51 protein-coding genes and 1 pseudogene (1 of these 52 cut by a window edge) are annotated in these 57,400 nt (G+C 62.7%); 25 read left to right on the forward strand and 27 right to left on the reverse strand.

Annotation, left to right across the window (positions count from 1 at the left end):
* Positions 1–81 precede the first annotated feature (81 nt).
* The 4 genes from V3W40_RS05040 to V3W40_RS05055 form a co-directional block, all read right to left on the reverse strand.
* Complete coding sequence (locus V3W40_RS05040) at positions 82–819, reverse strand: CPBP family intramembrane glutamic endopeptidase (protein WP_065928035.1); 738 nt, start codon at positions 817–819, stop codon at positions 82–84.
* Positions 819–1,289 carry a RidA family protein gene (locus tag V3W40_RS05045; RefSeq protein WP_330214556.1) on the reverse strand — a complete coding sequence of 157 codons (471 nt, stop codon included), beginning with the start codon at positions 1,287–1,289 and terminating at the stop codon, positions 819–821. Before V3W40_RS05045 ends, V3W40_RS05040 begins: the two co-directional genes overlap by 1 nt.
* Entirely contained in the window at positions 1,286–1,504 is a 219-nt protein-coding gene (locus V3W40_RS05050) for a DUF6434 domain-containing protein (RefSeq protein ID WP_065928033.1), read from the reverse strand. Before V3W40_RS05050 ends, V3W40_RS05045 begins: the two co-directional genes overlap by 4 nt.
* A 102-nt stretch (positions 1,505–1,606) precedes the next feature.
* Positions 1,607–2,701 carry an SMP-30/gluconolactonase/LRE family protein gene (locus tag V3W40_RS05055; protein ID WP_330214557.1) on the reverse strand — a complete coding sequence of 365 codons (1,095 nt, stop codon included), beginning with the start codon at positions 2,699–2,701 and terminating at the stop codon, positions 1,607–1,609.
* A 222-nt stretch (positions 2,702–2,923) separates the two neighbouring features.
* Between V3W40_RS05055 and V3W40_RS05060 the strand changes: the two genes are divergently transcribed.
* On the forward strand, positions 2,924–3,352 hold the full coding sequence (locus V3W40_RS05060) for a nuclear transport factor 2 family protein (protein WP_024075865.1): 429 nt from the start codon (positions 2,924–2,926) through the stop codon (positions 3,350–3,352).
* Positions 3,353–3,375: 23 nt separating this feature from the next.
* On the opposite strand, the gene V3W40_RS05065 is transcribed toward V3W40_RS05060, so the two are convergent.
* Positions 3,376–4,701, reverse strand: a complete 1,326-nt coding sequence (locus V3W40_RS05065; RefSeq protein WP_065928031.1) for an aminotransferase-like domain-containing protein — start codon at positions 4,699–4,701, stop codon at positions 3,376–3,378.
* A gap of 88 nt (positions 4,702–4,789) precedes the next feature.
* Here V3W40_RS05065 and V3W40_RS05070 point away from each other — a divergent pair, with 88 nt between their 5' ends.
* The gene (locus V3W40_RS05070; protein WP_065928030.1) at positions 4,790–5,680 is read left to right on the forward strand and encodes a DMT family transporter; all 891 of its coding nucleotides are present in this window, start codon (positions 4,790–4,792) and stop codon (positions 5,678–5,680) included.
* Here V3W40_RS05070 and V3W40_RS05075 read toward each other — a convergent pair.
* Positions 5,677–6,234 (reverse strand): YceI family protein, encoded by a 558-nt coding sequence (locus V3W40_RS05075; protein WP_330214558.1) that lies wholly within the window; start codon positions 6,232–6,234, stop codon positions 5,677–5,679. The two genes, V3W40_RS05070 and V3W40_RS05075, sit on opposite strands and share 4 nt — an antisense overlap.
* A gap of 86 nt (positions 6,235–6,320) precedes the next feature.
* Between V3W40_RS05075 and V3W40_RS05080 the strand changes: the two genes are divergently transcribed.
* Together V3W40_RS05080 and yghX are read left to right on the forward strand one after the other, a co-directional pair.
* Positions 6,321–6,815 (forward strand): PaaI family thioesterase, encoded by a 495-nt coding sequence (locus V3W40_RS05080; RefSeq protein WP_330214559.1) that lies wholly within the window; start codon positions 6,321–6,323, stop codon positions 6,813–6,815.
* A 44-nt stretch (positions 6,816–6,859) separates the two neighbouring features.
* Complete coding sequence (gene yghX, locus V3W40_RS05085) at positions 6,860–7,747, forward strand: YghX family hydrolase (protein WP_065942060.1); 888 nt, start codon at positions 6,860–6,862, stop codon at positions 7,745–7,747.
* Positions 7,748–7,905: 158 nt separating this feature from the next.
* Here yghX and V3W40_RS05090 read toward each other — a convergent pair whose 3' ends face one another.
* Positions 7,906–8,784, reverse strand: a complete 879-nt coding sequence (locus tag V3W40_RS05090; protein WP_330214560.1) for a LysR family transcriptional regulator — start codon at positions 8,782–8,784, stop codon at positions 7,906–7,908.
* Between the two features lie 127 nt (positions 8,785–8,911).
* On the opposite strand from V3W40_RS05090, the gene ampC reads away from it, so the two are divergent.
* Entirely contained in the window at positions 8,912–10,066 is a 1,155-nt protein-coding gene (gene ampC, locus V3W40_RS05095) for a class C beta-lactamase (RefSeq protein ID WP_330214561.1), read from the forward strand.
* A 209-nt stretch (positions 10,067–10,275) separates the two neighbouring features.
* Here ampC and dctM read toward each other — a convergent pair whose 3' ends face one another.
* The 8 genes from dctM to V3W40_RS05135 form a co-directional block, all read right to left on the reverse strand.
* On the reverse strand, positions 10,276–11,556 hold the full coding sequence (gene dctM, locus V3W40_RS05100) for a C4-dicarboxylate TRAP transporter large permease protein DctM (protein ID WP_065928024.1): 1,281 nt from the start codon (positions 11,554–11,556) through the stop codon (positions 10,276–10,278).
* The gene (locus V3W40_RS05105) at positions 11,556–12,188 is read right to left on the reverse strand and encodes a TRAP transporter small permease (protein WP_065928023.1); all 633 of its coding nucleotides are present in this window, start codon (positions 12,186–12,188) and stop codon (positions 11,556–11,558) included. The genes dctM and V3W40_RS05105 overlap by 1 nt, the downstream gene beginning before the upstream one ends.
* Positions 12,189–12,235: 47 nt before the next feature.
* Positions 12,236–13,219, reverse strand: a complete 984-nt coding sequence (locus V3W40_RS05110; protein ID WP_330214562.1) for a TRAP transporter substrate-binding protein — start codon at positions 13,217–13,219, stop codon at positions 12,236–12,238.
* Between the two features lie 155 nt (positions 13,220–13,374).
* Positions 13,375–14,187: an HpcH/HpaI aldolase/citrate lyase family protein gene (locus V3W40_RS05115; RefSeq protein ID WP_074846965.1), complete on the reverse strand. Its 813-nt coding sequence runs from the start codon at positions 14,185–14,187 to the stop codon at positions 13,375–13,377.
* Between the two features lie 14 nt (positions 14,188–14,201).
* Positions 14,202–15,395 (reverse strand): CaiB/BaiF CoA transferase family protein, encoded by a 1,194-nt coding sequence (locus tag V3W40_RS05120; protein WP_065928020.1) that lies wholly within the window; start codon positions 15,393–15,395, stop codon positions 14,202–14,204.
* 9 nt (positions 15,396–15,404) lie between these two features.
* Positions 15,405–16,754 carry an MmgE/PrpD family protein gene (locus V3W40_RS05125; RefSeq protein WP_065928019.1) on the reverse strand — a complete coding sequence of 450 codons (1,350 nt, stop codon included), beginning with the start codon at positions 16,752–16,754 and terminating at the stop codon, positions 15,405–15,407.
* 10 nt (positions 16,755–16,764) lie between these two features.
* Positions 16,765–17,928 (reverse strand): acyl-CoA dehydrogenase family protein, encoded by a 1,164-nt coding sequence (locus V3W40_RS05130; RefSeq protein ID WP_065928018.1) that lies wholly within the window; start codon positions 17,926–17,928, stop codon positions 16,765–16,767.
* Between the two features lie 29 nt (positions 17,929–17,957).
* Complete coding sequence (locus V3W40_RS05135) at positions 17,958–18,776, reverse strand: FAS1-like dehydratase domain-containing protein (protein WP_330214563.1); 819 nt, start codon at positions 18,774–18,776, stop codon at positions 17,958–17,960.
* Between the two features lie 339 nt (positions 18,777–19,115).
* Here V3W40_RS05135 and V3W40_RS05140 point away from each other — a divergent pair, with 339 nt between their 5' ends.
* Positions 19,116–20,015: a LysR family transcriptional regulator gene (locus V3W40_RS05140; protein ID WP_065928017.1), complete on the forward strand. Its 900-nt coding sequence runs from the start codon at positions 19,116–19,118 to the stop codon at positions 20,013–20,015.
* Here V3W40_RS05140 and V3W40_RS05145 read toward each other — a convergent pair.
* The 4 genes from V3W40_RS05145 to V3W40_RS05160 are packed head-to-tail and all read right to left on the reverse strand — an operon-like array spanning position 20,002 to position 26,263.
* A complete protein-coding gene (locus V3W40_RS05145) occupies positions 20,002–22,893 on the reverse strand; it encodes a bpX6 domain-containing protein (protein WP_330214564.1) in 2,892 nt (963 codons plus the stop codon). The genes V3W40_RS05140 and V3W40_RS05145 overlap by 14 nt on opposite strands.
* Positions 22,886–24,712, reverse strand: coding sequence for a hypothetical protein (locus V3W40_RS05150; protein WP_330214565.1), 1,827 nt, complete (start codon positions 24,710–24,712; stop codon positions 22,886–22,888). Before V3W40_RS05150 ends, V3W40_RS05145 begins: the two co-directional genes overlap by 8 nt.
* On the reverse strand, positions 24,699–25,145 hold the full coding sequence (locus tag V3W40_RS05155; protein ID WP_027608539.1) for a bpX5 domain-containing protein: 447 nt from the start codon (positions 25,143–25,145) through the stop codon (positions 24,699–24,701). The genes V3W40_RS05150 and V3W40_RS05155 overlap by 14 nt, the downstream gene beginning before the upstream one ends.
* Positions 25,142–26,263 (reverse strand): AAA family ATPase, encoded by a 1,122-nt coding sequence (locus tag V3W40_RS05160; protein WP_074846969.1) that lies wholly within the window; start codon positions 26,261–26,263, stop codon positions 25,142–25,144. The genes V3W40_RS05155 and V3W40_RS05160 overlap by 4 nt, the downstream gene beginning before the upstream one ends.
* A 93-nt stretch (positions 26,264–26,356) precedes the next feature.
* On the opposite strand from V3W40_RS05160, the gene V3W40_RS05165 reads away from it, so the two are divergent.
* The 3 genes from V3W40_RS05165 (at position 26,357) to V3W40_RS05175 (ending at position 29,575) form a co-directional block, all read left to right on the forward strand.
* Entirely contained in the window at positions 26,357–26,845 is a 489-nt protein-coding gene (locus tag V3W40_RS05165; protein WP_092356866.1) for a GFA family protein, read from the forward strand.
* 94 nt (positions 26,846–26,939) lie between these two features.
* Positions 26,940–28,763: a serine hydrolase domain-containing protein gene (locus V3W40_RS05170; RefSeq protein ID WP_330214566.1), complete on the forward strand. Its 1,824-nt coding sequence runs from the start codon at positions 26,940–26,942 to the stop codon at positions 28,761–28,763.
* Between the two features lie 20 nt (positions 28,764–28,783).
* Positions 28,784–29,575, forward strand: coding sequence for a MipA/OmpV family protein (locus V3W40_RS05175; protein WP_323145994.1), 792 nt, complete (start codon positions 28,784–28,786; stop codon positions 29,573–29,575).
* Positions 29,576–29,650: 75 nt separating this feature from the next.
* Here the strand turns inward: V3W40_RS05175 and V3W40_RS05180 are convergent, their stop codons facing one another.
* On the reverse strand, positions 29,651–30,928 hold the full coding sequence (locus V3W40_RS05180; RefSeq protein ID WP_330214567.1) for an ATP-binding protein: 1,278 nt from the start codon (positions 30,926–30,928) through the stop codon (positions 29,651–29,653).
* Complete coding sequence (locus tag V3W40_RS05185) at positions 30,929–31,636, reverse strand: response regulator (protein ID WP_065928008.1); 708 nt, start codon at positions 31,634–31,636, stop codon at positions 30,929–30,931. It abuts the gene before it with no gap.
* A gap of 157 nt (positions 31,637–31,793) precedes the next feature.
* Here V3W40_RS05185 and V3W40_RS05190 point away from each other — a divergent pair, with 157 nt between their 5' ends.
* Entirely contained in the window at positions 31,794–32,993 is a 1,200-nt protein-coding gene (locus tag V3W40_RS05190) for an MFS transporter (protein ID WP_330214568.1), read from the forward strand.
* Here V3W40_RS05190 and V3W40_RS05195 read toward each other — a convergent pair.
* Positions 32,949–33,551, reverse strand: coding sequence for a tRNA-(ms[2]io[6]A)-hydroxylase (locus V3W40_RS05195; protein WP_027608547.1), 603 nt, complete (start codon positions 33,549–33,551; stop codon positions 32,949–32,951). The two genes, V3W40_RS05190 and V3W40_RS05195, sit on opposite strands and share 45 nt — an antisense overlap.
* Positions 33,552–33,700: 149 nt before the next feature.
* On the opposite strand from V3W40_RS05195, the gene V3W40_RS05200 reads away from it, so the two are divergent.
* Positions 33,701–34,564, forward strand: a complete 864-nt coding sequence (locus V3W40_RS05200; RefSeq protein ID WP_330214569.1) for a universal stress protein — start codon at positions 33,701–33,703, stop codon at positions 34,562–34,564.
* A gap of 34 nt (positions 34,565–34,598) precedes the next feature.
* Here the strand turns inward: V3W40_RS05200 and V3W40_RS05205 are convergent, their stop codons facing one another.
* Entirely contained in the window at positions 34,599–35,069 is a 471-nt protein-coding gene (locus tag V3W40_RS05205) for a DUF1289 domain-containing protein (RefSeq protein ID WP_330214570.1), read from the reverse strand.
* A gap of 396 nt (positions 35,070–35,465) precedes the next feature.
* Here V3W40_RS05205 and acnB point away from each other — a divergent pair, with 396 nt between their 5' ends.
* Positions 35,466–38,075: a bifunctional aconitate hydratase 2/2-methylisocitrate dehydratase gene (acnB, locus tag V3W40_RS05210; RefSeq protein ID WP_065942045.1), complete on the forward strand. Its 2,610-nt coding sequence runs from the start codon at positions 35,466–35,468 to the stop codon at positions 38,073–38,075.
* Between the two features lie 126 nt (positions 38,076–38,201).
* Here the strand turns inward: acnB and V3W40_RS05215 are convergent, their stop codons facing one another.
* A complete protein-coding gene (locus V3W40_RS05215) occupies positions 38,202–39,851 on the reverse strand; it encodes a SulP family inorganic anion transporter (protein ID WP_330214571.1) in 1,650 nt (549 codons plus the stop codon).
* 145 nt (positions 39,852–39,996) lie between these two features.
* Positions 39,997–41,274 carry a serine/threonine transporter gene (locus V3W40_RS05220; RefSeq protein ID WP_065928003.1) on the reverse strand — a complete coding sequence of 426 codons (1,278 nt, stop codon included), beginning with the start codon at positions 41,272–41,274 and terminating at the stop codon, positions 39,997–39,999.
* Between the two features lie 442 nt (positions 41,275–41,716).
* On the opposite strand from V3W40_RS05220, the gene V3W40_RS05225 reads away from it, so the two are divergent.
* The 8 genes from V3W40_RS05225 to V3W40_RS05260 all read left to right on the forward strand — a co-directional run bounded on the left by V3W40_RS05225 (position 41,717) and on the right by V3W40_RS05260 (position 48,548).
* Positions 41,717–42,217 (forward strand): DUF4822 domain-containing protein, encoded by a 501-nt coding sequence (locus V3W40_RS05225; protein ID WP_065948237.1) that lies wholly within the window; start codon positions 41,717–41,719, stop codon positions 42,215–42,217.
* A 52-nt stretch (positions 42,218–42,269) separates the two neighbouring features.
* A complete protein-coding gene (locus V3W40_RS05230; RefSeq protein ID WP_370737672.1) occupies positions 42,270–42,701 on the forward strand; it encodes a hypothetical protein in 432 nt (143 codons plus the stop codon).
* Positions 42,702–42,977: 276 nt separating this feature from the next.
* The gene (locus V3W40_RS05235) at positions 42,978–43,502 is read left to right on the forward strand and encodes a cysteine hydrolase family protein (RefSeq protein ID WP_137212539.1); all 525 of its coding nucleotides are present in this window, start codon (positions 42,978–42,980) and stop codon (positions 43,500–43,502) included.
* 127 nt (positions 43,503–43,629) lie between these two features.
* Positions 43,630–44,583: a 2-hydroxyacid dehydrogenase gene (locus V3W40_RS05240; RefSeq protein WP_065928000.1), complete on the forward strand. Its 954-nt coding sequence runs from the start codon at positions 43,630–43,632 to the stop codon at positions 44,581–44,583.
* 129 nt (positions 44,584–44,712) lie between these two features.
* Positions 44,713–45,780, forward strand: a complete 1,068-nt coding sequence (locus V3W40_RS05245; protein WP_027608557.1) for a phosphotransferase family protein — start codon at positions 44,713–44,715, stop codon at positions 45,778–45,780.
* 10 nt (positions 45,781–45,790) lie between these two features.
* Complete coding sequence (locus V3W40_RS05250) at positions 45,791–46,558, forward strand: SDR family oxidoreductase (protein ID WP_027608558.1); 768 nt, start codon at positions 45,791–45,793, stop codon at positions 46,556–46,558.
* A gap of 70 nt (positions 46,559–46,628) precedes the next feature.
* Entirely contained in the window at positions 46,629–48,062 is a 1,434-nt protein-coding gene (gene pdxR, locus V3W40_RS05255; protein WP_330214572.1) for a MocR-like pyridoxine biosynthesis transcription factor PdxR, read from the forward strand.
* An 84-nt stretch (positions 48,063–48,146) separates the two neighbouring features.
* Complete coding sequence (locus tag V3W40_RS05260) at positions 48,147–48,548, forward strand: cupin domain-containing protein (protein WP_330214573.1); 402 nt, start codon at positions 48,147–48,149, stop codon at positions 48,546–48,548.
* A 39-nt stretch (positions 48,549–48,587) separates the two neighbouring features.
* Here V3W40_RS05260 and V3W40_RS05265 read toward each other — a convergent pair whose 3' ends face one another.
* Positions 48,588–49,217: a DNA-3-methyladenine glycosylase I gene (locus tag V3W40_RS05265; RefSeq protein WP_330214574.1), complete on the reverse strand. Its 630-nt coding sequence runs from the start codon at positions 49,215–49,217 to the stop codon at positions 48,588–48,590.
* 217 nt (positions 49,218–49,434) lie between these two features.
* On the opposite strand from V3W40_RS05265, the gene V3W40_RS05270 reads away from it, so the two are divergent.
* The 5 genes and pseudogenes from V3W40_RS05270 to V3W40_RS05290 all read left to right on the forward strand — a co-directional run bounded on the left by V3W40_RS05270 (position 49,435) and on the right by V3W40_RS05290 (position 53,450).
* Positions 49,435–50,760: a C4-dicarboxylate transporter DctA gene (locus V3W40_RS05270; RefSeq protein ID WP_330214927.1), complete on the forward strand. Its 1,326-nt coding sequence runs from the start codon at positions 49,435–49,437 to the stop codon at positions 50,758–50,760.
* A 32-nt stretch (positions 50,761–50,792) separates the two neighbouring features.
* Positions 50,793–50,882: pseudogene (locus V3W40_RS05275) on the forward strand (outer membrane lipoprotein carrier protein LolA); the annotation flags it as partial.
* 32 nt (positions 50,883–50,914) lie between these two features.
* Positions 50,915–51,616: a FadR/GntR family transcriptional regulator gene (locus V3W40_RS05280; RefSeq protein ID WP_065927995.1), complete on the forward strand. Its 702-nt coding sequence runs from the start codon at positions 50,915–50,917 to the stop codon at positions 51,614–51,616.
* Between the two features lie 17 nt (positions 51,617–51,633).
* Positions 51,634–52,323 (forward strand): GntR family transcriptional regulator, encoded by a 690-nt coding sequence (locus V3W40_RS05285; RefSeq protein WP_330214575.1) that lies wholly within the window; start codon positions 51,634–51,636, stop codon positions 52,321–52,323.
* Positions 52,324–52,400: 77 nt separating this feature from the next.
* Positions 52,401–53,450 (forward strand): hypothetical protein, encoded by a 1,050-nt coding sequence (locus tag V3W40_RS05290; protein WP_137212534.1) that lies wholly within the window; start codon positions 52,401–52,403, stop codon positions 53,448–53,450.
* Positions 53,451–53,540: 90 nt separating this feature from the next.
* Here V3W40_RS05290 and V3W40_RS05295 read toward each other — a convergent pair whose 3' ends face one another.
* Positions 53,541–57,400, reverse strand: partial view of an NAD-glutamate dehydrogenase gene (locus V3W40_RS05295; protein ID WP_065927992.1) — the 3' portion only. The gene runs 1,000 nt beyond the window's last position; 3,860 of the gene's 4,860 nt are visible here — the last part of the coding sequence; its start codon lies off the right edge, out of view — the gene reads right to left on this strand; it ends in the stop codon at positions 53,541–53,543.

Below are 57,400 nucleotides of genomic sequence, written 5' to 3' on the forward strand. Positions count from 1 at the left end.
AGCGTGTCAGTTGATGCATCTGTGGCTGACCCACTGCAATCGGGAGCAAGCCCCCTCCCACCGTTCTGAGCGCATTTCAAGTCAGGCCATATAGGGCACCGCAATCAGCAGGATTGCCGTGCCATGGCAGGCCGTCGCCGCCAACACGCCATGACGCATGCGCACCAGTGCGCAGGCCAGCCCTTCAATCAGGGTAAACAGCAACACCGGCCAGCCCAGTTGGGTCACGCTCAAGGCCAGGAAGGCATGGCAGGCGGCAAACGCCACGCCACTGATCAGCGCCGCTCGCAGCGGTGTCACCTGCTGTTCAAGGTAGCCCTGCAAAAACCCGCGAAACAACACTTCCTCCAGCGCATTGGCGCCATAGGCCAACACCACCATGCCCGGCAGCCACACCCAGTAGCCGGGGATCGCGTGCGGCTCTATTCCTTGATAGAGCCGCAACGGCACACCGATCAGGCAACCGACCGCAAGCCCCACCGCCAGGCCAAGGGCGCGGTGGCCCCGGGTCCATACCACCAGGCGCCACAACTCCGGCGCCACCCGGACCAACACTACGGCCAGCAGCACCGACAGGCCACCCAGCGCCGCCAATACAAAGGCATTCGCGGTGAAGGCGATTTGCACGTCGTCACTGAGCGCCCACATGCCCAGGGGCGTCATCACATCGCGCATCAGCACGAACGCCGCGAGCAAAATCAGGATGCGCATGGCCGGCAACGACTTGGGCGTCAACCCGAACCACAGGCCAAACAGCAGCAAGCCCGGCGCCAGGTGCAGGCCGTAGTTGAGCAGGACGACCAGACCTTGGCTGACCATCAGTCGTGCGCGACCGCGACCATGTCGATTTCCACCGCCGCCGACTTCGGCAGTTGCATCACCCCCACCGACGTGCGCGAATGCACCCCGGCACCGCCGAGGATCTCGTGCAACAGGTCCGAGGCGCCGTTGGCCACTTCACTCTGCTGATCGAAGTCCTCGGCGCTGCGTACATACACGGTGATGCGCGGGATGGCCTTGACCCGATCCAGCGAACCGAGCGCCTGCTTGAGCAGGCCCAGGCAGCGCAATGCACTGATGCTGGCGGCGATCTGTGCCTGGGCCAGGGTCAAGGTGTCACCGACCTTACCCGGCAGCATGACCGTGTCGCCGACACGCGGGATCTGCCCGCTGATGTACAGATGGTTACCGTCGCGCACCAGCGGCGTGTAGTTGCCGCCGACTTTGAATTCATCCAATTGATAGCCGAGACGTTTTTGCGCGGCTTGGTATTTTTCATCCGGTGTCATGCTCGGGAGTCCTCGTTGCGACGCTGCCACTCATCCACCACGTCGCCCATCGTCTTGGGTGTTGCGTTGCGAATCCACGCCATGAAAGGCCGGTCGAACGTGAACCCCGCGCCGCAGTGCTCACGCATGAAACGGCGTACGTTCTGGGTGTTTTTGTAGTGTGAAGTGACAGGCGTGCTGCGGGTGATAGGGGCGCTGTGCCAATCAAAGTCCATTTGCGTAACGCTCTGATGTTTCAGGAGCACGCAGCATAGCGCTAAATAGCCACTGTGAACGCCGGCCAACCGGCGCTGACAGTGGATTTTTTTCAGCGCCTATCAGGCGAAATCCGCCCCTCGCGTATTGACGAAAAACGCGTAGATCGAATGGCTGCCGGCCATGAACAGGCGGTTGCCTTCGCGGCCGCCAAAGCACAGGTTGGGGCAGCGTTCCGGCAGCGAGATATGCCCGATGGCCTTGCCCTGGGAATTGAACACGCGCACGCCGTCGAGCTTTTCCAGGTCGGCCTTGGGGTCGCCATTGCCGCCCCAGCCACACCAGAGATTGCCGCTCTCGTCGCACTTGATGCCGTCCAGCGCTGCGTATTCGAGGCCTTCGATATGCTTGCGCCGTTCGCCCAGGGTGCCGTCGTCCTTGACGTCAATCGCCCAGATCAGTCGGTTGGGCTTGGCGCGCCCTTCCACCACGTAGAGGGTCTTTTCATCCGGCGAAAAGCACAGGCCGTTGGGACCGTTGAGGTCGTCGATCACCCGCGTAACCTTGCCGCTGTCAGCGTCGATGCGATACACGCCATGGGGCTGGGTGGGGGTGATCTTGTGGCCTTCGTAGTTGTTGCCGGTCTGGAATGGCGGGTCGCTGAACCACACCGAACCATCGCGCTTGCACACGATGTCGTTGGGCGAGTTGAAGGGTTTGCCGTCAAAGCTGTCCGCCAGCACCGTGATGCTACCGTTATGTTCGGTGCGAGTGATGCGCCGCCCCTCGCCAGAAGTGGTCGAACCTTCGCACACCAGCAGGCGGCCCTGGCGATCGCGGCACATGCCGTTGGAGAAGTTGGCGTTTTCACGGTACACCGACAGGCTGTCGGTCACCTCATCCCAACGCACGATGCGGTTGTTGGGAATATCACTGAGCAGCAGGTAGCGGCCATCGCCGATCCACACCGGTCCTTCGGCCCAGCGCAGGCCGGTCGCCAGGCGCTCAACGCTGGCATTGAACAGGCGCAGCTCGAGGAAACTGTCGTCGAGCACCTTGATCAGGGGGTCTGGATAACGCTGGCTCAAGGGCTCAGCCGCGTCTGCCAGGCGAGGCAGGTTGCCCAGCACCGCCACCGACGCGGAAACCGCCAGGGATCGCTGGAGAAAGACCCGGCGGCTGTGTTCGGAGCGGGCAGGCGAAGGGGGAAAATCCATGGGTATCTCCGTTACTTTATTGTTAGACGGGAGACTAGTTTTAACCTGTGATGAGACATCGTACAAGATTGAAGACTTCAACCACCCTTTACAACGTAAGGCACTGCGCAAATATTCCAAATTTTACTTTCCAAAAGCCCTTCGACTATTGCAATGTTGTACGACAACATATTCAGTAACGTGTTGCCCGTACACCTCCCCAACAACAATAAGGAAACACCCATGCAAAACGTCAAAGTGCTGATCGGATTTCTGTGCCTGTTCAGCGGCTATGTGGCCGCCGCCCCTGCCGCCGACAAAGACGTCGCCCAAGCGGTCGACCACCTCACCCAGGCCATGCTGCATAAAGACCTCAAGCAGCTCCAGAGCCTGACCGCCGAGAACCTCACCTACGGCCACTCCAGCGGCAAGATCCAGAACAAGCAGGAATTCATCGCCGACATCGAGACCGGACGCAGCGGCTTCAAGACCCTGGAAATGCAGAAACAGACCATCACCCTGAGTGGCGATACCGCCCTGGTACGCAACCACTTCTCCGCCCTGGCGGTGAACAGCGGCAAGGAAGTGCCCACCGAAATCGAGAACTTCCAGATCTGGCAAAAACAGAAAGGCCACTGGCTGCTGATCGGGCGCCAGGCGTTTAAATTCTGATGGCTAGCGGTGGGCCATCGGGCTCACCACTGCACCACCTTGCGCACCTTCAGCAACGCCTCGCGCAGCGCCGGCATGTCCACCGAGCCCAAGGCCAGGCGCAACGCATGGGGCACGTGGGCCGAGACGGCGAAGGGCTCGGCGGTGGAGACGGAAATACCGTCGCGCTGCAAGGTCATGGCGACTTGATCGGCGCGGGCCTCTTCCGCCAGGGGCAGCCACAAGAAATACGATGACGGGTGGCTGGTGTAGGCCACCCCCTTGAGCACCTGCGCGGCCAAGGCTTGCCGCGCCCGCGCATCCTGGCGCTTGTGGGTTTCAAGTTGCGCCACGGTGCCATCCTCGAGCCAGGCCACCGCAATCGCACTCATCACCCCCGGCACGTTCCAGGTGGTGGCCATGATGGTGCGTTCCAGTGCTTTGACCCAACCCGACGGGGCAGCGATAAACCCCACGCGCAGGCCGGTCGCGACACTTTTCGACAGCCCGCCCACATAGACCGTGCGCTCCGGCGCCAATCTGGCCACGGGCAGCGGCGCGTCCTCGGCCAGGAACGCGTAGGCCGCGTCCTCGATGATCATCAGGTTGTGCTCACGGGCAATCGCCACCAACTGCTCGCGCTGCGCCAGGCTCAGCACCCAGCCCAACGGGTTATGCAAAGTCGGCATGCTGTACACGGCACGCACCGGGCGCTTGCGACACAGGCTGTGCAGGTAGTCCAGGTCCGGGCCGTCGGCGGTGACCGGGATGGCGACGATCTCCAGGTGCAGGGTCTCGGCCAGCACCTTGAACCCCGAATACGTCAAGGCGTCGACGGCGATCACATCACCGGGCTTGAGCAAGGTCATCATGGTCACGGCCAACCCGTGCTGGGCGCCACTGACCACCAGCACCTGTTCGGCCTCGACCGTCAGCCCTCGACTCAACAGGTGCCGCGCGACAGCGGCGCGCTCATGCAGGCGACCGGCGTGGGGCTGGTAACGCAGCAGCGCTTCAAGGTCGCCGGACAGCGCCAACTGTCGCAATGCGGTGCGCAGCAAGTCGGCCTGGCCCGGCAAGGACGGGTAGTTGAAACTCAGATCGAGCATGCCCGCCGCCACGCTCATCTGCCCGCTGCCCTGCCCCGGCGGCAGCGAGATTTCGCGCACAAAGGTGCCTCGGCCTGTCTCGCCACTGACCAGGCCCATGGCCTCCAGCTCGGCGTACACCCGGCTCGCGGTGACCAGCGCCAGGCCATGTTCGGCGGCCAGTTGGCGGTGGGTCGGCAGTCGCGTACCGGGGGGCATGCTGCCTGAGCGAATGGCCTCGGCGAAGCTGTCGACCAACGACTTGTAGCGGGCGCGGGGCATAGCGATGTATCCATGACAATTTTTTGATTGTCTTTATCTTCAACCCTAGGATGCCTGCCACGCAACTCATCCTTTTCGGACACCCCATATGGAACGTACAGCCCCCCTCAGCAACCTGGACACCCGCACCCAAGGCTGGATCAACGGTTTTATCGGCGTGGTGATCTTCAGCGGCTCGCTGCCGGCCACGCGCCTGGCGGTGATGGAATTCGACCCGGTGTTCCTGACCATGATCCGCGCCGCCATTGCCGCGCTGCTGGGGCTGGCCTTGCTGGGGCTGTTCAAGGAGCAACGCCCCGCGCGCCAGCAATGGATGCCCCTGGCAATCGTCGCCCTCGGCGTGGTGATCGGCTTTCCGTTACTCACCGCGCTGGCGCTGCAATACGTGACCTCCGCGCACTCCATCGTCTTCATCGGCCTGCTACCGCTGGCGACCGCCGTGTTTGCTGTACTGCGTGGCGGCGAGCGTCCACGCCCGGTGTTCTGGCTGTTTTCGATCCTCGGCAGTGCGCTGGTGATGGGGTACGCCTTCGCCCAGGGCTTGAGCGCCGCACCGGCGGGTGACGTACTGATGCTGCTGGCGGTGCTGGTGTGCGGCCTGGGGTATGCCGAAGGCGCCAAACTGTCGCGCAGCCTGGGCGGCTGGCAGGTGATCTGCTGGGCGCTGGTGGTGTCGTTGCCGGTGGTGGTGCCGTTGAGCCTGGTGCTGGCGCCGTCGAGCGTCAGCGGTATCAGCCTGCCGGCCTGGCTGAGCCTGGGCTATGTGTCGCTGTTCAGCATGCTGATCGGCTTTGTGTTCTGGTATCGCGGCCTGGCCCAGGGTGGCATTGCCGCCGTCGGACAGTTGCAACTGCTGCAACCGTTCTTCGGCCTGGCGCTGGCAGCGGGCTTGCTGCATGAACAGGTCAGCCTGGGCATGCTGCTGGTGACGGTCGCGGTGATCGGCTGCGTGGCCGGGGCCAAGCGGTTCGCGCGCTAACGCTGGGGCGCGACCATCTTGAACTTGATGTTGATGTCGTCGGACACCACGCTGTTGCCGGCCCATTCGCCTTCGCCGATCCTGAAGTCGCCGCGCTTGAGGATGAACTCACCGTCGAACACGCCGATGCCATCCAGCTCCTTGAGCACCACGTTGACCCCCACCGGGCGCGTGGTGCCCTTGATCGTCAGGTTGCCGCTGATGTTGAAGCGGTTATCCCCCAGGGCCTTTACAGCGGTGGACTCATAGACGCCCACCGGGTAGGTCGCGGTATCGAACCACGAGGCCCGTTGCAGCTCGTCGTTCGCATCGGGGCTGCCGGCATCGATACTCGCCAGCTGGATCTTGAGCAAGGCATGTCCGCTTTCGGGCTTTTGCGTGTCAAAGCTCAGCGTGCCTTCGAAGTCGCCGAAGGTGCCATACACCCGCTGCCCCAACTGCTTATAGGTAAAACTGATCTGGCTGGCGGTGCGATTGACGTCGGTGTACTCCGCCGCCTGGGCACAGCCGATAGCACCCAGGACCAGGACCAACGGGAGAATTCGACGCTTCATGCCACGCTCCGCAAAAAATGGATGTATTCCCATCAGGTGCCTGTCCTGCTAAACAGACTAGTCGCTCACAACAATAAGGACGCTGCATGCCCACCCCTTCTCTACAGGACATCACCGCGCCGGAAGGCATCTGCTACGGCTGCGGCGGCAGTAACCCCCATGGCTTGCATATCAAGAGCCGCTGGGATGCCGATGGTGTCCATCTCATCGCCGAACATCACCCCGAGGCAAAATACAGTGGCTGGCCCGACCTGGTCTACGGCGGCCTGATCGCCATGCTGGTGGACTGCCATTCCAACTGGACCGCCATGGCCTACCACTACCGTGACGAACAACGCGAACCCGGCAGCCTGCCGCGCATCGACTGCGTCACCGGCAACCTGGGGATCAAATTCATCAAGCCGACCCCCATGGGCGCTCCGCTCACCTTGCGTGCGCGGGTCGAAGGCGAAGTGGGCCGCAAAAGCCGCGTGGTCTGCGAGGTGTATGCCGGCGAGGTGCTCACGGCCATCGGCGATTCGCTGTTCGTGCGCGTCGACACCCGCGAACTGGCTGCGGCCGCCCATGGCCGTGACAGCTGATCCTGGTCTACATTGACTGGCACCGCTAATCGAGGACCGAACCGATGACTCGTCTCACCGCGAAAGACTTTGCCCCCGAACTGCTGGAACTCTACGACGGCTACGCCCACGGCAAGCTCAACCGCCGCGAATTTCTCGACCGCGCGGCGCTGTTCACCTTTGGCGGCCTCACCGCCTCGGCCCTGCTGGCGGCCCTGAGCCCCAACTATGCCCTGGCCGAACAGGTGAAATTCACCGACCCGGACATCGTTGCCGACTACATCACCTACCCCTCGCCCAAGGGCAACGGCACCGTGCGTGGCTACCTGGTGCGCCCGGCCAAGGCCACCGGCAAGCTGCCGGCCGTGGTGGTGGTCCACGAAAACCGTGGCCTCAACCCCTACATCGAAGACGTCGCCCGGCGCCTGGCCAAAGCCGGGTTTATCGCCCTCGCGCCGGACGGCCTGACCTCGGTGGGCGGCTATCCCGGCAACGATGAAAAAGGCGTGGCGCTGCAACAGACAGTCGACCCGACCAAGCTGATGAACGACTTCTTCGCCGCCATCGAATGGCTGATGCACCACGACAGCAGCACCGGCAAGGTCGGCATCACCGGCTTCTGCTATGGCGGCGGCGTGACCAATGCGGCGGCGGTGGCGTACCCGGAACTGGGCGCGGCGGTGTCGTTCTACGGGCGCCAGCCGGAAGCCAAGGACGTGCCGCATATCAAGGCGCCGATCATGCTGCATTACGGCGAGCTGGATACGCGGATCAACGAGGGGTGGCCGGCGTATGAAAAGGCCCTGAAGGCCGCCGGCACGACTTATGAAGCGTACATCTACAAGGGCGCCAACCATGGCTTCCATAACGATTCGACACCGCGTTATGACGAGGCGGCGGCGAATCTGGCGTGGGAAAGGACACTCGGTTGGTTCCGCAAATACCTGGCCTGAATGCAGTCAACATGTGGGAGGGGGCTTGCCCCGATTGCGGTGTATCAGCAACAATTGAGGTAACTGACCCGCCGCTATCGGGGGCAAGTCGAATCGTCGCACCGCCCCTCCCACATTGACCATCACCACCTTAATGTTTCTTTATGCTCCAAGAAAACTCAGACACTCCCACCCTCCCCCAGCAACCAGTCCTTGAACACCTGCATCGCCGAGGTCTCGGTCCGCGACTGCAAGCGCGTCAGCCAGTAGCTGCCAGTGGTGATGCCGACGTCGAATGGCTGGCGAATCACATCACTCTCCAGTTGCCGCGAGAACATCATCGCCGGCGCCAGCGCCACGCCGCTGCCTTGCAGCGCAGCCTCCATCATCGCCAGCGACGAGTCGAACACGATGCTGCGCGGTACCAGGGTGTCGGCGGGCAGCCCGGCGGCCTGAAGCCACAGGCTCCACTCATCCGCGCGGTAGGAGCGCAGCAGCGTGTGTTTCAACAGGTCGGCCGGCGTGTGCAACTGCGCGGCGAGTGACGGCACACACAGTACCGTCAGCGGCGCTTCCAGCAACTCCAGCGCATCCGTGCCGTGCCAGGCACCTGCACCGAAACGAATCGCGTAATCCAGGCCTTCGGCAGCCACGTCGACACGGTTGTTATGGGTGGACAGGCGCAGGTCGATGAACGGGTAGCGGCTCTGGAAGTCCGGCAGACGTGGCAGCAGCCAGCCGACGGCAAAGGTGCCGACCGCGCCCACGGTGAGTACCTCGCGGTAATGCCCGCCCTCGAACTGACCCAAGGTGTGGGCAATGCGGTCGAACGACTCGCGCACCACCGGCAGCAGGGTTTCGCCCTCGCGGGTGAGCATCAACCCGCGGGGCAGGCGCTTGAACAAGGTGACAGTGAGCTGCGCCTCCAGGCTCTTGACCTGATGGCTGACCGCCGCCTGGGTCACGCATAACTCAATGGCGGCGCGGGTAAAGCTCAAATGCCGGGCGGCCGCTTCGAAGGCGCGCAAGGCGTTCAACGGTAAGTGGGAGCGGAGCATATTGACCCCAATATTTCTAATGACTGCTGCGAGATATCATCGTTTGCCCAGGACCGGCGAACGGCCTACATTTGCCTCGCCCGCGCAGGCTCTTTATTCAATCGATCATTCTCATGGAAGCGTTATCATGCCCCAACATTTACTGTCTGGCGTGCGTAATTTCACCGCCCTCGCGGTGTTTATCGCCGCCGGCAACTGCCTGGCTGCCACCGACCTGCAGGCGGTGGTGGATGCCAATGTCAAACCGCTGATGCAGCAGCAGTCGATTAACGGCCTGGTGGTCGGCGTGGTGCGGGACGGCAAGGCGCAATACTTTAACTACGGAATCGCCGCCACCGATACCCGCCAGCCGGTCAGCGAAAACACCCTGTTCGAAGTGGGTTCAGTGAGCAAGACCTTCACCGCGACCCTGGCCGGTTACGCGGTAGCCAGCGGCAAACTCACGCTCTCCGACCCGGCCAGCCATTACCTGCCGGCACTGGGCGGCGGCAAGTTCGACCACATCAGCGTGCTCAACCTCGGCACCTACACCGCCGGCGGCTTGCCCCTGCAATTCCCCGCCAATGCGGATAACACCCAGCGCATGATCAGCTACTTCCAGCACTGGCAACCCGACTTCGCCCCTGGCACCCAGCGCCTGTATTCCAACCCGAGCCTGGGGTTGTTCGGCTACCTGGCGGCGCAGAGCCTCAAGCAGCCGTTCGATCAGGCGATGGAAAAGACCCTGTTGCCCGCACTCGGGCTCAAGCACACCTTCATCAAGGTGCCGCAGAGCCAGATGAGCCTGTACGCCCAAGGCTATGGCAAAGATGGCAAACCGGTACGCGTCGGCCCCGGCGCCCTGGACAGCGAGGCCTACGGCATCAAGACCAGCGCTGCGGACTTGCTGAAGTACGTTGACGCGAACATGCACCCGGCGACGCTGGATAAAACCCTGCAGCAGGCGATCAGCATGACTCACACGGGTTACTACAGCGTGGACGGCATGACCCAGGGCCTGGGCTGGGAAATGTACCCCTACCCCATCCCGCTCGATGGGTTGATGGCCGGCAACTCCACACCCATGGCAATGGAACCGCACGCGGTCAACTGGCTGACCCCGCCCCAGGCGCCCCACGCCGACACCCTGGTGAACAAGACCGGCTCCACCAATGGGTTTGGCGCCTACGTGGCGTACGTGCCGAGCAAGGGAGTGGGCGTGGTGATATTGGCGAACAAGAACTACCCGAATGCCGAACGGGTAAAGGTCGCCCATGCAATCTTGAGTGCGCTGGACCAATAGAGCCTGACGCAAAACCAATGTGGGAGGGGCAAGCCCCAATACCAGTCAGTTAAGACACTTTGCAGGAGCGAGGGGGACGCCTAGTTCTTGCTCGCGAAAAACGCCCAGGCAACGCGTTCATTCTCGATAAACGTGGTGGCCCTGAGTTCTTCGCGAGCAAGAACTAGGCGTCCCCCTCGCTCCTACAGTGAGTCACTTGCTGACCCGCGCTACATCCCCAACCAGTGCGGCAAGGCCAGCGAGATAAACGGCAAGTACGTGACCATGATCAGGAACACCAACAGGATCATCAGCCACGGCAACGCCGCACGAATGGTCTGCCCCAGCGTCAACCCGGTCACCGCCGAGGTCACGAACAGGTTCAGCCCCACCGGTGGGTGCACCAGGCCGATTTCCATATTGACCACCATCACGATGCCCAGGTGAATCGGGTCGATGCCCAGCTTCATGGCGATCGGGAAGAAGATCGGCGCCAGGATCAGCACGATGGCCGAAGGCTCCATGAAACTGCCGGCGATCAGCAGCACCACGTTGACCATGATCAAAAAGCCAATCGGCGTGAGGCCCTCGGACAGCACCCAGGCGGTGATTTCCTGGGGGATCTGCTCGGTGGTCAGCACATGGGCGAAGAGCATGGCATTGGCGATGATAAACATCAGCATGATCGCCAGGCGCCCGGACTCCAGCAGCACCTTGGGGCAGTCGCGCAGCTTCATGTCCTTGTAGACGAACAACGCCACAAAGGCCGAGTACACCGCCGCCACCGCCGCCGCTTCGGTGGGGGTGAACATGCCGCTGTAGATGCCGCCGAGGATGATCACCAGCAGCAACAGGCCCCAGAAGGCGCGGCGCGCACAGCCCAGCCATTCACCCAACGTCGCCCGTGGCTGGGCCGGCAGCTTCTTGATGCGCGCGACAATGTAGATCGCCACCATCAGCATCAGGCCCAGCAGCAAGCCCGGGATCACCCCGGCCATGAACAGCTTGCCCACCGAGGTTTCCGTCGCCGCCGAGTACACCACCATTACGATCGACGGCGGAATCAGGATGCCCAGGGTGCCGGCGTTGCAGATGATCCCCGCGCCGAATTCCTTCGGGTAACCGGAGCGCACCATGCCCGCCACCGCAATCGAACCCACCGCCGCCACCGTCGCCGGGGATGAGCCGGACAGCGCCGCAAACAGCATGCACGCCAGTACCGCCGCAATCGCCAGGCCGCCACGGATATGCCCGACACAGGCGTTGGCAAAGTCGATCAGCCGCTGCGCCACGCCGCCGGTGGTCATGAACGCACCAGAGAGCAGGAAGAACGGGATCGCCAGGAAGGTATAGGCGTCGGAGGTTTCGAACAGCTTGATCGCCAGGGAACTGACCGAGTCCGGGCTGAACATCAGGATCGACACCGCGCCCGACAAACCCAGCGCAATGGCAATCGGCACGCCGAGGAACATGAACACGAACAACAGCAGGAACAGACAGAGCACGGCCATCAGTGACGCTCCCCATGGCTGCCTGCCAATTTGCTGGCCTCACCGGCCTCGTCAGCCAGCCCCAACCCGACCTGACGGCGGGTAAAGATGCGGTAGAAGATCTCCAGGTAGCGGATAAACACCAGGGCAAAACCGATGGGCACGATGATCACAATGTCACCCACGTCGATACCGAACTGGTCGAGGTCTTCGGCGCCGATATGGGCGGTCATCACCGCGCTGACCCACTTGTAGCTGGCGACCATGAACAGCCCGGCATAGGCCAGGCAGCACAGGCAGGCGAGCATGCCCAGCACGCGCTGCACCGGACGCCGGGTCAGCTTGACCAGCGCGTCCACCCCCAGGTGGCCGGCGGTGCGCACCCCATAGGAAATGCCGAAGAAAATCAGCCAGCCGAACATGGCCTTGGTCAGCGCCACGCTCCAGGTCATGTCCTGGGCCCAGGTCATGGTGTGGTCGCCCAGCGCGCCGAAGAACGTGCTGCTCCACGCCCACTTGTCAGACAGGGCAAAGAACAGCGTGTAGATGTTGTTGAGCATGACGTAAACAAATGTCACCAGGGTCATGGCCGCCAGCAGGAAGGCAATAAAGCCTTCCTCCAGGTGCTCCCAGACGCGCCTTAGCGTTTGCATGGCAAAACCTCGCGAAAGCAAATGAGATGTCAGGGCGGAAACCGGCCTTACTGGTTGGCGGCATCCGCCGCCTTGATCAGGTCGGCCCCGATCTCGCCTTCGAACTTCTGCCACACCGGGCGCATCGCGTCGCGCCACAGCTGGCGTTGCTCGGGGGTCAGCTCGATGATTTCGCTGGTCCTGGCGTCGATGATCTTCTGCCTGGCCGACTGGTTCAGCGCTTCGGCCTGTTTGTTCACCTCGACGGTGACCTCGACCATGACCTGCTCCAGGGTGCCGCGGATGTCCGGCGGCAGGCCGTTCCAGAACGTGGCATTGGTGATGACCATGTAGTCGATCAGGCCATGGTTGGATTCGGTGAAGTACTTCTGCACTTCGTTGACCTTCTGGCTTTCATAGTTCGACCAGGTGTTCTCGGTGCCATTCACGGTGCCGGTCTGCAAGCCCTGGTACACCTCGGCAAAGCTCATCTTGCGCGGGTTGGCACGGATCGCCTTGAACTGCTCCTCCAGCACGCTGGAGGCCTGCACGCGGAACTTCAGGCCACGGGCGTCCTTGGGTTCATGCAGTGCCTTGTTGGCGGAGAGTTGCTTGAGGCCGTTGTGCCAATAGGCCAGGCCGAGGATGTTCTTGCTCTGCATCGAGGTCAGCAGTTGCTTGCCCTCGGCGGCCTGGAAGCGGTCGACGGCGGCCAGGTCGTTGAACAGGAACGGCAGGTCATAGATCTGCACTTGCCGGGTGTATTGCTCGAACTTGGCCAGGGACGGCGCCAGCATCTGCACGTCGCCCAGCAGCAGGGCTTCCATTTCCTTGCCGTCGCCGAACAGTGACGAGTTGGGGTACACCTCGACCTTGACCTTGCCGGGCAAGCGTTCTTCGGCGAGCTTCTTGAACAGCAACGCGCCCTGGCCCTTGGGGGTGTTTTCAGCGACCACGTGGGCGAACTTGATCACGATCGGGTCCGCCGCCTGGGCCAGGCCCGCGGCAAACAAGGTGGCGGCGCAGAACAGCGCCCGAGAAAGCTTGAGCATGGAAAATCACCTTCTTATTGTTGTGTTGTAGGGCAAGGTGCCTGATATGACGCGTGTAGTGAATTTCGAATTTTTGATACCTGCGTTCGGCCACGCCGAACACCAACCTCAAGAAAAATGCAGTTCCCCCTCCACATTTGATTCGGTTCCGTCAGCTATAACTGTGCGAGCAACCGCTGCGCCCGCAACAACACCGGCGCATCCACCATCTGCCCATCAATCTGGTAAGCCCCCGCCCCATGCGCCCCGGCGTCAACCACCCGCCGTGCCCAGGCCAGGTCGGCGGCGCTGGGCGCCAACGCTTCATGGATCACCGCCACCTGCCTGGGATGGATACACAACGCGCCGGCAAAGCCCATTTCATAGGCATGCCGGATCGAACGGCGCAGGCCTTCAGGATCGTCGATGGCCGGGTGCACGCCATCCAGTGGCGCCACCAGGCCAGCCGCGCGGGAATGCACGATCAGCGCCAGGCGTGCCTGGTCGAGGGCGAACTGCGCGGCCGGGGAGTTGCTGCTCAAGTTGAGGTCCAGCGCCAGGTCCAGGCCGCCGAATGACAGGCGTTCGACCTGCGGCGCCCCCGCGATGTCGGCCACCGCCAGCAAGCCCCGTGCGCTTTCTATAATCGGCCAGATCACTTTGCCCGCAGCGGCGACCACCGCCACCTGGGCCGCGCTTTCCACTTTCGGCAACAGCACACCTGCCACGTTGACGTGGGCTTTGCAGAACGCCACATCTTCAAAATGCTCGGCATGTTCCGGCGCGTTGATGCGCACCCACACCCGGGCCTGCGGGTGACTTTGCAGGAACGCCCCGAGGTTATCCCGCGCCTGGCGCTTGAGCGGCTCTTCCACCGCGTCTTCGAAATCCACGATCACGGCGTCGGCGCCACTGGCCAGCGCCTTGGAAAATCGCTCCGGTCGGCTGCCGGGAACAAACAGCGCAGAGCGCACAAGAGGGTTTGGCATAACGGACTTCCTTATTAGATAACGCCGCGCGCGCGCAGGCTGTCGATGGCATCGCCGGAGTAACCGAGCTGCTCGAGGATGCCCTGGCTGTGCTGCCCCAGCGCCGGCACGGCGTCCATGCGCGGGGTAAACGCCCCGTTGCGCGCCGGCGGCAGCAGCGACGGCAGCGGCCCGGCAGGGCTTGCGACTTCACGCCAACTGTCGCGGGCCTTGAGCTGCGGGTGGTCCCACACGCCTTGCATATCGTTGACGCGGGCGCTGGCGATCTGCGCGTCCTCCAGGCGCTGGATCACGGCCTCGGCGCCCAGTTGGGCAAAGCTGTCGACGATGATCTGGCGCAGCACCTCGCGGTTGGCCGAGCGCTTGAAGTTGGCGCTGAAGCGCTCATCCGTCGCCAGTCCAGGTGTGAGCAGCACCTTGTCGCAGAACGCTGCCCATTCGCGCTCATTCTGCAAACCGAGCATCACCGTGCCGCCGTCACCGGTGGGAAACGGCCCGTAGGGGTAGATGGTCGAGTGCGCCGCGCCGGCACGCGGGGGTGGAGGCGCACCGTCGAAGGCGTAGTACATCGGGTAGCCCATCCACTCCACCAGGCTTTCGAGCATGCTCACGTCGATGCGGCTGCCCTGCCCCGTCTTGCCGCGCAACAGCAGCGCGGAAAGGATGCCGCTGTAGGCGTACATGCCGGCGGAGATATCGGCGATGGAGCAACCGGCCTTGGCCATCTGCTCGTCACCCGGGCCACCGGTCACCGACAAAAAGCCGCCCTCGCTCTGGATCAGCAGGTCATAGGCTTTCTTTTTCTCGTAGGGCCCGCCTTCGCCATAGCCGGAAATGTCGCAGACGATCAGCCGTGGAAAGCGTGCATGCAGCGCCTCGAACGACAGGCCCATGCGCGCCGCCGCGCCCGGTGCAAGGTTCTGCACCAGCACATCGGCATCCGCCAGCAGGCTGTCGAGGATGGCGTCGGCGTCGTCCTGCTTGAGGTCCAGGGTGAGGCTTTCCTTGGAGCGGTTGGTCCACACGAAATGCGAGGCCAGGCCACGCACGCGCTCGTCGTAGCCACGGGCGAAATCACCGGCACCGGGGCGTTCGATCTTGATCACGCGGGCGCCGAGGTCGGCCAGTTGACGGGTGCAAAAGGGCGCGGCGATCGCGTGTTCCAGGCTGACAACGGTGATGCCGTCCAGCGGTCGTGGGTCAGTCATGACAGTTCCTCAGAGCCAGTGGGCCATGGACGCGGCGTTGCGCACATCCCAGACTTTGGCGATCAATGCGGCGGCCTGGGCCGGTGTGCGAGCGTTACTGAACCGGGCGAGGCGCTGGAATTTATCCGCCAGTTCTGCACGGCTCAGGGTGTTGCCCGGGTCGCCCTTGGGCTCGTCGATGGCGCCGTGCAGGGTGCGGCCGTCAACCGTGGTGACGGTGACGCGGCCGAGCCAGCGCTGCGGGTAGGCGCCATCGACCTCGGGGTCGAGGGTCATGCTGACCCTGTCGCGAAAGGCGGCGACGGCGGGATCGGTCAACGCCGATTCATGGAACTCGGTGAGCCCGGCCTTGCCATGCACGGCGATCAACCCCAGCACGGTGCCCATGGAGAACTTGGCCTGATGCACGCTGGTAGGCACGCTTACCCGCCCCAGTACATCGATGGCGCCTTGGTGCACACGGGTTTCCACACGGGCGATATCGACGGCCTCCAGGCCTTCGCGTTGCATCAACGCCAGCAACGCATCGGCGGCCGGATGGGTATGGCGGCACGACGCGTGGAACTTGAACGAGGTCTCCAGCAGCGCCCAACGGCTACCAAGGCCAGCCGATAACTTGCTCGGTTCGGCATCCGTGGACATACCCGCCGCCAGGCCCTGGTCGCCTTCGAGGATATTGCGCGCACCGGTCAGGCCATCCGCCGTCAGGTACGCGGCGAGCAAACCGTCCGCGGCCGCCTTGGCCGTGTGCAGTTGCTTGGAGTCGGCGGCATCGCGCAGGAATTCCCACAGCCCGGCGGCCTGGGTGCCGGCGCTGCCGAGCAGATGGATGAACTGGTCCTGATTGAAATCCAGCAACTTGCCCACCGCCACGGCCGCCGCCAGGGTGCCCACCGTGGCCGTGGTGTGGAAGATGCGGTAGTGGGAGCGCCCCATGAATTCGCCGATGCGGATCCCGGCCTCATAGCCGGCCACCGAGGCCAGCAACACGTCACGGCCGGATTTACCGAGGTCCTGGGCGGCGGCCAAGGCAGCGGGAAACACCACGGTGGCCGGGTGCAGCACCGAGCTGTTGTGCAGGTCATCCTGTTCCACCAGGTGGGACGAGGCGCCGTTGACCAGTGCGGCGAAATACGCGCTGCTGCCGGTGCCATTGACGATCACCTGCGCCGGGCCGCTGCTCGGGCCCATCTTCTGGGCATAGCGCTCGAACAACGGGATCGGGTGCGCGCCCTGGCTGGCCAACGCGGACGCCAGCCAATCCAGGAACAGGTCTTCGGTGCGCGCCAGCACGGGTTCGGGCAACTGCTCGTAGGCCAGGTCGGCCAGGAACCGACACAGGGCTTGGGTATGGCTCATGGGCAGGCCCTCAGAAGCTGCGTGGCAGCTCGAGCAGGTGCTCGGCCACGTAGGACAGGATCAGGTTGGTGGAGATCGGCGCCACCTGGTACAGGCGCGTCTCGCGGAATTTGCGCTCGACGTCGTACTCGCAGGCAAAGCCAAAGCCGCCGTGGGTCTGCAGGCAGGCATTGGCCGCTTCCCAGGACGCCTTGGCCGCCAGGTACTTGGCCATGTTCGCGCTGGCGCCGGCATTCACGCCGCTGTCGTATTCCGCACAGGCGCGCCAGCGCATCAGGTCGGCCGCCTCGACTTCGATATGGGCTTCGGCAATCGGAAACTGCACGCCCTGGTTCTGCCCGATGGGCCGGCCGAACACCACGCGGTCGCGGGCGTAGGCGCTGGCCTTGTCGATAAACCAGCGGCCATCGCCGATGCATTCGGCGGCGATCAGGGTGCGTTCGGCATTGAGGCCGTCGAGGATGTATTTGAAACCCTTGCCCTCTTCGCCGATCAAGCTATCGAGGGGCAGTTCAAGGTTGTCGAAGAACAACTCATTGGTCTCGTGGTTGACCATGTTCGCGATGGGCTGCACGGTCAGGCCGTTGCCGATGGCCTCACGCAGATCGACCAGGAAGATCGACATGCCTTCGGACTTTTTCTTCACCTGTGCCAACGGGGTGGTGCGCGCCAGGAGGATCATCAGGTCGGAATGCTGCACCCGCGAGATCCAGACCTTCTGGCCGTTGATCACGTATTTGTCGCCACGCTTGATCGCGGTGGTCTTGATCTTGGTGGTGTCGGTGCCGGTGGTGGGCTCGGTGACCGCCATGGATTGCAGGCGCAATTCGCCACTGGCGAGCTTGGGCAGGTAGAAGCGTTTTTGCGCCTCGCTGCCGTGACGCAACAGGGTGAACATGTTGTACATCTGCCCGTGCACGGTGCCGGAGTTACCGCCGCAGCGGTTCACCTCCTCGAGGATCACCGAGGCTTCGGCCAGGCCCAGGCCGGAGCCGCCGTACTCCTCGGGAATCATCGCCGACAGCCAGCCGGCGTCGGTCAGCGCCTTGACGAAGGCTTCGGGGAAGCCCTTTTCTTCGTCGATCCGGCGCCAGTAGGCCGCGTCGAATGCGGCGCACAAGGCGCGCACGCCGTCGCGGATGGCATTGAGTGCTTCGTTGTCATTCGGGTTCATCTCACGGCTCTCCGCCTGTTGTTCTTGGCTTATTCGAAATGCACTTCAGCGGTCTGCGCCAGGCCATCGGTATTCCCGGCCCACAACGCCGCCGCCCCGGTTTCACTGATGCGACCGCCCACTGCGAACGGCTGCGGCGCAATCAACGGGCGCACGCCGCGATAGGCAAAGCGCCGCACGGTGGCTTCGGGATGGGCGCGGCAAAACGCGCGCAGGCTCAAGGTCGCGATCAGCGGGCCATGCACCACCAGCCCGGCGTAGCCTTCGGTGCCGGTGACATAGGGGTAGTCGTAGTGAATGCGGTGACCGTTGAAGGTCACGGCGCTGTAGCGAAACAGCAGGGTCGGCGTGGGGTCGATGGTTTCCTGCCACTCGCCCTGGGCCAGGGCCTCGCCGCTGCCCGGCTTGGGCGGCGTCGGCTCGCGGTAGACGATGTCCTGTTCTTCGCGGATCGCCAGGCGACCTTCCTGGGCATAGTCATGGCGCACGGTGACAAACAACAGCGAGCCGCTGCGCCCGGTCTTTTCTTCGACCTGGGTGATGGTCGACACGCGGGTTGCCGCCTCGCCGGCCCGCAGCGGGTGCAGGAATTCGATACGCCCGCCGGCCCACATGCGATTACGGTTATCCGCCGGCGGCAGGAAGCCGCCACGGGCCGGGTGGCCGTCGCCGCCCAGGGCGCTTTCCGGCAGCGGGTCCTGGAAGAAGCACCACTGCCACAGCGGCGGCAGGACCGCGCCCTGCTCGGGGACGGCTTCGCCAAAGGTGGCGGCAATGCGTTTGAGCAGGTTATGGCTCAGGTGGTCGTGGGCGGTTTCGCTTCGGCCGATCCAGTCAGTAGCGCTCATCAGGTACAGGTCCTCGGGCAGTGAGTGTCTGCCCCGGATCATGCAAGCGCCGGCCCGTTCTGAGAATTTGCATTTCAATAAACCAGCGTTCGGCTATGCTGAACGCTCTTTCCCCGACATAACACCCGCGCGGCCCAGATCCGTAGATACCGTCTTATCCCGCACCGCGCAATCCCCGTAGCAGCTGTCGAGCCCCGGCGAGGCTGCGTCGGGCGCGCTGTCGATTCAGGACCGAGTCGCGGCCTACGCAGCCTCGCTTGCGCTCGGCAGCTGCTACGGGGATTTGGGCGGTGTTGGATAGGACGGTATCTACCGGGTTCATTCATACGGGAGTTTTGCATGCACTTCGACCTGGCCGACCTGCGCCTGTTTATCCATATCGCCGAATCCCCCAGCCTGACCCAGGGCGCCAGGCGCGCGTTCCTCTCGCCGGCCGCCGCGAGTGCGCGGATCAAGGCGCTGGAAGGCCAGCTCGACACGCGCCTGCTGTACCGTGACAGCCGTGGCGTAGAGATCACCCCTGCGGGCGAACGGCTGCTGCACCATGCGCGGTTGATCATGCGCCAGGTGGATTACCTCAAGAGTGAGTTCACCCAATACGGCGTGGATTCCGCCGGGCATATCCGCATCTTCGCCAACACCACGGCGGTCACCGAGTTCCTCCCGGAGGTGCTGGCCGGCTTCCTGTCCCAGCGCCCTGGCGTGACCGTCGACCTGCAGGAGCGCTTGTCCCGCGATATCGTGCGCGGCGTGCTGGATGGCACCAGCGACATGGGCATCATCGCCGGCCCCGTGGAGGCGGCGGGTTTGCAGGTGCTGCACTTCAGCACCGACAAACTGGTGCTGATGGTGCCCGTCGGCCACGCCTTGGCCGATCAAGCCTCGGTCACCCTGGAACAGACCCTGGCCTATCAGCATATCGGCCTGCATGAAGGCAGCACCTTGCTCAGCTTCCTGCGTGAACACGTCGAGCGGTTGGGCAAGCAGTTGTCGCTGCGTATCCAGGTGTCGAGTTTCGAGGCGATTTGCCGGATGGTCGAAGCGGGCGTGGGCATCGGCATCATCCCCGAGTCCGCCGCCGTACGGCACAGCCGCACCATGCAACTGGTGGCGGTGACGCTGGATGAGCCGTGGGCGATTCGCGAGCGCAGTATTCTGGTCAGGGAGCTTGAGGCACTGCCCGGCACCATACGGGCATTGATTGCCACGTTGATGCCGGAAACGGTCAATGCAGGGTGAGGTTGTGCTGGCTGGCGTGGTCGAGGTTGATGTGGCTCAAGCGGCCTTGATCATCGAATAACAGCCAGTCCGCCCCCAGGCGCCGCGCCTGGACTTGCGCTTGTGGCCAGTGCAGGCTGACGCAGAGCCGGTCGCTGGCGCGATGAATGAAATGCCAACGGGTCGCCTCTTCCTCCACGCCATAGCGAATCAGCAGCCAGTCCTCGAACAGGAATGGCCAGACCGTTTGATCCCACTCCTCCTCCCGCAGGTTGCCGGGCAAACGATAGCCCTTGCGCGCCCCACCCTGCTTCAGGACGAGGACCGGCGGCCCTTCGCTGTCGTACTTGATCAAGTATTGCGCCGCCTGACCGGTTGCGCTGGGTAGCCCGAAATCCGCTTCTATGACATCGATTCCAGGGTCGCGACTGATCAAGCGACGCTCCGGCAAACGATAATGCCAGAGCGCCAGGATCCCGCCCATTTCCAACAGCCACAGGTATTCGTTGTGCTGATCCGTCTCGAGGGCATGCACCCGTGCCGGTAGATCGCCCACGTGCCATAACGTTTCAAACCCACGATCGACGTCCACCACCCTCAGTTCCCGGTCACGGCCGACGGTCCAGGCAGTGCCGTCAAACACCTTGGCAAATACGTCCAGCGCCAAGACACCAAGGTCCGTGGCCGTGCGGCTTACCAGGTCCAGCTTGCTGATACGCCACAGCCGGTCTCGACGCGTCAGCGCCAAGGCCACTTGGCGGCTGTGGCCGATGACCATCTGCTGCGCCGGCACCGCAAAATGAAACAGCGTCTTGCCCTGCGCATCCACCACCAGCGCGCCGGCCTCGCCCAGCCCCAACAGGTAACGCTCATCGTGCAGGGGCACGGCATCCAGGATCGGCCGATTGCCCGCCGCCGGTGCGGACCACTCCAGCGTGCTGCCCACGCGGTCCAGCGACACAACGGCTGGACGTTTCAGCGCCTGGCCCGGCAAGTCCGCCTGAAGCAATTTATCCCGACTCATTTTGACCAGCGCCTGCAACTGATTGAAGTTCAGACGCCCGTGCCCACTGAACTGGTCGGCAAGAATCGCGTGCACGGTAGCGCCTGCCAGCCAGGCCAGGGCCGAGGATTGGGCTTTATGTTCCAGCAATGCCTCGGCCAGGGCGGCGCGCTCGCTGCCGCGCGCGGGGTCGTCACGCACGTCTTCGAGCCATTCGCCGTACGCCTCCAGGGTGTCCGGCAGCAGGATGGCGCGCTTGACCAACGCGCCAATGGCCAGGCGCCCACCGGCCGCTTCGGCATTGAGCAGCCATTGCGCGGCGCGTGGGCGTTCAGCCGGCAGGCTCCAGATCACATCGACCGCTTGCAGCCACAACCCCTTGGCGATCAACGCTTCGGCCCACTCCAGGCGCAGGCGGTCGGCGGTTTCCGGTGATTTGGCCTGGAGCATCAGCACCGCATCGCCGAAGGCATCGTCACGGCGCGCCACCAGCAAGGCGCGCTGCCAGTTCTCGGCCAGGCACAACAGGCGTACGATCACCCCAGGTGGCATATCCCAGGCCAGGGCGAGGTCGGCGGCTTGTTGATAGCGCGCGTGTTTTTCCAGGTAATCGAGGGCCTGCTGACGCTCCTTGAGCAACTCGGCGAGGATAAACACCGCTTCTTCAATGCGCCCGGCGCGGTCCAGGCGCTCATAGCTCTGGCGGTAGACCTGGCGCAGGTGCTCGGTCATCCCCTCTTCGAAGAACATCGAACGGCTTGCCCCGTTTTGCCGGTCCAGGGCCAGGTCCTGGCGGCGTTGGGGGGTTCCAAAGCTCTGCTCGTCACCGGACTGCTCACCATTCAAGGGAATGGCATGGCGCAAGGCTTCTTCGAAATTACCGTCCTCGAACATCTCGAGCATCCGCCGCACATAAGCAGCCTGACGCTTGCCATACAACGTGGACAAGCGCGAATGCAGGGTCAGGCGGGTCAGCCAGCGGCGCCACGCAGCGGGTTTGTGCCGGCGCGGTTCGCTGCGCGCAGCGATGCCAGGGGCGACCGGTGCTGTTGGCGTGCCGGAGACTGGCGTGCGCCCACGCCGCAGGGCTCGGTTCAGGCCCCATAAAAAGCCGGTCAAGAACAGCCCACCGACCAACGTCACGCCGACCACCGCAAAAACCTGGTCGCTGCTCAGCGTTGGCATGGGTGTCAAGGGCGCGTGCTGACCCTGGTTGGCCATCCACAGCACAGCAGTCACCAGCGCCAAGGTCGCGCCAAGCTTGAGTGCCGGGAACGAGGCTGGCTCGCGTGAGTCCCACTCGCCGTTGCCAGCCGCGGTCGCTTTGGCCGGCGGGCTCTTCGGCGCATGGCGCTGACGTTCGATCAGCGCCTGCATCACCCCTTCCCGCTCCGGGCTGACGGGTCCCAGTGCCCCGCCGAGAATCTCACGCACATCGGTGACCCGCAGCGGCGGCACCGGTTCCAGTACCGGTGCATGGCAGTCGAAGGTATCCAACAGTGTGCAGGCGCTGATATCCAGCCACTGCCCAGGCGCCAGCAACTGCGCATCGCGCAACTGCAAGGCCTGCACCTGGCTGCCACGCACCAGCCACAGGTCGGCAGCCGGCAAGGCCCGCAGCTCCTGCGGGTCGAGCAGCGCGGAGGACAAACCACGGCCCTGGCGCACCAGCGGCCAACCGACCAGGGTTTCGCACAACACCGATTCAGGCCGCGCGAACTGCAACACATCGCCGTCGGCAAAGCGGTAGGCACGGGCGCCGGGCTGCCAGTATTCGAGGATCAAGCCGGCGCGCTCGTGCAAATCCAAGCGGTCGCTGGAAAACCACAGCCCATCAATGTGTTGATGCCCCGTCAGCAGCGGGCGCCTGATCAGCATTGCGTCCTGTTCAAGCATGCTCACGCTCATGGGTTAACAACGCGACCTGGTTACACAGCACTTGCAGGCGCATGGCACGCTCGGGCACCGAATACACCAACAGTTCACGGGCGCTGGTGATAACGGCAACCAGGCCACTCATCGGGCAGAACGTTGCCCGCGCAATCGCTGCCGAGGTGGTGAACAGCACACGCTGCTGCCCTTCGATATACAAACCGACGGTGTGCTGGTTCGGGCCCAGCAGTACCAGCGCGTGCAGTTCCTGGGGGCCAACCTCATGGTGCAGGCCGATGGCCTTCCAGCCGGGGGCCAGGTCGATCTGGGCTTTTTTCGAGGGGAAGCTGTCGTGGGTGACCACGCGCCAACGTTGGCTGCCAAGATTATCGGCCAGCAGTGCACAGCCGCCAAAGTACTGCCGCCAATAGGCGGTGCCTGCAAACAGCACCTGGCTCACGCCATTGGCCGCACCCACCGCGTAACCACCGGACCTCAGCCCATCGCCCGTAGCCGCATACACGACGACTTGCCCGCCTTCACTGCGGGCGTAGGCCAGGGTCAAGGTGTCGACCTGGGCCAGGCCGATGACATTGTCGGTGATCTCGCAGCCCTCACGCGCCGGAGCGCGGAGCACCGCGCCTTGCCAGCAGGCGAGCCGGCCCTTGCTGTCCAGCAGGTAGAGCCGTTCGCTTTTCTGACTGCGCAACCACACCGAGGGCAGGAACGTCGCGGTGCCTGGAGGAAGGTGCAGTCGTTCGGCGGGTGGTTTGTCGATCGGGGCAATGCCCGGTATGTTCCAGAAGCTCAAGGTGTTGTCACTGCTGAGCACCGCGCCCAGGCTGCGGTAGTGAAAGCTCATACTCAGCGCGCGTTGGTGGCCTGACCACAGGCGCCGACGCACCTCGAGGGATTTTTTCTGGTTCCTCGACGGCAGCTTGATCACCAACATTCCGGTTTCATCCAGCATGCGCAGGGCGACATGGCTGCCGGAGCCTGAGATCACCGGCGGCAAGGTCAGGACCACGCGCGGCACCACACCAGTCTTGGTGGCGGGCGGTGCCTTGACCTCGTGATCGAACTGCCCTTTGAGCAATTGCACCGCGTGCTGCGCCTGCGGCATCGGCAGCAACACCCGTCGCGTCTGGCCTGCCTGCAACTCAAACGACAGGCTACGCCCATCCAGGCTGCGCTTGACCTGGACCCGGTGGCTGCAATGCCTGGCGTCGGCGACCGGCAAGCGTTGCCCGACCATCCAGCATTCACCCACAGGACGATCCTGCGCGGCCATCCAGTCGCGCCAGGCATACCAATGGCTGTCGCTCACCCCTTCATAGGTGCGGGCGTTAAGCAGACGCTTGATCTGTGCCGGCGAATCCAGTTCATGCAACACCGGCGGGCCTTGCAGCAGCCCCCAACGCAGCTCGGCGCCCGCCTCTTCGGCACGCCGCGCCAACAGCATCAGCAATGCGATATGCACCAGGCGTGCGGCCCCCAACTGCAAGGGACCGGCGTCGAACAGCACCACCATCAGGCGGTTGGCCTCACGGGCACGGTACTGGGGCGCGAGGAACATATGCTCGCCCCCCACCGCACGGCGGAGAAACTCATCGGGTACCTCCTCTGCCAGCAACCATTCACTGGAGAGCAGACGCTCATAGGGGCCACGGCGTTGCAGGTCGCCCAGGCCATCAGGCTCCGGCACACCGCCTTGTTGCCTGCCCCGCAGTGGGCCGAGCAGCGGGTTGAGACGGCCCAGCAGATCGGCGAACACTGGCAGGTGCTCGGGCGCAAACCATTCCAGCCACTGCCGCCAGGGTTGCAGGGCATCAGGCAGTTGCATCGGGCATCCCCCAGTGAGCAGCGATTCGCCGCAAATGATCGGGGCTGACGGGCAGCAAGCGATCCAGCGGCACCACGGCCTGCGGTTCACGCCACAGCAATAACGGCGAACGTTTGAAGCGTGCCGCCAGGGCCTGGCCCAGCACATCTACCGCAGCTGTCGGCTCCCAACTGGTGGGCAACCACAGCCCTGGCGCGACATCTCCCGGTGCGGCGTAGGCCACCCCGTCGACCCAGGGCAGGTCAACACCGGCGCCGGTAACCACCAGCACTTCACCGCTGGCCGTGGCTTGCAGTCGCGCAGCCTGTTCGTCCGGCAGCTGTAACAAGCGCGCGTGCAGAAGCCGAGCAGCGTCACCCCAGGCGACAGCGGCCTGCGGCTCGGTCGGTACCTGCCGTGGGCGCCAGGTCCAACGCTGCAACGCTGCACTCATGGCGTGGGCGTCAGCAGTCGCGCCAATTGCCCGCGTACCTGTCGCAACGGCTCAGGCAGGGTCTGGCTGTTGAAGTTGGCGTCAATCTCGCGCAGCAGGCCTTCCAGCGCCGGGCTCGCCGGTGGCTCGGTGCGTGCCAGGTAATCTTCGGCGGTTTCCAACAGGCGATTGAATCGTGACATCGGCTGCAAGGTGGCTTCCTCCACCGCACTGAACAAATGACGGTTACTGGAGGCGGCAAACAGGTCGCGCAGCACTTCACGACCGTGTTGCTGGCTTTCCTGGGTCGGCAGCACGTACAGCAGCGGCCACAGGTCGGCATCGCTGGCTTCCAGGCGCCCGCCCAGCAAGGCAGCCGCTGCGATCAGCCGTTGAGACTTGACGATACGCCGGTCCGATAACTGAATGCCGGCTTCACGCAGGCGGCGGATAGCCTGGGCCAGTAACGGACGTACGGGGTTGAGGTCAACGTTTTTCAGCGCATGGCCAAGGGTGTCCAACTGGGTCAAACCGAGCAACTGCTGCACCGGCCGCTGTTCCGACTGCCAGCCACCCGCGAGCATGGCCTCCAACTGGTTATCCGGCACCGACTCGACAAACAGGTGCAACAGGAAACGATCCCCGAACGCCGCCAGCGCTTCGTCGTCCGGCAGGCCGTTGGCAGCACCGACACACACGCGCAGCGGGCATTGGATCTGGGTGTGTCCACGGCGAAAGCGGCGCTCGTTAAGCACGCCCAGCAGGGTGTTGAGGATGGCGGTCGAACCGAGGAAGACCTCATCGAGAAAGACGATATCGGCTTCCGGCAGCATGCCGCTGACGTCGGTTTCGACGGTGCCTTCGCGCAGTTTCTTCAAGTCCACCGCACCAAACAATTCCGAGGGTTCGGTAAAGCGCCCCAGCAGGTATTCGAAATAACGCCCGCCCATGGACTGCGCCACACGCCGCACCACGGCACTCTTGGCGGTGCCAGGTGGCCCGATGACCAGGATGTGCTCCTGAGCCACGGCGGCCAATACAATCAGCTCGGCCAGTTGCTCACGCCCGACCAGGCCTTCGGTGGCCGCACGCACGGCATGGCGAATTTGCGCGGCAGCGCTGTGCAACTCAGCAATCATGGGTGTCTTCCCTGAAACCAAAGCAAGGAATCTTGCCTGAGGCTAAGGTATTAGCAAAGCGTTGTTACATAAACCCAAGAGGAGTCAGCCCCGATGCAGCTTGAGGGATCCTGCCACTGCGGCGCCGTGACGTTCAGCCTCACCAGCGCCCACCCGTACCCTTACCAGCGTTGCTATTGCTCGATCTGCCGCAAGACCCAGGGCGGCGGCGGTTATGCGATCAACCTGGCCGGGGATGCCAATAGCTTGCAAGTGCGCGGGCGCAAACAGATTTCGATCTACCACGCCCGGCTCAAACCCGAGGGCGCCAGCCGTGCCCATGCGAGTAGCGCCGAGCGGCATTTCTGTTCGCAGTGCGGCACTGCGCTATGGCTGTTCAGCCCGGAGTGGCCGGAGCTGATCCACCCGTTTGCCTCGGCCATCGACACGCCGTTGCCAGTACCGCCGGCGCATACGCACCTGATGCTGGGCTCAAAGGCGCCGTGGGTCGAGGTCAGCGTGCGCAAGGGCGACCTGCAGTTTGAGGAATACCCCGAAGAATCCATCGCGCAGTGGCATGAACGCCATGGGCTCAGCCGTTAACAGTCTTTGACAGTTTCCCGACAAAGCTCGCAAAGATTGTTGGACGGCCCTTCCCTAGCATTCGAGCATCCAAACAGCCATTCGGGTGCTCCTCATGTTTCGCAGATTGCGCGGTATTCCGCTGCTGGGTTGCCTGCTGGGCAGCCTCGGTTGCCATGGGCAACCGCCGGCACCACCGCCCATTCAGAAGGGTGACTACGGCGCGATCATCCGCTACCTGCAAGCCCGCATTCCCCGGGCGATCGCCCAAGAGCATATCGCCGGCCTGTCGATTGCCCTGGTCAATGGCCAGGAGCTGATCTGGGCCCAGGGCTTCGGCCTGGCCGACAAGGCCCGGGGCGTGCCGGTCACGCCCAACACCGCGTTCCGTGCCGGTGGCATTTCCAAGCTGCTCACCGCCACGGCCGCGCTGCAATGTGTGGAACAACAGCGGCTGGCGCTGGATGCGCCGATCCAGCAGACCTTGCGCGAGTTTTACGTGCGCTCGCGCTTTCATGACGACCAGGCCGCTGCCGACCGCGCTGTGACCCTGCGGCGTTTACTCAGCCACCAGTCCGGCCTGCCCAGTGAACACCTGCGTGACCTGCACAGCACCTACGCCATGGGGCAGATGCCGATGCGCGTGTCGGGGGTTTGGCTGAGCAGCCCGCCAGGCTCGCAGGTGGCGTATTCCAACCTCGGTTATGCCCTGGTGGGAGCGGCCATCGAGCGCAGCAGCGGCAAAAGCTTTGAAGCCCAGTTGCAAAACAGCCTGCTCAAGCCGCTGGAAATGAACCAGTCGAGTTTTGTCGGCACCGCCAGCCAGCAGGCGTTCCGCGCCCTGGGCTACACGGACGGCGTTGCCAGTACCGATGCCCCGGTGCGCGACATCGCCGCCAGCGGCCTGTGGGCCAGCCCGAAAGACCTCGCGCATTACGTGCACATGCTCTTCGCCCAAGGCGTCTACAAAGGCAACCGCGTGCTGGGCAGCGCTTCGATCGACGCGATGTTCGCCCAGCAGAACACCGGCAATGCGCTGGACTTCGATTGCCAGATGGGCCTGGGCTGGTTCCTCGCCCCATGCGGTGACGAACCCGTCGGCCCCGGTATACGCACCTACCAGCACAGCGGTGGCGGCGATGATTTTGCCGCGCAGTTGAGCCTGCTGCCCGACCAACAACTGGCCGTGATCATCATGGCCAATGACAGCAACGCCGAAGACCTGGTGGCCGGCCTGGCCACCGACACCCTGCGCCTGCTGCTCCAGGCGCAAACCGGCCACGCCGTCTGCGCCGACGACTGCCAGGCGCCCATCCACGGCCTGAAACTGCGCCACGTGCCGGCCGCCATCGACCGCAGGCGCCTGGCCGGCTTCTACGCCACCGCCTGGGGCGTGTTCCGGATCAAGGATGACGATCAGCGGCTGTCGGGCGAGTTGGCCGGCTACACCTTCGAATTATTGCGCGACGACGATGGCTGGTTGCGCGCGCAGAAGAAAGTGCTCGGCTTCTGGCTCAAGGACCTCGGCGAACTGGGCCGCGTGCAACTGGACGTGATCAGCGTGCAAGGCCGCCAGATGCTCACCGCCCGCAGCCACGGCCAGCGCGTGGCTATCGGTGAGCGCATCGAACCGCCGCCCTTGCCCTCGGCCTGGGCCGACACCATCGGGACCTATCAAGTGCTCAACACCCATGAGCCGGACGCCCCCCTGAGCGGCATCAGCGTGCGCCTGGAAGACGGCTTCCTGGTGATCCGCGGCCAACTGCACGACGAACCGCTGACCGACTACATCCTGCTGCCCATCGACAACGCCCATGCCGTCCTCGCCGGCAACGGCTATGGCCTGGGCGATACGGTGAGCCGCCAGATCAACGGTCTCAGCGCTTCGGGCTACGCCTTCAAACGCACCCGATCCCCTTATAAACCCTTGGCTTTCTAACCCCCCATATGGAACCCTTTATGCGCTCAACCCCCCTGTACCTGTCGCTCTCCTCACTGTGCCTGCTGGCCGCTGCCGACCGCGCAATTGCCGAAGACTGGCAATACAGCCTCAAGGCCGGCATGGCCAACGTGCCCCGCTACAGCGGCAGCGATGAGCGCATGACCGCGCCGGTGCTGGGCGGCAAAGTCGTCAGCCCTTGGGGGATATTCCTCGACACCGACAAAGGTCTGGGCTGGGGCTATGAAGGCAACGCCTTGAGCTTCAGCACCTATATCGGTGCCAGCCATTCACGCAAGGACAAGAATCATAGCCTGCACGCCGGCTCGAAGCGGCTCAAGGGCATGGGCGAGATCAAGGCCCGCCCGCAAGTGGGAGTGAGTGCCAGCTATAACCTGGGTGGCGTGATTGCCGGCGCGACCCTGGAACACGCGCTCAAGGAAGATGACCACAAGGACAGCGGCAAGGCGTTCACCCACCTGGAGCTGAGCCTGGGCACCACGCTCTACGACGGCCGCTACGGATCGGTCGATGCCAGCCTCAACAGTCACTTTGGTGACCGCAATTACCTGCAGACCTGGTACGGCGTGACCACCGGCCAGGCCGCGCAAAGTCGCTTCAAGGCCTACAAGGCCGGTGCGGGCAATATCAGCAATGGCATGAACCTGGTGTGGAGCCTGCCGATCAGCGAGCACACCCAGTTCTCGACCCTGCTGGATGTGCAATACCTGGCGGATGACGCGGGCAAGAGCCCGATTGTGGAGCGGCGCTTGCAGACCTCGGTGATGGGGGTGTTGGAATACACCTTTTGACCGGGTAAGCCCGTCAGAAAATGTGGGAAGGGGCTTGCTCCCTCCCACATTTGCCTCCCATTGTTCTCCGGATACTTATTCGGCATACGCCCACGTCATGCGAAACGACGCCCCGCCCCACTCCGAATCCATCACGTGCACGTGCCCGCCATGCCACTGCGACACCCGCTGCACCAGCGCCAGGCCGAGGCCGAAGCCGCCGGTGCGGCGGTCGCGACTGGCATCCAGGCGCATGAAGGGCTGGAAGATCCTGGCCCGGCCGTCCTCGGGCACGCCGGGGCCGTCGTCACACACACGCACTTCGTAGCCCTCGCCGAACTTCACCAGCGACACCTCGACCCGGCGCTCGGCATAACGGATGGCATTGCGCAGCAGGTTGATCACGGCGCGGGCCATGAAGCGCGGCTCGATCTGGATAAAGTCGACCTCGCAGGTACGCAACGTCAGCTGGATACCGGCCGCCTCCGCCTCCAGCGCGACGCTGCCGATCACGCTGTCGAGCCAGCTGTGGGCCTCGATGCGCTCGCGGGTGACCTGAGTGGCGCCGCGCTCCAGGCTGGCGTAGGTGAGCAGCTCGGACACCATCTCCTCCAGCTCGCCGAGGTCAGCGTACATATCGGCGATCAATTCGCCCCGCTGGCGCGGGTCGGCCTGTTGCTTGAGTTGGTCGAGTTCGAACGATAACCGTGCAATCGGTGTACGCAGTTCGTGGGACACCGCATTGGTGAGTTCGCGCTGGTTGGCGATCAGGCTTTCGATGCGCTCGGCCATCTGGTTGAAGTGCCCGGCCAGCGCACGCACGGTGGAGCTGCGCGGCAGCAGGATGCGCGAGCCGAGGTCGTTGTCGCCGAAGCGCTGCGCGGCCAGGCGGATATGTTCCAGGTCGCGCCAGTGCGGGCGCACCCAGAAATACAGGACGATGGCCAGGCACAGCCCGAGAAAACCGTAGGCCCACAGGTATAACCATTTGGGCTCTTCCGGCAGCTTGATTTCCAGCAGTTGCGCGCCACCGTCGATGGCCGTGAGAAACTCCATAAAGTCGCCGCGCACCACCAGCAAGCCCTGTTCCAGAAGCTTTTGTTCGCGCTCGGTGAGGGCCTGGGCATCCTTCTGCACCAGCTTCAGGCGCAGGCCGTAGTGGGACTGCAACTCGGCCAGCCGTGCGGCGCGCTGCTCCACGGGCAACGGCCGCAATTGCTCCACCAAGCCGTATGCCGGGCCACGCATGGCTTCGCGGTTGTAGGTTTCGTTGGCTTCGGGGAGCAGTTCGTCGAAGGTGTAGTTGACCAGCCAGATCGCCCCGGCCAGGCCGATCGCCAGAATCACATACAGGCGCAGAAACAGGCGCAGCATCTAGACCTCCCACGCAAACGGATTGAACAGATAGCCCTTGCCCCAGATGGTCTTGATGCACACCGGCTCACGGGGGTTGTCATTGAGCTTGCCGCGCAGCTTGCTGATGTATACGTCGACGCTGCGGTTAAGGCCGTCAAAGGCAATGCCGCGCATGCGGTTGAGGATGTCGTCGCGGGAAAGAATCTTGCCCGCGCTGCTGGCCAGCAACCACAGCAGCTCGAACTCCATGGTGGTGAGGTCGATCTGCTCGTCCCCCAGGCTGACCACCCGGCAACTGCGGTCAATCGCCAAGCGGCCGAACGCGAGGGCGCCGCGCACCGTCGGCTCGGGCGCCTGGCGACGTTGCAGGGCGCGCAGGCGTGCCAGCAGTACCGGCGGCTTGATCGGCTTGATCACATAGTCGTCGGCACCCGACTCCAGGCCGAGGATATGGTCCAGGTCGTCTTCCTTGGCAGTGAGGATCACAATGGGGGTGTCGGACACCGTGCGGATCTCGCGGCACACATGCAGGCCACTCTGGCCCGGCAGCATCAGGTCGAGCACGACAATCTTGGGTTTGAAGTCGAGGAACGCCGCCAGGGCTTCATCGCCGCGGTGCACCACGCGGACCTCAAAGCCATGCTGTGACAGAAAATGCGCGATCAGCCCTGCCAGCTTCTCGTCGTCCTCAACGAGCAGGACCTTGCCCAGACCCAGGTTTTCCATAAGTTCTCAGTGTGCAAAGACGGATTGAAGAGCGGGCATTATAGGTGGCAAGCTGGTCAACTAAAGCAACTGGCCAGTTGGTGCCGACGAAGCTTCATGCTTTTAAGAGTTTTTAACAAATAGCCTGCATTTTTTAACGCCATCCACAGGGAGTTGTATGCGCAAGGATTACCTGGCGTTCTTCGTTTCGCTGTTCCTGTCGCGGCTGGCGGACCAGATCCTGTTGTTTATCGTGCCACTGATCGTGTTCCAGACCACCCACAGCGTGTCCTGGGCCGGGCTGGCCTTCTTTGTCGAATCACTGCCGCGCTATCTCGCGTTTCCGGTGTGCGGGGCGTTGTGCGACAAGTATTCGCCGGTGCGCATCCTGCATATCAGCCAGGTTTACCGGGCACTGGCCTGTGTGATGGCGGTGGCGTTGTATGGGGTGTTCGACGGTATCTACTGGCTGGTGCTGCTGTCGGCGTTATGCGGGGTGCTGACGACCCAGGGCATCATGGCCCGCGAAGTGCTGATGCCGCATGTCTTCTCGCAGTACAGCTATGCCAAGACCCTCTCCTACTCGCAGATCGCCGACCAGAGCGGGCTGGTGCTGGGGCCGCTGGTGGCCGCGCTGATGCTGGAGGTGTGGGCCTGGCACTGGGTGGTGTTGGGGATTGCCGGGCTGTTTGTGCTGGCGGACCTGGCGATGCTGGCCTGGCAGCGCAAAACCACGGCAAGCCTGGAAACCCATCAGCAGCACCGGGATATCTGGCTGCAACCGCTGCGCATCGCGTTCGGGCATATCCGCAACCTGGCGGACCTGAAGCGGATCATTACCCTGGCGGTCGGTGTGAACCTGATCATCGGCGTGACGCTGGCCACCTCCGCGGCCATGGTCACCGGCCTCTACGCTGCCGACAAGGACACCTATGCCCTGCTGCAGGCGGCCGGCGCGGGGGTGACCATCGCGATTCTGTTTTACCTGGCGCGCGCCACGTTGCCCTTAAAAGTGCTGGGCGGGCTGTCTTACTCGATGATCGGCGCCGGGGCGTTGGTGATGGCGGTCAGTCCCAGCCTGTGGGCGTACACCCTGGGATTCCTGCTGGTCACCGGCTTCGACAAGATGTTCAACGTTTACCTGCGCAGTACTCGTCAGCGGGTCATTCCAGTGCAGGACTTCGGCAAGACCGTGGGCGTGATCACCTTGCTCAACAACCTGGCCCAGCCGCTGGCGGGCCTGGTGATTGCAGTGCTGGCGGCGCCCTTGGGCACGCAGACGGTGATCCTGCTACTGACCGGGATCAGCGCCTTGATCGGCGTGGCCGTGGCCTCAGGCTGGCACGCCACTGTGAAAGCGGAACTCGATGTCGGGTGATTCGATCAGTTCCTGCTCGGCCGCCCTCACCCGCTCGATCACCTGGGCGATGTCCTTGGCGTCGCCGTACTGGTAGGCCAGCTTCAGGTAACCCTGGAAGTGCCGCGCCTCGCTTTTCAGCAGGCCGAAGTAGAACTTGCCGAGTTCTTCGTCCAAATGCGGCACCAGGGCTTCGAAACGCTCGCAACTGCGCGCTTCGATAAAGGCGCCGACCACCAGGGTATCCACCAGCTTGACCGGTTCGTGGCTGCGCACCACCTTGCGCAAACCGGAGGCATAGCGCCCGGCGTGCAGTTGGCGCAACTCGACCTTGCGCTTCTTGATCAGGCGCATGACCTGCTCATGGTGCACCAGTTCTTCCCGGGCCAGCCGCGACATCATATTGATCAGGTCAACATGGGCGTGGTACTTGGCGATCAGGCTCAGGGCGGTGCTGGCCGCTTTGAATTCGCAGTTCTTGTGGTCGATCAACAGGGTGTCCTGATCGGCCAATGCGGCCTGCACCCAGGCATCGGGGGTTCGGCAACCGAGGAATTCGTGGATTTCGGGCAGGTTCATCGGGCTCACGGGCAAAGGATCACAAAAAGGCCGCCGATTATACCCACCGCGCCGCAGACCACCAGCCACCGGCCTTGATGTGCATCAACATGACGTCTGGCGGGCAGCAACTATAGTTGTTCCACGCCCACCCTTTTGGAGATCCGATCATGCAAGCCATTCGCAGCATCCTGGTGGTCATCGAGCCCGCGCATTCGGAAAGCCTGGCCCTCAAGCGCGCCAAGCTGATCGCCGGGGTTACCGGCGCGCACCTGCACTTGCTGGTCTGCGACAAGAAACACGAGCATTCGGCGCTGTTGAGCCTGCTCAAGGCCGGCTTGCAGGAGGACGGTTACAGCGTCAGCACCGAGCAAGCGTGGAATGAAAGCCTGCATGAGACCATTATCGACGTGCAGCAGGCCGAAGGTTGCGGGCTGGTGATCAAGCAGCACTTTCCCGACAGCCCGCTGAAAAAAGCGCTGCTGACGCCGGCGGACTGGAAGCTGTTGCGCTTGTGCCCGACGCCGGTGTTGCTGGTCAAGACGTCCACACCCTGGGCGGGCGGGGTGATTCTGGCGGCGATCGATGTGGGCAACAACGACGGGGAACACCGCGAGCTGCATCACGCGATCATCGACCATGGCTTCGACATCGCCAGCCTGGCCAAGGCGCAGTTGCATGTGATCAGCGCCCATCCGTCGCCGATGTTGTCGGCGGCGGACCCGACGTTCCAGCTCAAGGAAACCATCGAGGCGCGTTATCGCGAGCAGTGCAAGGCGTTCCAGGCGGAATTCGATGTGGATGACGCGCACCTGCATGTCGAGGAGGGCCCGGCGGATGTATTGATCCCCCACCTGGCCCACACATTGAAAGCGGCCGTGACCATCATCGGCACCGTGGGGCGCACCGGCATTTCCGGGGCGTTGATCGGTAATACGGCGGAGGTGATCCTGGATGCGGTGGACAGTGATGTACTGGTGCTCAAGCCGCAGACGTTGATGGATCACCTGGAGGAACTGGCGACCAAGGCCTGACGCCGATCCCCCTCCCACAGTTGGATGTGTGTTGTCAGTCAGCGAGCGCGTCTCTCAGGAACCCCGGGGCGATATAGCGCTGGTAATGGGCCTCGGACAGAATGAAGAACTCACGGTCGATGGCATCGCGCAGTTCCGGCAAGGCCCGGTCGCGAAACTCCGGCAACAGCACCATGCCGTACGCCTCCAGGTTATTGATCACCCGCGCGCCGCGGGCAATCAGCTGGTACGCCCAGCAGTACTCGGACTGGTGCGGCACAAAACGGATCTTGCGTTGCTCCAGTTGGCCGCGCAGGGTCTTGGGGTCGAAAATCTCGAGTTTGCCGGCCATCACCTGCACCAACAGTTGCTCCAGCCGCAGCCAGACCGCGCGTTTTTCTTCCTCGTTATAGCCATTCCACTGGATCACTTCGTGGTGGAAACGCTTGCAGCCACGGCACACGAGATCGCCGTAGACCGTGGAGCACAGGCCGACGCAGGGGGTCTTGATGGTTTGGTTGGACATGGGCAACAACACGCAAATCAGCGAAACAGTGCGCCATGTTAGCCCTTTGTCTAAGGTTGATCACCCAGCAAACTTGGTGATGCAACTTACCTTTAGAAATTTTTTGCCGTAGAATCATCCGGCCTTGTAAGGCGCCAATAATCCGCTGGAAGCTGTTTTCAAAGCGTCACGAGCACAGTCGTTCCTTCAGAACGGTGTTGGCGATGGTCATTACCCGGCAGGTAATGATCAGCGCCAACCCTCATCAGCTCCGTTCTGCAGGCGTAAAACTTTGAAAGCAGCTTCTGTAAGGAATGCCGGCAGCGCTGGCTTTGCGGCCCAAAAAGCCCCCGAGCGCATGCGTGCCGTTCATTTCTGGATGAGCGTCCCGTGGGACCACTGATGAGGGTAATAACTGTGCTTGAAGCCTACCGCAAACATATCGAAGAGCGTGCAGCACTGGGTATCGTTCCCCAGCCGCTTAATGCCGAACAAACCGCAGGCCTGGTTGAGCTGCTGAAGAATCCCCCGGCTGGCGAAGAAGAATTCCTCGTTGACCTGATCACCAACCGTATTCCACCGGGCGTTGACGAAGCTGCCTACGTCAAGGCCGGCTTCCTGTCTGCCCTGGCCAAGGGCGAAGCCACTTCCCCCCTGATCGACAAGAAACGCGCGGTTGAACTGCTCGGCACCATGCAGGGCGGCTACAACATCGTGACGTTGGTCGAGCTGCTGGACGACGCCGAGCTGGCGCCTGTCGCGGCTGCCCAACTCAAGCACACCCTGCTGATGTTCGATGCGTTCCACGACGTCGCCGAAAAAGCCCGCAACGGCAACGCGCACGCCAAAGCCGTGATCCAGTCCTGGGCTGACGGCGAGTGGTTCCGCAACCGTCCGACCCTGGCCGACAAGATCAGCCTGCGCGTGTTCAAGGTCACCGGCGAAACCAACACCGACGACCTGTCCCCTGCCCCGGACGCCTGGTCCCGCCCTGACATCCCGCTGCACGCCCTGGCCATGCTGAAAATGGCACGTGAAGGCATCGTGCCGGACGAGCAAGGCAAGACCGGCCCGATGAAGCAGATCGAAGAAATGCGCGGCCAAGGCTTCCCGATCGCCTACGTCGGTGACGTGGTCGGTACCGGCTCTTCGCGTAAATCCGCGACCAACTCGGTGCTGTGGTTCTTCGGCGACGACGTTCCCTACGTGCCGAACAAGCGCGCCGGCGGCTTCTGCTTCGGCAGCAAGATCGCTCCCATCTTCTACAACACCATGGAAGATGCCGGCGCACTGCCGATCGAATTCGACGTAACCAACATGAACATGGGCGACGTGATCGACCTGTACCCTCATGCTGGCAAAGTCTGCAAGCACGGCACCGACGAAGTCCTGACCACCTTCGAAATGAAGACCCCGGTCCTGCTCGACGAAGTTCGCGCCGGCGGCCGTATCCCGCTGATCATCGGCCGTGGCCTGACCGACAAGGCGCGCGCCGAGCTGGGCCTGGGCCCTACCGACCTGTTCAAGCTGCCTGAAGCACCGGTCGACACGGGCAAGGGTTTCACCCTGGCCCAGAAAATGGTCGGCAAGGCCTGCGGCCTGCCGGAAGGCAAAGGCGTTCGTCCTGGCACCTACTGCGAACCGAAGATGACCACCGTGGGTTCCCAGGACACCACCGGTCCGATGACCCGTGACGAACTGAAAGACCTGGCGTGCCTGGGCTTCTCGACCGACCTGGTGATGCAGTCGTTCTGCCACACCGCGGCGTATCCAAAGCCGATCGACGTGACCACCCACCACACCCTGCCTGACTTCATCATGACCCGTGGCGGTGTATCGCTGCGTCCAGGCGACGGCATCATCCACAGCTGGCTGAACCGCATGCTGCTGCCGGATACCGTCGGCACCGGTGGTGACTCCCACACCCGTTTCCCGATGGGCATCTCGTTCCCGGCCGGTTCCGGTCTGGTCGCGTTCGCCGCGGCCACCGGCGTCATGCCGCTGGACATGCCGGAATCGATCCTGGTGCGCTTCAAAGGCAAGATGAAACCTGGCATCACCCTGCGTGACCTGGTTCATGCCATTCCTTACTACGCGATCCAGGCTGGCCTGCTGACCGTAGAGAAGAAAGGCAAGAAAAACGCCTTCTCCGGCCGCATCCTGGAAATCGAAGGCCTGAACGACCTGACGCTGGAGCAGGCTTTCGAGCTCTCCGACGCCTCGGCCGAACGTTCGGCTGCCGGTTGCACCATCAAGCTGTCGAAAGAGTCCGTCACCGAGTACCTGAACTCCAACATCACCCTGCTGCGCTGGATGATCGGCGAAGGCTACGGCGATGCCCGCACCCTGGAACGTCGTGCCCAAGCGATGGAAGCCTGGGTCGCCAACCCGGAACTGATGGAAGCCGATGCCGACGCGGAATACGCTGAAATCATCGAGATCGACCTGGCCGAAATCAACGAGCCGATCCTCTGCGCACCGAACGACCCGGACGATGCCCGTCTGCTGTCCAGCGTTGCCGGCGAGAAGATCGACGAAGTGTTCATCGGTTCGTGCATGACCAACATCGGTCACTTCCGCGCTGCCGGTAAGTTGCTGGAGCAGGTCAAGGGTCAGTTGCCAACTCGCCTGTGGCTGTCGCCGCCGACCAAGATGGACGCTCACCAGTTGACCGAAGAAGGCTACTACGGCATCTACGGCAAGGCTGGCGCGCGCATGGAAATGCCGGGCTGCTCGCTGTGCATGGGTAACCAGGCACGTGTAGAGCCGAACTCGACCGTGGTATCGACGTCGACCCGTAACTTCCCGAACCGCCTGGGTGACGGCGCGAACGTCTACCTGGCTTCGGCTGAGCTGGCGGCAGTCGCCTCCACCCTGGGTCGCCTGCCGACCGTCGAAGAGTACATGGGCTACGCAGCGAAACTGGACACCATGGCCAGTGACGTCTACCGCTACCTGAACTTCGACCAGATCGCCGAGTTCCGCAAAATCGCAGCAAGCGCCAACATCCCGGTGATCCAGGCTTAACGGTGTGTTGATGTGAAGGACGCCGCGTATCGCAAGGTACGCGGCGTTTTTTATGCCTGGAATACAAACACATTCAGTTGATGCATCTGTCACTGACCCACCGCTATCGAGGGCAAGCCCCACGCGTTACGCTTTGCCCACTTCAAGCGCCAACTGCACCGCGCCATCGACGCTCAAGCCACTGAGCAGCACATGGGGCGCCAATGCTTCGGGCACCCCCTGCAACACCTCGCGGGCGTCATGCCGCACACGGGCCAACACCAGGCGCTTGCCCTCCCCGCGCACCTGGGCAAAAAACGCCGCCAGGGCTTCGATGCTGGTGCCGTCCAGGTCCGGGGATTCTTCCAGGCTCAACACCACCGCCTCGACCGGCGACTGGCGCATCAGGCGCAAGGCCGCGCCCAGGATGCGTTCGGCATTGGCAAAAAACAGCGCCTCGCTGGGCCGGACGATCAAGACCCCCGGCACGGCCAGGGCATCGGCATGGTGCTGGCGATCGACAAAGTCATGACTGTCACCCAAGCGCCCCAGCACCTGGATGTCGGCTGAGGACATCTGGCGCAGCATCAACATCACGCTGATCGCGACCGCCACCAGCAAACCATCCAGCACACCGAGCACCAGCACTGCCGTTACCGCACAGATCACCAGCACGCGATCGCGCCGCCACAGGAAATAACGCCCCAGCGGCTGCACGCTCAAGCCTCGTCCCAGGGCATAGATGACGACGGCGGCCAGCACCGGCTCCGGCGTGAGCGCGACATAGGGCAGCACCGTCAGCACAATCAGCAAGATCACCAGCGCCGCGACAATCCCCGCCAGGCGCGAATAGGCGCCGGCCGCCTCGTTGGCCGACGTCGCCGAATACCCGGCACCGGCCGGCATGCCGTGGAACAACCCGGAGACCAGGTTGGCCGCGCCCAGCGCCAGCAGGTCACGGTTGGATGACACCCGGTCACCATGCTTGAGCGCGAACGAACTGATAGAGCCGTAGGACTCCGCGTACAGGATCATCACCAGCGCAAACGCCAATTCCCCCAGGCGCAGCCAGTCGGCAAACGGCAGCACCGGCAAATGCCCCAGCTCCAGGCGCAGGTCGATCATGCCGATCTGCGCCACCCCATAGGCCTGCAGGTCCAGGTACTGCCCGGCAGCGATGCCGAGCACCACGACCACCAGGCCACCGGGCAGGCGCGGGAGGCGTGCGCACAGCCACAGCACCAGCAACGCCAGCGTCGCCACCAGTGCCGCAGGCCAGTTCCAGCGCGGCAGCTGCTCCAGCAACTGCGGCAGAAAACGGATCAGGTTGTTATCGGTGAGGTGCACACCCACCACACCGGCCAATTGCTTGAGGATGATGGTCAGCGCCAGGCCGAAGGCGAAGCCACGCAATACCGGTTTGGCGATAAACGAGGTGACGCCGCCGAGCTTGAACAGTCCGGCCAACAGGAAAAACACCCCGGTGAGCAACACCAGCCCGAAGGCCAGGGACAGCCTCAATGCCGGGTCGTCACCCGCCAGGCTCGCCGTGGCCGCCGCCAACACGGCTGCCGACGACGAGGTGGCCGAGACAATCGCAAAGCGGCTGCTGCCGAACAGGCCATAGCACACCAGCCCGGCAAACAAGGCGATCACCCCGGCCTGGGGCGGCAGCGCGGCAATACTGGAATAGGCCACGGCCTCCGGCAGCAGCAAACCGGCAATGGATAAGCCGGCCAGCAGGTCTTGGGTGCGGTTAGAGGTTACGGCAACGGGTGCATCGGTTTCAGTCTTCAATCGGCCCAACCCATCCTGGCAAAAAGCGTGGGTAAGCTTAGCCCTCATTGGTCGGCGACGGTTGCGCGGCGTCAGCTTTTGCGCAGGCAAAAAAAAAGCCGATTCGCGGTGTGCGCGAATCGGCTTGCGGGCGTGAGCCCCGGGGTCAGGACAGCAGCGAATAAATCAATGCGGTAATCGCCACCAGGCCCACCGCCGTGACAAACACGTTGGACGCCTGCCCACGGTACCTGGCCATGGCCGGCACCTTGCGGATCGCGTACATCGGCATCAGGAACAGGATCGACGCGATGATCGGCCCGCCCAGGGTCTCGATCATGCCGAGGATGCTCGGGTTCAGCGTGGCAACGATCCAGCACACCACCAGCATGAAGGCGGCGGTCATGCGGTCCAGGGTCTTGGCGGCCGGACGGCGACCGCTCTTGAGCACCAGGCCCTTGAGGCCTTCGCTGGCGCCGATGTAGTGGCCCAGGAACGACTTGGCAATCGCCACGAACGCGATCAACGGCGCGGCAAACGCGATGGTCGGGTTGTTGAAGTGGTTGGCCAGGTACGACAGGATCGACAGGTTCTGCGCTTTCGCCTCACCCAACTGCGCCGGCGACAGGGTCAGCACGCAACTGAACACGAAGAACAGCACCATCACCACCATCAACAGGTGCGCGCGGGACAGGATCTGCGAACTGCGCTCATCGGCGTGTTCGCCGTACTGGCGCTTCTGGTCGACCGCAAACGCCGAGATGATCGGCGAGTGGTTGAACGAGAACACCATCACCGGAATCGCCAGCCACAGGGTGTTGAGCAACGCCGACGGTGCCGGCACCACACTGGCGGTGCTGAGGATGCCACCGTTCCAATGGGGGATCAGGTACACCGCGAGGAACAGCAAGGCGACGATAAACGGGTACACCATCAGGCTCATGGCCTTGACGATCACCTGCTCACCGCAACGCACCACCGCCAGCAGCCCCAGGATCAGCACAAACGCCAGCAACGCCCGTGGCGGCGGCATGATGTGCAACTGGTGCTCCATGAAGCTGCTGACCGTGTTGGTCAGGGCCACGCTGTAGATCAGCAGGATCGGGAAGATCGCGAAGAAGTACAGCAGCGTGATCAACGCACCGGCCTTGATGCCGAAATGCTCTTCGACCACATCGGTGATGTCGGAGCCCGCACGACCGGAGAGTACGAAACGGGTCAGGCCACGGTGGGCAAAGAACGTCATCGGGAACGCCAGCACCGCCAGGATCACCAAGGGCCAGAAGCCGCCCAGGCCGGCGTTGATCGGCAGGAACAAGGTGCCGGCGCCAATGGCGGTGCCGAACAGGCCAAGCATCCAGGTGGTGTCCTGGCGGCTCCAGCTTGAGAGGGTTGCAGGTGTCGTTGCATAGCGTTCGTCGACGCTATTGGCCTGATCATTCATCCGGTCGGATCTCCGCATTTACACGGCCGGGACGAGTCAGAAAAACCTGACAGGCAGCGCCCCGACCATAGAAGGGGCCGGATTGTCCGGGATTCTCTTGAATAAGCAAAGACTTAGCTGAGGAACGGTTATGCGGTGCAGACGCTCAAGCGCGGCCCTGGGCAGTGGTTTCGAGGGGCTGCCGCGGGCTTCTCGAGTGGCTGCCAGGCGCCATTGACGAGCGCGATCGGGGATTCTAACCAATGGACTTCCCATACTTTTAGAGAAGTCGCCTACAGCAAGACCAGAAACACCTTATATCTAAATAAAAGTTTAACCACAACAACCTTGCAATTGTTACACAACCCTACATAGCCATTGAGCATTCGCCAAGAACCAACCTAACATCGCCCCGCTCCATTCGAAGAACAACATGCTTATTTAAAATAACAAGGATTCCAATATGCGAAGACTCACTGTTGTTTTTGCTGGTTTGTTGATCACGGGCCTACTCTGCTCGTCTGAAAGTTACGCCAATCAAACCGCGTCCGAACCTGACGCTCAAGCACTGGCTTCCTCGCCTCAATGGCTGACCACCAAGGTTTATATCGAAGGCGAGCCGGACACCGACGTCAAGGCCAGCTACCCCGGCGTGGTAGGCATATCGATGTGGGACCCGCAGCGCAATCGCTATGAGTTCTTCTACACCGATACCGGCCGCTCGAAACACGCCGATGGCGGCGGCGGTTACTTCCTGGTCACCGGCGATAAAAAGACCCATATCCTGGTCCCTGACGTTGGCCCGACCAGAACCATTGTTAGAAGACTCGAAAAACTCGACAGCAGCGAATTCACTTATTCCCGCGAAGTGCCGCGCGATATGGTCAGCACTAACCCGCCCGTTCGGATTTATGTGGTACACGCCCCCTACACCGGCCCCATGAAGACAGTCATGTCGAACTGATTAAACATTCATGTTTAATGATAAAACCGAATAACAAACAAGGCACCCGACAATGAATATGCGCAAACTGTTAATACCCGCACTGCTGGCCGCGACACTGTTACCCGGTGTAGCGACTGCGCAAACTTCAACAACCCTTCCTGCAAAAAACGCTGCTGCCACAGCGGACAACGCCGTCATGTTGACCGTATTTCTTAAACACGATCAATCACGCCCGTTGAGCGAACTGAAACAACAACTGGCCAAGCAGGAATTTCACAAGGTGTTCCCACCAGCAGGAGTGGAAGTAGTGAGCTGGAACATCACCATGGGTATCGGGCAGGTCGTTGTGCTGCGCCTGCCGGCGTCGCGCCTGGCGGAAGTCAACCTGGCGATCGAAAACACCGCATGGGGGGTCTACACCACGGAATTCTTCCCCACCTACAATTTCATGGCCATCGCTCAGGCCGAGCAGGAAAAGGCACGGCTTAGCCCCCCGCAGTGATCTCCCGCTAGCATCCGCGCCCCCTGTTCCAGCTGGGGCGCAACTTTTTCGGCACCTGATGCATTTGACAGCCTCGCCCCTGTCCCAGCATGATCGAGGCATGACCTTTTTCCAGCAGCTCCTCACCCGCACCACCACCACGACCGCTCCAGGCGGGTCGTGCGGTTGCCGTGGGTGCTCAAGCTAAACACCCCCCAGATTCAACCCAAGGCCCCGCCAGCAATGGACGGGGCCTTTTTATTGCTCCGTCGCCTGGCACTCACAAGGAGCAATACCATGGCTGATGCCCTGTTGATCATCGATATGCAAACCGGCTTGTACGATGGCCCCGACAAACCCTTTGAACGCGAGCGTGTGCTGGGCACCATCAACTCGTTGATCGGCCGCGCCCGTGAAGCCGGCGCGCCGATCCTGGTCGCCCGCCATACCGGCCCGGCGGGCTCGCCGATAGCTGCGGGCAGTCCGAATTGGCAACTGTGGCAAGGGCTGCTGGTAGACGAAACTCACGACCATCTGCTCGACAAAACCCGCCCCAGTTGCTTCCTGGGTACCGACCTGGCCCGACGACTGCGAGCCCTGGAGGTTAATCAACTGGTGATCGTCGGGATGAAAACCCAGTACTGCATCGACACCACCTGCCGCGTGGCGGTAGAGCTGGGCTTCTCGGTGATCGTGCCTGAAGACGCCCATACCTGCATGGACACCCCGGCGCTGAAGGCCGAGGCGATCATCGCGCATCACAATGCCACGCTGGCGGGGGCGTTTGGGCTGAGTATGAAAGCGGCTGACGTCAGGTTCTGACCGGTACAGACTGTAGGAGCAAGCATGCTCGCGCCTGCAGTCGTAGATTTTTTCTACCCGAGCAAAACGCGCCCTCCTGCAAATCCCGCATACTGATGCCCTCAAACCCTTCAGGAAGAGCCTTCCGATGACCACCACTGTTCTGGTTCTGGTTGAAACCATCAATGAATACCTGCAAATCATCGAGAGCAACGACTTTCATGTGATCCTGGCGCCCACACCCAGCGAGCGCGCCCAGGCGATCAAGACCCATGGCGGGCAGATCAAGGCCGTACTGACCCGGGGCCCGCTGGGCCTGTATGCCGAAGAAATCGCGGCCCTGCCAATGCTGGAGATCATCTGCGTGATCGGCGCCGGTTATGAGCATGTCGACCTGCAGGCCGCGAGCAATCGCGGCATCGTGGTCACCAATGGCGCCGGGGTGAATGCGCCGTCGGTGGCCGACCACGCCATGGCGCTGCTGTTGTCGCTGGTGCGCGGCATTCCCCAGACGGACGCAGCGGTACGCCGCAGCGAATGGCCCAAGGTCATGCGCCCGTCCCTGGGCGGCAAGCAATTGGGCATCCTCGGGCTCGGCGCGGTGGGCCTGGAAATCGCCAAGCGCGCGGCCCTCGGCTTTGGCATGGAAGTGAGCTATCACAACCGCCAGCCGCGCGATGATGTGGACTACACCTACTGCGCCACGGCCGTGGAGCTGGCGCGCAGCTCGGATTTCTTGGTCCTGGCCACGCCCGGCGGCGCCGGCACGCGCCACTTGATCGACCGCCACGCCCTGGACGCCCTCGGCCCGAACGGTTACCTGGTGAATATCGGCCGTGGCAGCGTGGTGGTCACCGCCGACCTGGTCACCGCCCTTGAACAACGCCGTATCGGGGGTGCGGCGCTGGACGTGTTCGACGATGAACCCAAGGTGCCGGATGCCCTCAAGCGCTTGAGCAATACCGTGCTCACGTCCCATGTGGCCGGCCTGTCTCCCGAGGCCGCCCACGACACCGTGCAGCGTGTGGCCGACAACCTGGTGGAGTACTTTGCCGGCCGGCCGGTGCTTACCCCGGTCGTCCTGCCCCCGCCCGTAAAATGACCAATCAGGCAGGCTGATCACCCTTCAACACGCTAACCTATTAAGCCGCCCCGACCTTGTCGCTGGGCGGTGGTGCGCATTAGATTAGGAAATAGTCCGACGCCTTTAGAATAAGCAGAAGGGATAAGCATGGCGCTTAACGACCAATCGACCCAGATTCGCCCAGGCGAAGAACTTGATGCCAACTTGATCGATCCCTACCTCAAGGCCCATATCCCAGGCCTGAGCGGCACGCCCACGATCAGCCAGTTCCCCGGTGGCGCATCCAACCTCACCTACCTGCTGGAATACCCCGGCCAGGAATTCGTGCTGCGTCGCCCACCCTTTGGCCACAAGGCCAAGTCCGCCCACGACATGGGCCGCGAATACCGCATTCTCAACCAGCTCAAGGATGGTTTCCCGTATTGCCCCAAGGCCTATGTGCACTGCACCGACGCGTCGGTGATCGGCGCCGAGTTCTATGTGATGGAACGGGTCAACGGCATCATCCTGCGTTCCGACCTGCCCGCCGAACTGGGCCTGGATGCCACCCGGACCGAGGCGTTGTGCAAAAGCTTTATCGACAAGTTCGTCGAACTGCACCAGGTCGACTACCGCGCCTGCGGCCTGGCCGACCTGGGCAAGCCTGAAGGTTATGTGGCACGCCAGATTGGTGGCTGGAGCGACCGCTACGAAAAGGCCCTGACCCCCGACGCCCCCAACTGGGAAAAGGTACGTGCCTGGCTCAACGACAAGATGCCCGCCGACCATCCCACCTCGAGCATCGTGCATAACGACTACCGCTTCGATAACGTGATCCTCGACCCGCACAACCCGATGCAGATCATCGGCGTGTTGGATTGGGAACTGACCACCCTCGGCGACCCGCTGATGGACCTGGGCAACACCCTCGCCTACTGGATCGAAGCCGACGACCCGGCGCCGGTGCAACTGATGCGCCGCCAGCCGAGCAATGCCCCCGGCATGCTCACCCGCCGCCAGTTCGTGGATTACTACGCTGAGCGCGCCGGGATCCAGATCGACAATTTCGACTTCTACTACACCTACGGCCTGTTCCGCCTGGCCGGCATCGTGCAGCAGATCTACTACCGTTTCTTCCACGGCCAGACCCAGGACAAACGCTTTGCGCAGTTCATCCACATGAACAAGCTGCTGGAGCAGATGAGCCTGAATGTCATCGGTAAATCAGCCCTCTAAGGAATCGCTAATGTCCAAGACCCACCTGTTCGACCTCGACGGCAAGATTGCCTTTGTGTCCGGCGCCAGCCGTGGCATCGGTGAAGCCATCGCCAAGCTGCTTGCCCAGCAAGGCGCCCACGTGATCGTCTCGAGCCGCAAGCTCGAAGGCTGCCAGCATGTGGCGGATGCAATCATCGCCGACGGCGGCAAGGCCACGGCGATTGCCTGCCATATCGGTGAAATGGAGCAGATTACCCAGGTGTTTGCCGGCATCCGCGAACAGTTCGGCCGCCTGGACATACTGGTCAACAATGCCGCGACCAACCCGCAGTTCTGCAACGTGCTGGACACCGACCTCGGCGCCTTCCAGAAGACCGTTGACGTGAACATTCGCGGCTACTTCTTCATGTCGGTGGAAGCCGGCAAGCTGATGCGCGAGAACGGTGGCGGCAGCATCATCAACGTGGCGTCGATCAACGGCATTTCGCCGGGCGTGTTCCAGGGCATCTACTCGGTGACCAAGGCCGCCGTGATCAACATGACCAAGGTGTTCGCCAAGGAATGCGCCGAATTCGGCATTCGTTGCAACGCCCTGTTGCCGGGCCTGACCGACACCAAGTTCGCCTCGGCGCTGGTGAAGAACGACGCGATCCTGAAAATGGCCCTGGCGCAGATCCCGCTCAAGCGCGTGGCCGACCCGAGCGAGATGGCCGGTGCGGTGCTGTACCTGGCCAGCGATGCGTCGAGCTACACCACCGGTGTGTCGCTGAATGTGGATGGCGGGTTCCTGTCCTGAGTACGCCTGGGTTTCTACAGATCGATTTACGCGTAACCTTGGCGCAGATCGATCTGTCTCAGGATGAAACATGGAACTCCACATCGTCATCAACGGGCGTAAGGACCTGGCGGCCCAGCTTTATCAGCAGTTGCGTGAAGCCATCGCCACCGGGCGTCTCTCGGCGGGCGCGCAACTGCCACCCAGCCGCCTGCTGGCCGAGCAATTAGGCGTATCGCGTAAGACCGTATCCGACACCTACGCCACCCTGACCTACGAAGGCCTGCTGGTGGGCAAGATTGGCCGTGGCACCTTCGTCAACGCGTGGGCACCACAGCCGAATCGCGTGCAGACCGCCACCGACCTGGCCTGCGCCGCCAACCTGGCGAAGTGGCAGTCACTGCCCTCGCCCATGCGCCATCCCACCCGCGACAGCACGTTGCGCTACGAATTTATCGGCGGCGCCACCAGCCGCAACCAGTTCCCCCAGGATGAATGGCGGCGCTGCACCCAGGATGCGCTGCGGCGCATCGCCCAGAACAGTGGGTTCTACAGCCAGCCCGAAGGGGTGCCGGCACTGCGCAGTGCCATCGCCGGGCATATCGCGTTTTCCCGTGGGGTCAAATGCCGCGACAGCGACATCGTGGTCACCAACGGTGCGCAGCAGGCGTTGGACCTGATCGCCCGCGTGGTGCTGGAACCGGGCAGCATCGTCGCCATGGAAGACCCCGGCTACAGCCCCGCGCGCCAGTTGTTCATGGCGATGGGGGCCTTGGTCATCGGGGTTCCCATCGATGAACAAGGCATTCAGGTCGACCGGATCCCCGATGGCGCCCGGCTGATCTACGTCACGCCCTCCCACCAGTTCCCCCTCGGCATGCCCATGAGCCTGCCACGTCGGGAGTCACTGCTGGCACGCGCCTTCGAGTTGGGTGCGATCATCATCGAGGACGACTACGACAGCGAGTTCCGCTACGAAGGCCGGCCCACCGACTCCCTGCAAAGCATGGACAGCCGTGGCGTGGTCACCTACGTCGGGACGTTCTCCAAGACCCTGTTGCCCGAACTGCGCCTGGGCTATGCGGTGCTGCCGCCGGCGATCTACGGCGCGGTGCTCAAGGCCAAGCAATTGACCGACCAGCACAGCTCCACATTGCCGCAATGGGCGCTGGCCAAATTCATCAGCGAAGGCTATTTGCTCAAGCATATTCGCCGCTGCCACAGCGTATACGCCGGGCGCCGCGAGCGCATTTTGCAGCGCCTGGCGGGCGACCTGTCGCCGTGGTTCGAAGCGGTGCCCACCGTCGCCGGGTTCCATATGGCGGCGTTGTGCAAAGTACCGGTGAATATCCCGTTGCTGATGGAATTGGCGCGCCAGGTGGAAGTCGGCCTGTACCCGCTGGACGTGTTCTTCCACGACACGCCGGTGCGTTCGGGCCTGATCATCGGGTTTGGGGCCATCGAGACCCTCGATATCGACCCGGCGCTGGACAAGGTGCGCGATATTCTCCAGCAGATTGGCTAAGGGTTTTTCCGCCGGATTGGTCATTGGTCGCTCGAAAATCCCGGCGTACGGTGGGCAGGTCTCGAACTTCTCGGAAACTTCGCCATGAAACGCCTGCTCGCCACCACCCTGATGCTCGCCTCGCTCAGCGCCTTTGCCCACCCGCCCGTGTACAACCAGGAATCGATCAAGGTCCTGCAAGAACACCCGCTGCCCCAGGTGCCCGGCAAGAAAACCCTCCTGCTCACCGTCGACTACGCCCCCGGCCAGGCCACCGTGCCCCACAGCCACACGGGCACAGCCGTGGCCTATGTGCTCGAAGGCGCGATTACCTCGCGGGTGAATGATGAGAAAGCCAGGACCTACACGGTCGGCGAATCGTTCTACGAGCCCGCGGGTTCGCGACACTTTGAATCCAGCAATGCCAGCCAGACCCAGCCGGCCAGGCTGCTGGTAGTGATGGTGCTGGATGACAAGGCCGAGGTGTTGACCCCTCTTCCACACTAATCAGTAGTATGGGTGAACCCCCCTCCCACCGTCAGCGGCTCACGGGCGCTTGAACTGGCGGCGCAGTTCTTCGATCTTTGGGCGGCACACGCACCCATCAAGGTGATCATTGACCATCCCCATCGCCTGCATCAGCGCATACATCGTGGTCGGCCCGACGAACGTCCAGCCGCGTTTCTTCAAGGCCTTGGACAGGCGCACCGAGGCCGGCGAGGTGGGATTGCCCGTCCAGTAAGCCAGGTCCACCACTGCCGGGCGCTCTTCAGGGCCGGGTTCGAACGCCCACAACCACTGCGCCAGCGAGCCGGTCTCATCCACCAGCTCGCACGCCCGGCGGGCGTTGTTGATGGTGGAAACGATCTTCGCCCGATTACGCACGATGCCCGGGTCCTGCATCAACCGCGCGATATCCGCCTCGCCGTACTGCGCCACCCGGCGAAAATCAAAACCGTCGAATGCCACCCTGAACGGCTCGCGCTTGCGCAGGATGGTGATCCAGGCCATGCCGGCCTGGAAGCCTTCCAGGCAGATCTTCTCGTACAGTTGAACATCATCCGCCACCGGTACGCCCCACTCGTGGTCGTGATAACGGAGGTATTCCGGCGCGGCCGTGCGCCAGGTGCAGCGGGTCAGCCCGGTGTCGTCAGTGGTCAGTCCTGGTTTGTCCATCCATCACCTCATGTGCCTGGCGGCGGATGATAAGCGAAAAAATTTGCGCCCCGCCAACCGCTCAAGCATCAACCTTCGCGACCAACTGGTCAGACCGGGACCTGCCAACCGCCGAATTTTTACTTGTGATTTCAAAAATACCTGGCCTAGACTGGCGAGGCACTGGACTTACCGGTATGACCACAACAATTAAGCCCTGGAACCACCAGGGCACCGAATAGAGATCCCTCCCATGCTCAGATGGTGCTCGCGTTCGATTTTCCTGCAAGTCGTGATTGGCCTGATGCTCGGCATTGTGTGCGGCCTGGCCCTTCCCGAATTCTCCTCGCAACTCAAACCCCTGGGTGACGGCTTTATCAAGCTGATCAAGATGCTGATCGGCCTGATCGTGTTCTGCGTAGTGGTCAGCGGTATTTCTGGTGCCGGCGACTTGAAGAAAGTCGGGCGCATCGGCCTCAAGTCGGTGATCTACTTTGAAGTGCTCACCACCATCGCCCTGGTGATCGGCCTGGTCATGGCCTTCAGCACCGGGATCGGCCAAGGTGCCAATATCCACCTGGAGCAGCTCTCCTCTGCCGGCCTGAATGAACTGGCCGACAAGGGCCAGCACATCAAAGGCACCAGCCAGTTCCTGATGGACCTGATCCCTAATTCGGTGATCGGCGCCTTTGCCGACAACAACGTGCTGCAAGTGCTGCTGTTCTCGGTACTGTTCGGCAGCGCGCTGAACCTGGTAGGCGAAGCAGCCTCGGGCATCACCCGGCTGATCAACGAACTCAGCCACGTGATTTTCCGCATCATGGGCATGATCGTGCGCCTGGCGCCCATCGGCGTGTTTGGCGCGATCGCCTTCACCACCAGCACCTACGGGCTGGACTCCCTGCAACACCTGGGCAGCCTGGTGGGCCTGTTCTACCTGACCTGCTTTGCGTTTGTCGCGCTGATCCTCGGCCTGGTGATGCGCCTGTCGGGCCTGCGCATGCTGCCGTTGCTCAAGTACCTGCGCGAAGAACTGTTGATCGTGATGGGTACCGCCTCCTCCGACGCGGTGCTGCCGCAGGTCATGCGCAAACTCGAACACCTGGGCATCGGCAGTTCCACCGTGGGCCTGGTGATTCCAACCGGGTACTCGTTCAACCTCGACGGCTTCTCGATCTACCTGACCCTGGCCATCGTGTTTATCGCCAACGCCACCGGCACGCCGCTGTCGATGACCGATCTGCTGACCATCCTGCTGGTGTCGCTGATCACCTCCAAGGGTGCCCACGGGATTCCCGGCTCGGCGCTGGTGATTCTGGCGGCAACGCTTACGGCGATCCCGGCGATTCCGGTGGTCGGCCTGGTGCTGGTGTTGGCGGTGGACTGGTTCATGGGCATCGGTCGCGCGTTGACCAACCTGATCGGCAACTGCGTCGCCACCGTGGCCATCGCGCGCTGGGAAAAAGACATCGATATCCAACGCGCCAACAAGGTGCTGGACGGCCAGCAAGGTTATGCCTTCCAGGCCAGGAAGCCGGTAGTGCCGGCTCACCAGGAATTTTAAAACGCTAAACGCTTTCCACTGTAGGAGCGAGCTTGCTCGCGAAGGTCGTCAACGATAACGCGGGCATTCTGGATGCACGCGGTGACTTGAAGTTTTTCGCGAGCAAGCTCGCTCCTACAGTGCAGGGATTATTCATTTTTAAGGAGCGCACGACGTGATCAGCACCTCAACCGTCGTCAATTCAGTCGTAGAAAAACTCCGCGCCGCCCTGGCTCGCGGTCAGTGGCGCCGGGGCGAAATGCTGCCCGGCCAGCGCGAACTGGCCGAACAGATGGGCATCAGCCGCCCCAGCCTGCGCGAAGCGGTCATCGTGCTGGAAACCCTCGGCTTGGTGCGCTCCATGCCCGGCAAAGGCGTGGTCGTGCTGGAAACCAGCGTCAGCGAACCACAATCGAGCGACGCCGTGGCCGACGCCAGCCTCGAAGACATCCTGCAACTGCGCTACACCCTCGAACCCTTTATCGTCGGCCTGGTGGCCCAGTCCATCAGCAGCAAGGAAGTCGGCCAATTGCGCCTGACCCTGATGGACATGCGCGAAGCCCTGGATGCCGGTGACGCCGAAGCCGGCATGAACGCTTACCTCGACTTTCATGAGGAACTGTTCGCGCTCACCTCCAACCCGATCTTCCAGAACGTGGTGCAGCAAACCAGCAATGCCCTCAAGCAAAGCACCCAGGTGCTGCGCAACTCACCCGAGCACCTGGCGGAACGCCTGCAGGAAAATGAGGCGGTGGTACGCGCCATCCGCAACAAGAACAGCGCCCTGGCCAGTGCCGAAATGCGCCGGCATATCCTCCAGGAAGGCCTGCGCATGGGCATTCGCCTGAATATCCCGGACGATCATCTGGGCAGCTGATTTATTGGAGACCGGCCATGACCGCCCACGCCCTGCAACACGCCCCCTACTTGCCCACCCTGCGCCTGGTGGCCGGCAAGAAGCCTTCGGTGGATGACATCTACCCACGGTTGTTCGACGCAATCCTCGAACAACGCATCGCCCCGGCCAGCCGCTTCACCGAAGAAAGCCTGGGCGAAACCTTCGGCGTGAGCCGCAGCGTGATCCGTCGGGTATTGGCCAAACTGTCCCATCAGCAAGTGATTATCCTGCGTCCGAACCAGCGCGCCCAAGTGGCGGCGCCGGATGCCCAGCAGACGCGGCAAATCCTCGAAGCGCGGCGCATGACCGAAATGACCGTGGTGCAATTGGCATGCGCCCAGGCCAGCTCCGGGCAAATCCGCCAATTACGCGAATTGATCGCCCGCGAGCGCGATTGCATTGAACGTGACCAGCGTGGGCCGGCGATACGCTTGTCGGGGGAGTTTCACCTGCAGTTGGCAGCCATAGCAGGAAATGCGCCGCTGGCGCAGTTCCTGAACAGCCTGGTGCCGCTGACGTCGTTGATCATTGCGCAATATGAGGCCAAAGCCTGCACGTATTGCGCGTGGCAGGAGCATGTGGCGATTGTCGACGCAGTTGAGCAACGCGACGTCAACCGTGCGATCAGCCTGATGACCCAGCATTTGGATCACCTGGAATCGAAACTGCTCAAGCTAACGCAATAGCTATGTAACGCCTGAGGGCCCAGGCAATCTCACACCCTGTTTGCGCACAATTTGAGTGCGTATTACAGGTACCAATCATGAAATCAGATTCAAAAATACGACCAGCACTGTTCAGCGTGCTTTCGCAACTGAACACGCAAAAAACAACAATGCCACTGGAAATGCAGACGGCTCTGAACGAGTTGAACGATGCTGCGCTTTACACGGGAGCGAAAATATTCCAGCTCAACAAACTTGAAGAAGCCGAGCGCTTTCTAAACATAGCCGCCGCGACCGGCAACGCTTGGTCTCAGTTCGCCCTGGCCACATGCGGTGCTTACCGCGACGGCATCTGGCATCACAAGAACGGTGAGGTCACTTCCCACGCAAGCGACGATACAAAGAAATGGCTCAGATTGGCTGCGGCTCAGAACTATATTCCTGCCTTGATACAACTGGGTGACGCCCAGTCCCTGGAAAAAGCCAAGGGCCTGCTGACCAACCCGGCGAGCCAAGAGAATCCCCAGGGCATGTATTACATGTACCTCATTACCAATGACACCCACTGGTTGGAGAAGTCCGCCGCCGTCGGCTGGAACCAAGCCCAATACAAACTCGCCCAGTTGTATCAACAAAAGCCTGAGATCTTTAGTAACGACACCCTACGCCACGCCCGAATCGAAGAACTCCTGCAAGCGTCCGCAGACGGTGGACTGCCTTTGGCGGTACACGCACGAGTCTTTTCTGATGAGTCGAATGCCAGCTTTGCCGAAAAACAATCACGTCTTGCTCAACTGGCGTGGATGGGACAGGTATACGGGATGCTCGAATACGGCTACGCACTCGCCAACTTTGCACGCGCGCAAAAAGACGCATCCCGCTATGCCCCTGGCGAGCGACAGGCGCCGCGCACGTACGGCCTAGCCAAGGACCTCGGCCTGGCCTACGCGATGTTGAAGTATGTACTCAAGAAAACAGCGGAGGTTGAAGAGGTTCCCATGCTTGCATCCGACCTCCACGCAATCGAAATGCAGATGACGCAAATGGATTGGGAAAAGGCCAACACGACCCTGACCCAACTTGCAGAAAAGGCTATTGAACCCTTCTCTCGCCTTGAGGAGTTGATCATTCCGGGCACTGCGAAATAATCGTCCAATAGCGGGCTGCCCGGGTTCACCGGGCCAAAAAAAATCCCTGAATCGTGAGATTCAGGGATTCTTCCAGTACCAGTCGTTGTTTTACAACACCGATTGACCACTCAACGCCAGGTCCAGCAACTCACGGTTGGCCACCGCGTACATGGCGTAGTCCGTGCCGACCGCAGCACGGATTTCCACCATCATTGCGACCCAACGATCAGCCATGTCCTTGTGCTGCTCAAGCCACAGGGCCACGCGGGCTTCCATGTCCTGTGGCGCGTCGGCCATTTGCAGGACGGAAATGGTGATCGCACGTTGCTGCCAGTCCACATCGTCGCGGAACGCTTCGCGGGCCTGGGCCTGCCAGTTGTTGGCCACGGGCAGATCGCTGATCTGCTGCAGATACCACGGCAGGTCCAGGGCGCTGCCGACAGCGAAGTAGGCCTTGGCCACTTCGGCGGCGTCATGCCCGGTCACATCAGCGGCTTCGATGATCGGCAGCAAGGTGTACAGGTGGGTCGTGCCTGCAACCATGCGCGCCAGCAACTCCGGCACGCCGGCTTCGGTGTAGGCCTGGTAGCGGGTCTGCCAGCCTTCGCGGGTCGGACCTTCCAGCAGTTCGTCGAGCTTGAGGCCCAACGCGGCCAGGTGCGGACCGAAGTGCGCGGTGTCACGGCCGGCGTCCTGCTCGTTGCGACGGCTGCGCAGGAACCAGCGCGTGGCGCGACGGCCCAGGCGCATCAACTCATCCATCAACTGCAATTGCACGTCAGCGGAGACCTGGTGGTCCAGGGCTTCGATCTGGCGGAACCAGTGCGGGAGGTGGAAGATGTCGCGCACGATCACGTAGGCACCGGCCACGTTCGCCGGGCTCATGCCGGTCGACTCCTTGAGTCGCTGCACAAAGGTGATGCCCATGTGGTTGACCAGGTCGTTGGCGATCTGGGTGCTGACGATCTCGCGCTTCAGACGGTGGCGACGCATGGCTTCGCCGAACTTGGCCACCAGGCTCGGTGGGAACGCGGTCTCCATGTCGCGGGTCAGGTAGTCGTCATCCGGTACCAGCGACTTGAGCAGCGCTTCCTTGAGGTCGATCTTGCTGTAGGAAATCAGCACCGACAGTTCCGGACGGGTCAGGCCCTTGCCGGTGGAAGCGCGCTCGGTGAGCTGCTCCTCGGTCGGCAGGTACTCGATGGCGCGGTCCAGCTTGCCACGGCCTTCCAGGTCGCTCATCAGGCGCTTGTACTCGGCGGCACGCTCGTAGGCACGGCGCGCAGCCAGGGACAGGGCCTGGGTCTGCTTGTAGTTGTTGCCCAACACCAGGCTGCCGACTTCGTCGGTCATGCTCGCCAGCAACTGGTTGCGTTGCTTGTCGGTCATGTCGCCGGCCTGCACCACTTCGTTGAGCAGGATCTTGATGTTCACTTCGTGGTCGGAGCAGTCCACGCCACCGGCGTTGTCGATGAAGTCGGTGTTGGAGCCGCCACCATTGAGACCGAATTCCACACGGCCCAGCTGGGTCATGCCGAGGTTACCGCCCTCGCCCACCACCTTGCAGCGCAGCTCGTTGCCGTTGACGCGCAGCGCGTCGTTGGCCTTGTCGCCTACATCGGCATGGCTTTCGGTGCTGGCCTTGACGTAGGTACCGATACCGCCGTTCCACAACAGGTCCACCGGCGCCTTGAGCAAGGCGTTCAGCAGTTCGGTCGGGGTCAGCTTGTCGGCCGAAATGTCAAAGCGTTCCTTCATCTGTGGCGAGATGGCAATGCTCTTCGCGCTGCGCGAGAAGATACCGCCGCCTTCGGACATGATGCTGGTGTCGTAGTCGGTCCAGGCCGAACGCGGCAGCTCGAACATGCGCTGGCGCTCGACGAAGCTGGTGGCCGGGTTCGGGTTCGGGTCGATAAAGATATGCAGGTGGTTGAAGGCCGCGACCAGTTGCAGCTTGTCGGACATCAACAGGCCGTTACCGAACACGTCGCCGGCCATATCGCCGACGCCCACCACGGTGATGCTGTCTTCCTGCACGTTGATGCCGCGCTCACGGAAGTGACGCTGCACACCGACCCAAGCCCCCTTGGCAGTGATGCCCATTTTCTTGTGGTCGTAACCGGCGGAACCACCGGAGGCAAAGGCATCGCCCAGCCAGAAGCCGTAGTCGATGGCGATGCCGTTGGCGATGTCGGAGAAGGTCGCGGTGCCCTTGTCCGCTGCCACCACCAGGTACGGGTCATCGTCGTCATGGCGCACGACGTTGGCCGGCGGCACCAGGGCGCCATCCTTCAGGTTGTCGGTGATGTCCAACAGGCCGGAAATGAAGATGCGGTAGCAGGCGATGCCCTCGGCCGCGATCTCGTCACGGCTGCCGCCCAATGGCAGGCGACGCGGCAGGAAGCCGCCCTTGGCGCCCACCGGCACGATCACCGAGTTCTTCACTTGCTGGGCTTTGACCAGGCCGAGCACTTCGGTACGGAAGTCTTCTTCACGGTCGGACCAGCGCAGGCCGCCACGGGCCACATTGCCAAAGCGTAGGTGCACGCCTTCGACACGCGGCGAGTAGACGAAGATTTCAAACTTCGGCACCGGCTTGGGCAGCTCGGGGATGGCACGCGGGTCGAACTTGAAGCTGAAGTACGACTTGTTCTGGCCGTTGGCGTCGGTCTGGTAGAAGTTGGTGCGCAGGGTGGCCTTGATCAGGTCCAGGTAGCGCCGCAGGATGCGGTCTTCGTTGAGCACCTGGACGTCGTCCAGGGCCGTGAGGATCGCTTGTTCCAGGCGTTGCTGCTTGTCTTCCAGGTCATCGGCGGTGAGCTTGCGCGCCAGATAGAAGCGGGTCTTGAACAACCGGGTCAACTCGCGGGCGATGTCGGTGTGGTTGTTCAGGGTGCTGGCGATGTAGCCGAGGTCGAAGCCCAGGCGGATCTGCTTCAGGTAACGGGCGTAGGCACGCAACAGCGCGACGTCGCGCCATGGCAGGCCGGCGGTGAGTACCAGGCGGTTGAACGCATCGTTCTCGGCATCGCCATGCACGATGTGCACGAACGCGTCCTGCAGGGTGTCGTTGAGCTGCTGGATGTCCAGGTTCACGCCTTCGGCGGCGATGAACGCAAAATCGTGGATCCAGAACTCGCGGCCGTTGGCATGGCGCAGGCGGTACGGGAACTCACCCAGCACGCGCAGGCCGAGGTTTTCCAGGATCGGCAAGACGTCGGACAGCGCCAGCGGGGTATCGGCGTGATACAGCTTGCAATGCAGCTCGCGCTGGCCGGAGACCTGGCCCAGCGGCTGATAGAAGCTCATCACCAGCGGGTTGGCTTCGGTGAGGCTGAGCAGGTGCTGCATGTCGACCACGGCCGAGTGCGCAGCGAAACGCTCGCGGTAGCCGGCCGGGAAGCCTTTCGGGAAGTCCGCCAGCACGTTGGTGCCGTGGGCTTCGCCGAAGCTTTCCACAACGAGGCTGGAGTAGTCGTCCTGCCAGCTGCGGCAGGCCTGCACCACTTCTTTTTCCAGTTGCAGCGGGTCGATGTCCAGGCGGTTCTTCGGGTCGACCCGCAGAATCAGCTGCACGCGCGCCAGCACGGATTCGGAGAAGAAGGTCCAGAATTCGCAGTCCGAGGCTTTCAGGCGATCCATCAGCACTTGCTGGATCTTCTGGCGCACTTCGGTGGAATAGATGTCGCGCGGCACGTAGGCCAGGCAGTAGCAGAAACGACCGTACGGGTCTTTACGCAGGAACACACGGATCTTGTTGCGTTCCTGGATCTGCACGATCGACATCACGGTGCTGAACAGCTCGTCGACCGGGGTCTGGAACAGGTCGTCACGGGGCAGCACTTCAACGACTTGAGCAAGCTCCTTGCCCAGGTGCGCCTTGGCCTGGAAGCCCGAGCGACGCTCGATTTCCGCGACCTTGCGGCGGATATACGGGATGACGCGCACGCTTTCGCCATACACCGACG

This window comes from Pseudomonas sp. AM8 (assembly GCF_036346475.1).
GTDB lineage: Bacteria > Pseudomonadota > Gammaproteobacteria > Pseudomonadales > Pseudomonadaceae > Aquipseudomonas > Aquipseudomonas marginalis.

Bases quoted from the DNA above. Each gene is read 5' to 3' on its own strand.
- V3W40_RS05155 (WP_027608539.1), bottom strand. From the start codon at position 25,145: ATGAGTGCAGCGTTGCAGCGTTGGACCTGGCGCCCACGGCAGGTACCG.
- V3W40_RS05265 (WP_330214574.1), bottom strand. From the start codon at position 49,217: ATGGACAAACCAGGACTGACCACTGACGACACCGGGCTGACCCGCTGC.
- V3W40_RS05045 (WP_330214556.1), bottom strand. From the start codon at position 1,289: ATGACACCGGATGAAAAATACCAAGCCGCGCAAAAACGTCTCGGCTAT.
- yghX (WP_065942060.1), top strand. From the start codon at position 6,860: ATGACTCGTCTCACCGCGAAAGACTTTGCCCCCGAACTGCTGGAACTC.
- V3W40_RS05190 (WP_330214568.1), top strand. From the start codon at position 31,794: ATGCGCAAGGATTACCTGGCGTTCTTCGTTTCGCTGTTCCTGTCGCGG.
- V3W40_RS05075 (WP_330214558.1), bottom strand. From the start codon at position 6,234: ATGAAGCGTCGAATTCTCCCGTTGGTCCTGGTCCTGGGTGCTATCGGC.
- V3W40_RS05205 (WP_330214570.1), bottom strand. From the start codon at position 35,069: ATGTCCAACCAAACCATCAAGACCCCCTGCGTCGGCCTGTGCTCCACG.
- V3W40_RS05290 (WP_137212534.1), top strand. From the start codon at position 52,401: ATGAAATCAGATTCAAAAATACGACCAGCACTGTTCAGCGTGCTTTCG.
- V3W40_RS05040 (WP_065928035.1), bottom strand. From the start codon at position 819: ATGGTCAGCCAAGGTCTGGTCGTCCTGCTCAACTACGGCCTGCACCTG.
- V3W40_RS05125 (WP_065928019.1), bottom strand. From the start codon at position 16,754: ATGAGCCATACCCAAGCCCTGTGTCGGTTCCTGGCCGACCTGGCCTAC.
- V3W40_RS05260 (WP_330214573.1), top strand. From the start codon at position 48,147: ATGAAACGCCTGCTCGCCACCACCCTGATGCTCGCCTCGCTCAGCGCC.
- V3W40_RS05225 (WP_065948237.1), top strand. From the start codon at position 41,717: ATGCGAAGACTCACTGTTGTTTTTGCTGGTTTGTTGATCACGGGCCTA.
- dctM (WP_065928024.1), bottom strand. From the start codon at position 11,556: ATGGCCGTGCTCTGTCTGTTCCTGCTGTTGTTCGTGTTCATGTTCCTC.
- V3W40_RS05285 (WP_330214575.1), top strand. From the start codon at position 51,634: ATGACCGCCCACGCCCTGCAACACGCCCCCTACTTGCCCACCCTGCGC.
- pdxR (WP_330214572.1), top strand. From the start codon at position 46,629: ATGGAACTCCACATCGTCATCAACGGGCGTAAGGACCTGGCGGCCCAG.
- V3W40_RS05105 (WP_065928023.1), bottom strand. From the start codon at position 12,188: ATGCAAACGCTAAGGCGCGTCTGGGAGCACCTGGAGGAAGGCTTTATT.
- V3W40_RS05175 (WP_323145994.1), top strand. From the start codon at position 28,784: ATGCGCTCAACCCCCCTGTACCTGTCGCTCTCCTCACTGTGCCTGCTG.
- V3W40_RS05200 (WP_330214569.1), top strand. From the start codon at position 33,701: ATGCAAGCCATTCGCAGCATCCTGGTGGTCATCGAGCCCGCGCATTCG.
- V3W40_RS05090 (WP_330214560.1), bottom strand. From the start codon at position 8,784: ATGCTCCGCTCCCACTTACCGTTGAACGCCTTGCGCGCCTTCGAAGCG.
- V3W40_RS05140 (WP_065928017.1), top strand. From the start codon at position 19,116: ATGCACTTCGACCTGGCCGACCTGCGCCTGTTTATCCATATCGCCGAA.
- V3W40_RS05115 (WP_074846965.1), bottom strand. From the start codon at position 14,187: ATGCCAAACCCTCTTGTGCGCTCTGCGCTGTTTGTTCCCGGCAGCCGA.
- V3W40_RS05130 (WP_065928018.1), bottom strand. From the start codon at position 17,928: ATGAACCCGAATGACAACGAAGCACTCAATGCCATCCGCGACGGCGTG.
- V3W40_RS05150 (WP_330214565.1), bottom strand. From the start codon at position 24,712: ATGCAACTGCCTGATGCCCTGCAACCCTGGCGGCAGTGGCTGGAATGG.
- V3W40_RS05185 (WP_065928008.1), bottom strand. From the start codon at position 31,636: ATGGAAAACCTGGGTCTGGGCAAGGTCCTGCTCGTTGAGGACGACGAG.
- V3W40_RS05165 (WP_092356866.1), top strand. From the start codon at position 26,357: ATGCAGCTTGAGGGATCCTGCCACTGCGGCGCCGTGACGTTCAGCCTC.
- V3W40_RS05080 (WP_330214559.1), top strand. From the start codon at position 6,321: ATGCCCACCCCTTCTCTACAGGACATCACCGCGCCGGAAGGCATCTGC.
- V3W40_RS05070 (WP_065928030.1), top strand. From the start codon at position 4,790: ATGGAACGTACAGCCCCCCTCAGCAACCTGGACACCCGCACCCAAGGC.
- V3W40_RS05180 (WP_330214567.1), bottom strand. From the start codon at position 30,928: ATGCTGCGCCTGTTTCTGCGCCTGTATGTGATTCTGGCGATCGGCCTG.
- V3W40_RS05250 (WP_027608558.1), top strand. From the start codon at position 45,791: ATGTCCAAGACCCACCTGTTCGACCTCGACGGCAAGATTGCCTTTGTG.
- V3W40_RS05145 (WP_330214564.1), bottom strand. From the start codon at position 22,893: ATGCTTGAACAGGACGCAATGCTGATCAGGCGCCCGCTGCTGACGGGG.
- V3W40_RS05110 (WP_330214562.1), bottom strand. From the start codon at position 13,219: ATGCTCAAGCTTTCTCGGGCGCTGTTCTGCGCCGCCACCTTGTTTGCC.
- V3W40_RS05055 (WP_330214557.1), bottom strand. From the start codon at position 2,701: ATGGATTTTCCCCCTTCGCCTGCCCGCTCCGAACACAGCCGCCGGGTC.
- V3W40_RS05060 (WP_024075865.1), top strand. From the start codon at position 2,924: ATGCAAAACGTCAAAGTGCTGATCGGATTTCTGTGCCTGTTCAGCGGC.
- V3W40_RS05135 (WP_330214563.1), bottom strand. From the start codon at position 18,776: ATGAGCGCTACTGACTGGATCGGCCGAAGCGAAACCGCCCACGACCAC.
- ampC (WP_330214561.1), top strand. From the start codon at position 8,912: ATGCCCCAACATTTACTGTCTGGCGTGCGTAATTTCACCGCCCTCGCG.
- V3W40_RS05050 (WP_065928033.1), bottom strand. From the start codon at position 1,504: ATGGACTTTGATTGGCACAGCGCCCCTATCACCCGCAGCACGCCTGTC.
- V3W40_RS05240 (WP_065928000.1), top strand. From the start codon at position 43,630: ATGACCACCACTGTTCTGGTTCTGGTTGAAACCATCAATGAATACCTG.
- V3W40_RS05220 (WP_065928003.1), bottom strand. From the start codon at position 41,274: ATGAATGATCAGGCCAATAGCGTCGACGAACGCTATGCAACGACACCT.
- V3W40_RS05170 (WP_330214566.1), top strand. From the start codon at position 26,940: ATGTTTCGCAGATTGCGCGGTATTCCGCTGCTGGGTTGCCTGCTGGGC.
- V3W40_RS05245 (WP_027608557.1), top strand. From the start codon at position 44,713: ATGGCGCTTAACGACCAATCGACCCAGATTCGCCCAGGCGAAGAACTT.
- V3W40_RS05235 (WP_137212539.1), top strand. From the start codon at position 42,978: ATGGCTGATGCCCTGTTGATCATCGATATGCAAACCGGCTTGTACGAT.
- V3W40_RS05160 (WP_074846969.1), bottom strand. From the start codon at position 26,263: ATGATTGCTGAGTTGCACAGCGCTGCCGCGCAAATTCGCCATGCCGTG.
- V3W40_RS05195 (WP_027608547.1), bottom strand. From the start codon at position 33,551: ATGAACCTGCCCGAAATCCACGAATTCCTCGGTTGCCGAACCCCCGAT.
- V3W40_RS05230 (WP_370737672.1), top strand. From the start codon at position 42,270: ATGAATATGCGCAAACTGTTAATACCCGCACTGCTGGCCGCGACACTG.
- V3W40_RS05120 (WP_065928020.1), bottom strand. From the start codon at position 15,395: ATGACTGACCCACGACCGCTGGACGGCATCACCGTTGTCAGCCTGGAA.
- V3W40_RS05065 (WP_065928031.1), bottom strand. From the start codon at position 4,701: ATGCCCCGCGCCCGCTACAAGTCGTTGGTCGACAGCTTCGCCGAGGCC.